We start from the raw sequence: 55787 nt of genomic DNA on the forward strand, positions 1-55787 counted from the left end.
GAGATTAAAAATCTCATTTATTTTGCTTCCAAATCATACAGTCCGAAGACTTGTACCGATTTCTCAGCGTCGATCTTGCAAGCAAGATCGTTACTCACTCGTTGTTCAGTTTTCAAAGATCAAACATTCAATTTGTTTCGTTTTTCCTCGTCACCGTATTTTCAGCGGCGACTTTTATAATATATCATGTTTAAGTTTCTTTTGCAAGCACTTTTTTTCGATTTATTTTCAATCGCTTTGTTTTAGCGCTTGTTTCGGTTAACTTTTCCTTAAAAAAGGAACGAAAATTAATTTATCATATTGAACAAAAAAGGTCAACCCTTTTTCGACAAATTGTTTCATATTTTTTTAAAAGCGCCTATTCTACCTATTACTAATTCATGGTGTCAGAGGTACAGCGCTGGCTTTACGGGCCGCACCTCTGTTATATGGTGAACTTAAGCATCCCACTGAGCACATCGTTATGGCTTGGATTTTTTTAATTTTCCGCCTCTAGCATATTTGGATAGCTCTTTTGGCGGCGCAAAGCGGGCATACATACGGAACACTGTCTTGTAGCGACTCGCTATGGCGTATTTAATTTCTTGATCGAGACGGTTGTCACTTAAGTCGAACAACATTTCATCGAGCTCTTTGCGCAGTACATAATCCAGTTCCTTGCATTCCTTCTCGTTAAACATCATACCCAGCATTAGAGTTCTCCTTTTTCTGCATATGGATAATGGCGTGTCCCAGTGTATGTCATAGTCGAGCCCCTTTAATTCAGGCTATATATCGGACAGCGCCGGTTTTAGTAGCACACCTAGGATCATCTTTGTTTGTCCTTTGTGCTTGCTACTGAAACCCGTTTTATTGTTATGGTCAACTTTCTGAAAATTTATGAATGTCATCCCATACAAATTTATCCACGCACTAGGCTGTAGGTAAGTGTACTTTCGATAATCGCTGCCACAAAAAGCAAAATAACAATCCAGAAGGATGCTGTTACCGTTGTGCGCATAAACGCATTCCATTGGCTGCCGATCGTATTTCGTTTCTCCCCGCCAAGTTGAACCAGGCTTTTAAGAACCAATCCACCAAACCTTAGACCGAATGCACAAGCGATTATAATTACTGGAATTTCAATAATGCCATGCGGAAGAAGTCCTTTCACAACAATATCAAAGAAGCTGGCCCCGTAGTTCATTGTGGTGTGTACCAGGAAACCGATAACCATTCCATTAATCAATAGGAAAACAACAGGCAGAATGCCAAAGAAGATACCGGCATAGATTACGAGTACACTTTTGATGGCGTTATTGAAGAAGATAAAAAGGAAGAAGTTCCATTGCACATTGCTGCCCTGCTCCAGACGCTCACTAACCTCCCTCAGTCCCCCAATCTGATTCAACAATATATCCTCAAGTGCTCCTGTGCTCACCCATCCCGTGCCTATTCCAACAATAAACAATACGATCGACCAGATTAATGCACCACGAATGGAACCTAAGGCTCTAAGAAATATACTGAATTTTAACATAATATCCTCCTGTGAAATCAAGATGTTGGACAAACAAACGTCTGATACGAATAACTGCGAGGTACGAGCATACATTGGAAAGTAAACAAGCATTTCTTATGGGAGAGGGGCGCTTATTGAAATGAACTCGTTCTATGTATTTAGCGGCAAAAAGATCAAACGTTTCCTGATTGTGCTGGTTGCTGCCGTCTTTGCTATCGGGATTATTTATCTGGAGAGCGGCAATATTTCTGTATTCTCGGAGGATGCACCATCCGCCGTATACAGCGTTCCAACCGAGAAGAAGGTTATTGCACTCACTTTTGACATTAGCTGGGGAGATAAAAGGACAGAGCCTATTCTGAAGGTCCTCCAAGAAAATAAAGTTCAGAAGGCGACCTTCTTCTTGTCCTCCCCCTGGAGTAAGACACACCCCGAGATTGTAACAGCCATCAAAGACGCAGGATACGAAATCGGCAGCCATGGTCACAAGCATGATAATTACAGCAGCCTGACTGAAGAGGAAATCCGCAAGGAAATTTCGACAGCTCATAGCATTTTAACCGATTTAACGGGAAAAGAACCGAAATTGTTGCGCCTGCCTAATGGCGACTTTGACAAACGTGTTCTCCAGGTTGCCAGCAGTTTGAATTATCAAGTAGTCCAATGGGACACCGATTCACAGGATTGGAAGAACCCTGGTGTACAGACCATTGTTGATCGTGTTGTTAGCAAGGCGCATCCTGGTGACATTGTGCTGCTGCACGCCAGTGATTCCTCGAAACAAACGCATGAAGCATTACCCGTCATTATCGACAAGTTAAAAAATCAAGGGTATGAATTCGTGACGGTTTCGGAGTTGCTTAACCATTCAAGTGTCAAAGGTACGGAAGTTCGCGACCAAGCCAGTGCACAGTAACGTTAAAAAAAACAGAATTGCTGATGCAAACTGTATACTTACCTTCTGAACATTTCATGCCTTACAAAAAGGCGCTTCTGCGCCATAAATGAAAAGAGCTAACCAGGTTAGCTCTTTTTGACGTTTATTTTTCAAATAATCGCTACGCATGGCTTTCTTGTACCTCGCTCTTTCCACTCACCCGCTGCTCCATGGACCCATCTACCAGCCTATGCAATATCAGCATTTGGTATGCATTACAGATTAACAGTGGAACCACAATAAAGATGGTAGCCGCGTTCACATCAATTCGCAATACACCGATCGTCTCTACCACGGTAACAGCCACCATGAAAAAGAGTGTAGGCACCAGCGCCGAAATATGTGTCTGTTTTACCTTAACGTAAGCGGTAACAATTCCAGCAGCCAAAATAATGATTCCAAGCACAATATCGGATAGCCTTTCTCGTTCCCCACCAACAAACAAACGTAAAAACATGACGTCAAGCAATGCCAACACGGTTAGAACAATCTGTACAATTTGCCAACTTCGTTTCGAAAATACACCTTTGCCCATATAGTTCAATATCAAGTATGCGAAAAAACCCATTTGCGAATACACGCTAATCATAATACCGGAACCAAATAAGATCAGAAGATAAATTAAAAAATCGGTCATTCCATTCGTTTTTTCTCCATTAACCAACATCATAATTAGACCCGTCACTAATGATCCCGCAGCCCCAATAAGCAAAGCTGACCAAAATAGGAAAAACCATTTACGTAAATTCAAATGTTTTCCACCCCCGAGAGTTTATTTTACCAACCTTCACAGCAAAAAACCATCATCATTCAACATATTTAGCGGTTTCCCATCACATACTACATCCAGTATCTAATCAAGGAGGGGTTGTGCACATGAAACGGCCTTTGTGGCAGTTATGCTGTGTCGTACTTGGACTATCCGTCATGCTCGCCGGCTGTGGCTCAGATCAGAATTATTCGCCTCCTCAGGGCGGTTATAAAGAGATGAAAACGATGGTCGTGGATATTCTCAAAAGTGACGAAGGCAAGAAGGCGGTCGAGGAAGCTCTCACCGGACAAAGTTCTTCTGGTGGTGGTGAAGGCGGCGCTTCTGGTCAAAGTGGAGCTTCTGGCGGCGGATCTGGGACAGTGGGTATGAAAATGTTAATGCCTATGCAATCTTCAGAACAAATACGTATAGCTGTAAAAGATACCATCACGGCTCCTGAATACCAGAAGGAATTCGAGAAAATTATGACGGATCCACAATTTGCAGGTGAATTCGCCAAAGTAATTAACTCTCAAAGCAAGCAGCTGCATATGCAGCTAATCAAAGATCCAACGTATCAAAAATCCATTGGAGATGTCATGAAATCTCCTGAAGTATCCAAGATGTTCATGGATATGACCAAGACACCAGAGTATCGTAAACAAACGATGACCGTTATGCAGGAAGTCATGCAAAATCCTTTATTCCGGATGGAAGTACTGACTTTGCTTAAGAAGGTAGTCCAGGATGAGTTGCAACCCAAAACTGAACAAGGCGGCAAACAGGACGGCCAAAGCAAGGATAGTGGAGATGGCGGAAGTGGTGACGGTAGTAGTGACGGTAACAGTAGTGGCGACGGAAGTAATGGAGGATCATAAGTCGCTATACTTTAAAGTTAAAAGTTATCACATGTTGAAAAAAAGCCCGCATCCATTGATGTGGGCTTTTTATATATTTTACATCCTTAGAATATTTAAAACTTGGCATCAACAGACTGGGCAACCTCGTCATAGATCGCACCGATGCTTGAATCTGCTTTGTACACGGATGGGGAAAAATCCGGCTCCGAAATATGATTATCCGGCGCTCCCAGTGGAATCTGCGCAAGCAGTTCTGTATGAAGACTCTCGGCAAGAGTACCCCCACCGCCTCGGCCAAATACATAATCTTTCTCTCCGCATTTGCTGCATTCATAATAAGCCATATTCTCTACGACACCAAGCAGCTCATGTTCCGTCTGAATGGCCATGGCACCTGCACGTGCAGCTACAAAAGCAGCGGTCGCATGCGGTGTTGTCACGATGATTTCTTTGCTGTGAGGCAGCATCTGATGCACGTCTAGTGCGACGTCCCCCGTACCCGGAGGCAAATCAAGCAGCATATAATCCAACTCTCCCCAGTTTACATCGGTAAAGAATTGACGCAACATCCGCCCCAACATAGGTCCACGCCAGATCACCGGGTTATTCTCTCGAATAAAGAATCCCATCGACATCACTTTTACGCCAAAACGCTCAACGGGTTGAATAACCCCGTCTTCAACGACTGGGTATTCCTCAATGCCCATCATATCAGGTACACTGAAGCCGTATATATCTGCATCAATCAAGCCAACTTTCTTGCCTTGACGTGCCAGAGCCGCTGCCAAATTAACGGTTACCGTCGATTTGCCGACGCCGCCTTTACCACTAGCAACAGCAATAAAACGTACGCCAGATTCAGGACTTAACAACTCATGTCCGTCCAGCCCTGCTGCATGGCCTTTGACAAGCACTTCGTCCTGGTCTTCCTCATGATCCGCTTGTCCTATGTTGAGGCTCTCACGCTCATGCTCTGACGCTGCACGCAGTCGAATATGTACATCATTCACTCCGTGTTGGGACAACAGGTTGCGCGCGGCATCGCTTAGAGCAGTTGTATCCTCTGTGCGGTTCTCCAGCGTCACCATAGTAAGAGCAACATGATTTTCTTTAATCATGACATCACGGACCCACTGCAGTTCAGTCAAACTTAAGCCCAATTGCGGTTCCTGCAATGGCTGCAATAGTTCAAGTATCTGTTCTTTTGATAACATCAGACAGCACCTCAGCTTTATCTATTGGCATGTAATTAGGTATGCTGATCCAATTATATCATTACATTTCTCATTGTGACTAACTTTTAGGACGTTCTCCTGAAGAATAACGGAGAATCCCGTTATAGATGGATGCAGCCACTTTGCGCTGATAGGTCTCATCAGCAAGCAAACGCGCTTCTTCCGGGTGAGAAAGGAAACCGACCTCTACTAGTGCCGAGGGAATTTTTAACGCCTGGAGCAAATAAACGGTATTTACCGTTTTCGCAATTCGATCTGTATTTTCCAAATTACGAATCATCTCTTGCTGAAGCAGATTGGCCAACCCTTCATTATCAGGATGATTAGGTGTATAAAAAACTTGAGCACCACTCCAGCGGTTCGAAGGAACACTGTTCATATGAATGCTGATAAAGAGATCTGCCTGCTTATCTTCAATTCTTCTTACTCTTTGTTTCAGGTCTTCCGTTTTGCGTTTGGAGTAACCCTTGGTGTCTGTAGCAGCCAGATCGGTGTCTATTTCTCGCGTCATCACAACCAAGGCCCCTGCTTGCTGCAGATAATCTCGTACATACAGCGCAATGGATAAATTAATATCTTTCTCGATGACTCCCTGCTTACTCACCGCTCCCCCATCGGGCCCACCATGTCCTGCATCAATGGCTATGACTTTTCCCGCTAATGGCAGCCCCCAGTAACCTGACATTTTGGTAGAAGGCAACTCATACGTCACGACTGCCACAAACATCGCAAGCAAACAGAGGCTTAACATGACCCTCTTCATGGTTCGTAACCTAATCCAGATCACAAAGTGCTTCCCCATATTTTTACGCATAAAAAAAACCACCTCGTCCCTATAAATGACTCTAATCATCTATATGGGACAAGATGGACAAATATACCGTCAGGAGCGGACTTGCTCTGCCATTCCTTCAATCAGCACCTCAGCAACCTCAGGGCGCGTAAATTCAGGTGGAGGGCATTGGCCATCTCTTAGCAAGCCACGTACTTTGGTGCCAGACAAAGCCATATGGTGTTCTTTATCATGCGGGCAGGTTTTGCTTGATGCCATGTTGCCACATTTGGTGCAGAAAAAACTATGTTCAAAGAACAATGGCGTGATACCGAGTTCTTCCGGTGAGAAGTTAGTAAATATCTCCTGCGCTTCATACGTTCCGTAGTAGTCACCCACACCTGCATGGTCACGGCCTACAATAAAGTGGGTACAACCATAATTTTTACGTACCATCGCGTGGAAAATGGCCTCTCTTGGACCAGCATACCTCATAGCCGCCGGGAATACGCCGAGGAACGCACGATCAGCCGGATAATAGTTCTCGAGCAAAACCAGATAACTCTTCATTCGTACATCAGCAGGCACGTCATCAGACTTCGTTTCACCTACAAGCGGATTTAAGAATAGTGCGTCCACAATCTCCATTGCACTCTTCTGAATGTACTCATGGGCACGATGGACCGGATTACGCGTCTGGAAACCAACAACGGTCTTCCAACCCTTCTCCTCGAAGGTTTTCCGTGTCTCAGCAGGGTCATAATAGAACTGTTCGAACTTGGCCGGTTTGGGGCGGTTAAGCACTTGAATTGGACCTCCTACATATGTTGCAGGTCGTTCCAGCAGTTTCTTCACACCCGGGTGTTCTGGATCATCCGTTTTGAAGACACGACGTGCTTCTTCACCCTGATCTACTTTGTATATGCTCTTCACTTCCAGCAATCCATAGGTTATTCCATCATCATCGCCAATAAGTGCGACAGTCTCACCGATCTGGAGTGATGCAGCCTGATGCTCATCTACAGCCAGGGTAATTGGTATGCTCCAGACTGTTCCGTCTGCAAGACGCATGCGAGATATAACTGAAAGATAGTCTTCTTCATTCATAAAACCTTGAAGCGGTGAAAATGCACCCACACCAATGAGATCCAAATCCGAAATTGTCCAGCTGTTAATACGTAAAGAGGAAAGTTTCTCACTCTCTCGTAATAATTGTTCCCGTTCCTCTCCTTGTACGACACGCTGAATCAGCGCACCTCCATGAGGCAGAATCGAAGTCATCTTGTCAGCTCCCTGTTTCACCATTTTTTATAACATCAAGAATGAATTCAGTGCATTATAAAATCCTTAACTTACTCTGACACAATTATTTATGAAGACCACATTCCGTTTTTTCATTTCCAGACCAGCGTCCCGCACGTGGATCTTCTCCTGGCATAACTTGACGTGTGCAATACTCACAACCGATACTTGGGTAATTCTGATCATGCAGCGGGTTATATACGACATTATTGGCACGAATATACTCCCATACATCCTCTGAAGTCCAGTGGGCGATCGGATTGAACTTCATAAGACCAAACTTGGCATCATATTCAACCTTCTTGGAATTTGCACGTGTCGGCGCCTGATCTCTCCGAATACCGGTTATCCATGCATCGTACTGGGATAAAATACGTGTCAACGGCTCAACCTTGCGAATATTACAACAAGCATTAGGATCCGATTTCCACAATTCATCTCCATGTTGAGCTGCCTGCTCTTCAGGAGTAATTTTCGGTGATACACGTACAAAATCAAGATTGTATTTCTCCTTCATTTTGTCACGAGTTTCGTATGTTTCCTTAAAATGAAAATCGGTATCCAGATAAAATATATCCGTAGATGGGCTGATCTTCTGAAGCATATCTACAAGTACAACATCCTCTGCACCGAAACTGCATGCAAAAGTGATATTTGGGAACGTCTCAATAGCGTAACGAATAATATCCTCTGGACTTGCGTTCTCCAACTCTTCAGCTTTCGTCCGTGCAAGTTCTTCTTTCTCCAACAAGTTCATGTCTGCATTTCCCCCATTCTGCATTTCAACAATTACTAAAGCCGACTAATCTAATATGAATTATGTATAGTATAAATCTTTCATGGGGGATGTCAATGCCTGCCATATGGTAAAATACATCAGTTTCAGCCCGTATTTTTGCTGTACATTCTCGAAATAATTTGGTGTTCATTATTCAATTAATTGATTTGTGGATAAAATCATCCACGTGTAGCAACATCAATTTTCACCTTATCCTTATCTACTCATCATTGAAATCCTTTGTCACTACTGGGTTTATGATACACATTTAATAAAACGAAGTATAGAATTGCTCTATAGATTCAAACGGATATAGAAGAACAAGAAGGATTTAATAAGGAGATAAATGCGGAAATTCTTTTCTTCAATAGTAAGGGACCTTTATCAAAACCATAAGAAAAACTGATGACATTGAGGATGAAAAATGAATGATTCCAACCATCATAAAGTTCTATTCTACAAATTTGATTAGTGGTTATGTGAGGGTTGCATTTACTGGAGTATTTGCTGAGGGAGAAATTTTAACCGAAACAGAGGAACTAGAAGAAACTGAAGCTACTTTGGTGCATCTTTCTGAAGTAAAGAGCATTTAATATATCTAATGGACTGTAGAATACAAAAAAGCCTTTGACCGAGGCCAAAGGCTTGTAATGCATATTAACGTTTGGAGAACTGAGGTGCGCGACGTGCGGCTTTGAGACCGTATTTTTTACGCTCTTTCATCCGTGGGTCACGAGTCAGGAATCCTGCTTTTTTCAGGGAAGCACGGTATTCCGGATCTGCTTTCAACAGAGCGCGGGAGATACCATGACGGATCGCGCCGGCTTGACCGGAGATTCCGCCACCATGAGCGATAACAAGAACATCATAGTTGCTGAGTGTTTCTGTCAGGTTCAGTGGTTGTTTTACGATCAGTTTGAGTGTTTCCAAACCGAAGTATTCATTAATATCACGTTTATTGATGACAATGCGTCCTTCACCCGGTACAAGGCGAACACGAGCTACCGAATGTTTACGACGACCTGTCCCATAGTATTGTACTTGTGCCATGAAACTGTCCTCCTTTTAATTAACCGCGAAGTTCATAAACTTCTGGTTTTTGTGCTGCATGTGGATGCTCAGTGCCTCTGTACGCTTTAAGTCTCAACTTCATTTTCTCGCCCATGCGAGTTTTAGGAAGCATACCGCGAACAGCCAATTCCAACATACGTTCCGGTTTGTTTTTAACCATCTCTTCAGCAGTAGTTACTTTCAAACCACCTGGGTGCATCGAGTGACGGTAGTATTTTTTACCTTGCATTTTTTTACCAGTCAATACAATTTTCTCTGCATTGATGATAACAACGAAATCGCCAGTGTCCACATGTGGAGTGAATTGTGGCTTATGTTTGCCGCGGATCAAAGCAGCTGCTTCGCTCGCCAAACGTCCGAGCGTTTTGCCTTCGGCATCAATGATGTGCCATTGGCGCTCAACTTCGTTAGGCTTCGCCATGTACGTGGTACGCATGAAAAGTTCCTCCTTAAAATGTTCAACATCATTATATTCATTTATCTTCGTTCATTAAGTGATAACTTTAGGTGTTGATGGATAGTTCTTTCGTTGTGACCCTCTTAATTGGGGCTGTGGGAAAGCCATTAAGAAAACACAACTTTTATATTACATGATAGGAGCTTAAATCGCAAGTGTTAATTAAGCATTTCACTTCGCAAATTTAATCTTTTTTGTATTCAAGGTCCCAGAGCATTAAACCGCAGCTAACCGCAGTAGGTCCTGCAGCAGAACGATTACAAGCGGCAATCATATTCGGTACGTCAGAGGCTTTCCGTTTGCCCTCTCCGACCTCCAGCAGTGTACCAACAATAATACGAACCATATGCTGCAAAAAGCCGTTGCCGCTCACATAGATGTGAATGACACCCTGATCGCGCGGATGGTCCCTACACATTGAACGGTCCACTTCTATCCATGCTTCGTATACCGAACGTACATGATTTTCTTTCTGAGACTTGCGTGAAGCAAAGGAGGTGAAATCATACGTACCAATAAAATGACGCAACCCCTCCTGCATTGCCGCAATGTCCAGCTTGGCATGGTGATGATATTGCAGCCTCCGGTTAAATACATCCGGGAATTGATTCGCATTGACGGTATATCGATACGTTTTCTTTTTCGCAGCATAGCGAGAATGAAAATCGTTTGGAACTTCTACCGCATCAATAACGATAATATCGGATGGTAATCTGGAGTTGAGCGCCATACACCAACGTTCAATCGGGATCTGGGATTCCGTAGGGAAATTGAAGATTTGTCTGCGTGCGTGAACGCCTGCATCCGTTCTGCCTGAACCCGTAATTTTTACCTTCTCACCGGTTAAAGCACGAATGGCATCTTCAAGATGGTCCTGAATGGTATTCCCTCCCGGCTGAACCTGAAAGCCGTAATAAGCAGTGCCATCATAAGTTAACGTCATACACAAGTTGCGCATCAATACCACACCTTTGTTCCATACTATACATGTGCCTATCCCGAACAGCAAAAGAAGCCCCTTTCGGAGCTTCTATTACAGCACGAAATCCGAAATGAAGAGAAAAAAAGGGTTAAACCAGAATCAACGATTCTGTCCCCTTTCCTCATCTCATCTGTTCTACGCGCGGTCAACCAGTTCCAAGTAAACCATAGGCGCAGCGTCACCACGACGAGGTCCCAGTTTCAGAATACGAGTGTATCCACCTGGACGCTCAGCGTAACGACCGGACAATTCGCTAAACAGTTTTTGGATTGCATCTTGCTCACCATCGATTGTTTCGCGGCGAACATAAGCTGCCACTTGGCGACGGGCATGAAGATCTCCCTTTTTCGCTTTAGTGATCAGTTTTTCAGCAATAGAGCGAACCTCTTTTGCTTTCGCTTCAGTTGTCTGAATGCGTTCGTATAAGAACAGGTCGGTTACCAGGTCACGGAACAAAGCTTTACGTGCGCTGGAATTACGGCCCAACTTTTGGTATGCCATTGTTTTCCCTCCTTCACTTCAAGCACTCGGCTGTCTATTCTTCTGTACGGAGTCCCAAACCAAGTTCCTCAAGCTTCTCTTGAACTTCTTCCAAAGACTTGCGTCCGAGGTTACGGACTTTCATCATGTCTTCTTCTGTTTTCGTAGTCAGCTCTTGTACGGTATTAATACCAGCACGTTTGAGGCAGTTATAGGAACGAACAGAGAGATCCAGCTCTTCAATCGTCATTTCGAGTACTTTTTCTTTTTTGTCTTCTTCTTTTTCGACCATAATCTCTGCATCTTTCGCTTCGTCTGTAAGACCCACGAAGAGCATCAGATGCTCGGTCAAAATTTTAGCGCCAAGGCTTACAGCCTCTTCAGGACGAATACTTCCATCAGTCCAAACTTCCAACGTGAGCTTGTCATAGTTGGTTACTTGGCCGACACGCGTATTTTCCACAGCGTAGTTAACGCGGCTGATCGGGGTGAAGATGGAATCGACTGGGATGACGCCGATCGGCTGGTCATCGCGTTTATTCCGATCTGCCTGGACGTAGCCGCGACCGCGATTGGCAAAAATACGCATGTGAAGTCTCGAACCTGGTCCGAGCGTAGCAATGTGCAAATCCGGGTTAAGGATTTCCACATCGGAGTCAGCACGGATATCTCCAGCCGTAATTGCTCCTTCGCCTTCAGCATCAATCTCGAGCACTTTCTCCTCATCAGAATGAATTTTAAGCGACAAAGCTTTCAGGTTAAGAATTATCTCCGTAACATCTTCCATTACGCCAGGAACTGTAGCAAATTCATGCAGAACGCCATCGATTTGAACCGAAGACACTGCCGCACCCGGCAGTGACGAGAGCAAGATTCGGCGAAGCGAGTTTCCAAGCGTCGTACCGTATCCGCGCTCAAGCGGTTCTACTACGAATTTCCCATAGGTGCCATCATCGTTGACGTCTACCGTCTCAATTTTCGGCTTTTCGATTTCAATCACTGCAATACCCCTCCTTCAAAACGTCGGTCCTCTATGAAACATTTACCTTCTCTTGCGAAAACATGTAGTAGTATGCCTAAACAACCATTATTAGCAGATTGTGCCGGAAATATACCACACGCAGGGGCAAATCTCATTAGACACGACGACGTTTTGGAGGACGGCATCCGTTATGCGGGACTGGAGTTACGTCTTTGATCAGGTTAACTTCAAGACCTGCAGCTTGCAAAGAGCGGATCGCTGCTTCACGGCCTGCGCCTGGTCCTTTAACCATAACCTCAACGGCTTTCATCCCATGTTCCATTGCAGCTTTGGCAGCAGTCTCAGCAGCCATTTGTGCAGCAAACGGAGTCGATTTACGGGAACCTCTGAATCCGAGGCCGCCGGAGCTTGCCCACGAAATTGCGTTTCCGTGAGGGTCCGTAATGGTAACGATAGTGTTATTGAACGTGGAGCGGATATGTGCCACGCCAGATTCAATATTTTTACGGTCACGACGTTTAGTACGTACGACTTTTTTCGGTTTAGCCATTTTCTCTTATCCCCCCTTATTATTTCTTCTTGTTCGCTACAGTACGACGAGGACCTTTACGAGTACGAGCATTCGTTTTCGTACGTTGTCCACGAACAGGCAGACCACGACGATGACGAACTCCACGGTAACAACCGATCTCCGTCAAACGCTTAATATTCAAAGAGATTTCACGACGCAGGTCACCTTCTACTTTGACCTCTTTGTCGATACTTTCACGCAATTTGCTGACTTCATCTTCCGTCAAATCACGAACACGAGTGTCCGGATTGATGCCTGTTGTGCTCAGAATTTTCTGGGAAGTCGTTTTACCGATTCCGAAAATATAAGTCAAGGCGATCTCAACGCGCTTATCACGTGGCAAATCCACACCAGCTATACGTGCCATTTTACGCTACACCCCCTTCTTTAACCTTGTTTTTGTTTGTGTTTCGGATTTTCACAGATAACCATAACATTCCCTTTGCGGCGAATGACTTTGCATTTTTCGCAAATCGGCTTGACCGAAGGTCTTACCTTCATGTGAATTACCTCCTCAAAGTTTTGCTTAGCAAAACTCTCTTCGTAAGCATTGACCTTGTTCTACTATTGTAAAACCGGCTTCGAAGCTTTCGCAAGTTTTGCCGGGCAAAACCCGCTTCATAAGCTTCACAGTTCATTGCAACTGTCTACTACTATTTACGGTAAGTTATACGACCTTTTGTCAAATCATAAGGCGATAACTGAACAACCACTTTGTCTCCAGTCAGGATACGGATAAAGTGCATCCGCAACTTGCCGGAAACGTGAGCGAGAATTTGATGACCGTTCTCAAGCTCAACCTTGAACGTTGCATTCGGTAGCGGTTCGAGAACCGTACCTTCCACTTCAATGACATCTTCCTTGGCCATTAGTCAGTCTCCTTTCTCTTCAGCTTGAATGTTGGTGGATTCCAGAAACGAATGAACCGCGAAGCGGAGCTTTCCGTTTGTCACCCGACCACTCTCGTTTAAACTGTTTACGACCTCGCTGCTAATCATCGGCTGGAGTTCAAGATGAAGAATATTCTTCTTCTTGGGTTGATCAAACTTACGTTTGTCTCCATCCGCAATATATACGAACCTGCTGTCCGCTATAGCAACAATTACTGCGGCTTGGTCCGCATTGCGGCCTTTACGGATCTTCACAAGTTGACCGAGCTGCGGATTAGACTGATTGTTCATGCCTTATCACCTACGCATTCAGTTTTGTGAAAATTTCCATGCCTTCTGGTGTAACTGCTACGGTGTGTTCAAAGTGGGCGCATAACGATCCATCAACAGTGACGACAGTCCAGTTATCTTCCAACGTTTTCACATACCGTCTGCCTGCGTTAACCATCGGCTCTATGGCCAGCACCATGCCCGCTTTAAGCCGTGGTCCCCAATCAGGAAGACCATAGTTCGGAATCTGTGGTTCTTCGTGCAGATCCGCTCCTATGCCGTGACCGACATATTCACGTACTACGGAGAACCCTTCATCTTCAATATATTTCTGAATCGCATGAGATATTGTAAACAAGCGAACGTCCGGTTTAACCAGCGCCAGACCTGCGTATAACGAAGCCTCGGTAACGTCCAGAAGACGACGGGCTTCTTCGGAAATACGGCCGACTGGATAAGTCCAGGCGGAATCTCCGTGATACCCCTGGTACTGCGCGCCAATGTCAAACGTAACGATATCGCCCTCGTTCAACTTGCGTTTGCCGGGAAATCCATGCACCAACTCTTCATTCACTGAAGCGCACACACTGGCAGGGAAACCGTTATAACCTTTGAAAGACGGCACAGCTCCTTGACTGCGGATGTATTGATCGGCCATATGGTCAAGTTCTCCAGTCGTAATACCGGGAGCGATATGCTCTGCCAAGAGACGATGCGTTTCCGCAACTATTCTCCCCGCTTCCCTCATCAAGCCCAGTTCCGTTTCGGACTTACCAATGATCATTCAATTAACCTCGCAGCAGGGACACGATTTCATGAGAGACTTGATCGATATCCTGCTCTCCGTCCATTTGACGAAGAAGGCCTTTGTTCTCATAAAATGTGAGGAGTGGTGCTGTTTTGTTGATATATTCGTCGAGACGTGTGCCTACGCTCTCTTCATTATCATCAGAGCGCTGGTACAAGTCACCGCCGCATTTATCACAAATACCTTCCTGCTTAGGCGGATTGAACACGACATGATAAGTGGCGCCACAGTTCTTACAAATACGACGACCCGTCAAACGGGCGAGCAATTTGTTGCGGTCCACTTTCAGGTTGATTACATGATCGAGACCTGAGTTCAGTCGATCCAGAATACCATCGAGCGCTTCTGCTTGAGACAGGGTTCTTGGAAAACCATCCAAGAGGAAACCTTCTCTGCAATCAGGCTGCTGCAAACGTTCTTCAACGATGCCGATAGTTACATCATCTGGTACGAGCAATCCTTGATCCATATATTCCTTGGCTTTCAGGCCAATGGGAGTTCCCTGCTTAATCGCAAGACGAAATGCATCGCCTGTTGAGATGTGGGGAATACCGAACTCTTTCACAATGACGTCTGCTTGCGTTCCTTTTCCTGCCCCCGGAGGGCCCATGAATAGGATGTTCACGTTATGTCACTCCCTCCAAGACTACCCTACATCAACAAACAGCACAATAGGTGCCGGCAAGTAAATCTTAGCTTGACCGGTACCTATTGCCTATTTATTGATAAAACCTTTGTAGTGGCGTTTGATCAATTGGCTTTCGATTTGCTTCATCGTATCCAGCGCAACACCGATAACGATCAGGAGAGATGTTCCTCCAATTTGCGCAGATTGAGGCAAACCAGAAAGTGCCCCCAAGATTACAGGCAGAACGGAAATTACTGCCAAGAAGATGGCACCTGCCGTTGTCAAACGAGTCATGACACGGGTCAGATATTTCTCGGTTGCTTTACCCGGACGAATGCCTGGGATGTAACCGCCGTTCTTTTTCATGTTGTCAGCCATCTGCTGTGGATTCATCTGTACAAAAGTATAGAAGAATGTAAATCCGAAAATCATCACTACATACAGTAACATACCCAAAGGTTTATGTGTAGTGAGATTGGCTCCGATCCACTGTGCCCATGCACGATCAGCCCAGAAGTTTGCGATGATTGATGGGAACATCAACAGAGATGAAGCAAAGATGACAGGGATAACACCTGCTGCATTAATCTTCAGCGGGATATGTGTGTTCTGTCCACCGTACATTTTGTTACCTACGACGCGTTTAGCGTACTGTACAGGAATTTTCCGAATCGCCTGCTGGATGTAAATGACACCTATGATAATCAGCACAATAACAATTGCAACGATTACCCCTTTAAGAATGTTCATGAACAATTGGTCAGCTTGGATGAAGTCGGATTCGATCGTTTGTTTGATAATGTTAGGCACCGTTGATAGGATACCCGCAAAGATCAAAATCGAAATCCCGTTTCCTATGCCCTTCTCGGTGATCTGCTCACCAAGCCACATTAGGAATGAAGTACCGGCCGTAAGTACAATCGCGATCAAGATATAATCTGCAAATGTTGCATTAGGCACCATTTCTGTATTGTACAAGCGGTTGAATCCGATCGACGTACCAAACGCTTGAATCAATGCCAGACCTACCGTTAAATAACGGGTCAGTTGTGCAGATTTCTTCTTACCTTGTTCACCCTGCTTTGCCCACTCCGCTAATTTAGGAATAACGTCCATGGAAAGCAGCTGCACTATGATAGACGCAGTGATGTAAGGCACGATCCCGAGCGCAAATATCGAGAACTGGAAGAGCGCTCCACCCGAGAACGTATTGAGAAGTCCAAAAACTTCTTTACCCGCAGAATTTGTCGCTTCGAACACATCTTTGTTAACTCCCGGTACGGGAACAAAGGAGCCGATGCGGTAAATGATCAGTACAAAAAGGGTAAATAATACCCTTTTGCGCAGATCTTCAACCCGCCAGATATTCTTTAGGGTCTTGAACATTAAATCACCTCAGTTGTACCGCCGGCAGCTTCAATTTTCTCAATAGCAGATTGAGAAAACTTGTTAGCTTTAACAGTCAGCTTCACAGTGACATCACCGTTACCCAGGATTTTGATTCCGGATTTAGCGTTTTTAACTACGCCGTTCGTCATCAAGAATTCTGGAGTTACTTCAGTACCCGCAGCAAAACTGTTCAGGTCTTCAGTATTCACAACTGCATATTCTTTGCGAGTTGGGTTTACAAAACCACGTTTTGGCAAGCGACGATACAATGGATTTTGTCCACCTTCGAAGCCTGGACGTACTCCACCGCCAGAACGAGCGTTTTGTCCTTTGTGACCGCGACCTGATGTTTTACCTGTACCACTACTTGGACCGCGACCAAGACGTTTACGTTCTTTGCGGGATCCAGGAGATGGTGAAAGCTCATGTAACTTCATCGTTCGTTGCACCTCCTTAAAGATTTGTGGGATTAACCCGTTTTTAAGCTTCTACTTCTTTAACAGCAACCAAGTGGCTTACTTTGTTAATCATACCACGGATGGCAGGATTATCGTTTTGTACCACTTTGCTATTGATTTTGCGCAAACCCAATGTTTTCACAGTTGTTCTTTGCGTCTCCGGACGTCCGATCAAGCTGCGGACGAGGGTAATTTCTAATTTAGCCATGAGAATTCCCTCCTTAACCCAGAAGCTCTTCGACGGATTTTCCGCGCAGTTTAGCCACGTCTTCAGCACGCTTCAAACGGGACAAACCTTCCAAAGTCGCATTGACCATGTTCATGGAATTCGAAGAACCCAGAGATTTTGTCAAAATGTCACCTACACCAGCAAGTTCGAGAACCGCACGTACAGGACCACCAGCGATAACACCAGTACCTTCAGATGCTGGTTTCAACAGCACGCGTCCTGCGCCGAACTTACCTGTTACCAAGTGAGGAATCGATGTTCCTACGAGTGGAACGTGTACAAGGTTTTTCTTAGCGTCTTCAATACCTTTGCGAATTGCATCAGGTACTTCGCCCGCTTTACCGATACCAGCTCCAACCCAGCCGTTGCCGTCGCCGACTACAACCAGTGCGCTAAAGCTGAAACGGCGTCCGCCTTTTACTACTTTAGCTACGCGATTAATATTTACAACTCTTTCAGTCAGTTCCAAAGTATTCGGATCTACACGCAAGTCGTTAACCTCCTTTTGAAAAATATCTTAAAACTCAAGTCCTGCTTCACGAGCCGCTTCAGCCAATGCTGCGATACGACCATGGTACAGATAACCACTACGGTCAAATACGATGTTGGAAACACCTTTGTCTTTAGCACGTTTAGCAACGAGTTCGCCAACTTTACGAGCGGATTCAACAGATGCACCATTTTTGATGTCAGTGCTCAATTCTTTGTCTACGGTAGACGCGGAAGCGATTGTTACACCAGCAACATCATCGATGATTTGAGCATACATATGTTTACCAGAACGGAATACGTTCAAACGAGGACGTGTTGCCGTTCCTTGGATTTTCTTACGAACACGCAGGTGTCTTTTCAGACGTGCCTTGTTTTTATCTGTTTTCGTAATCATCTCAGGGATTCACTCCTTTCAGGTTACCTCGCTGGCTTCAAACCGGAAGCCACGGGGTATATTAGAAACACAAGAAGCAAGCAAGCCGAAAACCGCGCAAAGGCGGTAAGAAAAATCTTATTTCTTCTTACCGGCTTTACCTTCCTTACGGATGATACGCTCGCCTTCATATTTAATACCTTTACCTTTGTACGGCTCAGGTTCACGAACGGAACGGATTTTAGCTGCGTAAGCACCTACACGCTCTTTATCGATTCCGCGAACGATGATTTTCGTATTCGAAGGAACTTCGAATTCGATTCCCGCTTCCGGTGTAATTTCAACCGGGTGAGAGTAGCCAACGTTCAGAACGATTTTATCTCCGGATTTGCTTGCACGATATCCGACCCCAACCAGCTCCAGAGATTTTGCGAATCCTTCAGTAACACCACTCACCATGTTGTTTACAACGCTACGCGTTGTGCCGTGCAAAGAACGGTGAGTTTTGTTATCGGAAGGACGCACAACTGTAATTTCGTTGTTTTCAACTGTTACCTTCATATCTTTATGAAGTTCACGAGTCAAAGATCCTTTTGGTCCTTTTACCGTAATAACGGTGTTGTCCAGTGTGATGTCCACACCACTTGGTACTGTAATTGGTTTGCGACCAATACGAGACATATGTTGCACCTCCTATCTTGTGACGTTATATTACCAAACGTAGCAGACGACTTCTCCGCCGGATTTTGATTGACGAGCTTCTTTGTCCGTCATGATACCTTTGGATGTCGAGATAATAGCGATACCCAGACCACCAAGTACACGAGGTACTTCATTGCTTTTCGTGTAAACACGAAGACCAGGTTTACTGATTCTTTTCAGACCAGTAATAACACGCTCGTTATTTTGACCGTATTTCAGGAAAACACGGATAATCCCTTGTTTGTTATCATCGATAACTTCAGCGTCACGGATAAAACCTTCACGCTTCAAGATGTCGGCGATTTGTTTTTTCATTGTCGAAGCAGGCATTTCTACCGTTTCGTGACGAACTGTGTTCGCGTTACGAATACGAGTAAGCATATCTGCAATTGGATCAGACATAGTCATTGTGAGTTAACCTCCTTCCCGTTCAGGACTTTTTACCAGCTTGCTTTTTTCACGCCAGGGATCTGGCCTTTATAAGCTAATTCACGGAAGCAAATTCTGCAAATTTTGAACTTCTGCAGTACCGAATGTGGACGTCCGCAACGCTCACAGCGTGTATAAGCACGTACTTTAAACTTTGGTGTACGTTGTTGTTTAACTTTCATCGAAGTTTTTGCCACTTAGCCTGACACCTCCTAAATAATTTCGGAGAAAAGGGAGTCTTTCCAGACACCCGGAAACGTTATAGCAACATTATTTTACGAAAGGCATTCCGAGTTGCGTGAGCAATTCACGGGATTCTTCGTCTGTTTTCGCCGTTGTTACGATGACAATATCCATACCGCGGACTTTGTCTACTTTATCATACTCGATCTCTGGGAAGATCAATTGTTCTTTCAGACCCAGTGTGTAGTTACCACGTCCGTCGAAAGCTTTGCTCGATACACCGCGGAAGTCGCGGACACGAGGAAGCGTAACGTTGAACAGTTTATCGAGGAAGAAGTACATACGCTCGCCGCGCAATGTAACTTTAACACCGATAGGCATGTTCTCACGCAGTTTGAAACCTGCGATAGATTTTTTAGCACGAGTGATTACAGGTTTTTGACCTGCGATCAGTTGCAAATCGTTTACTGCGGAATCCAACACTTTGGAGTTTTGAACTGCGTCGCCCACACCCATGTTGATAACGATTTTCTCGATTTTCGGCACTTGCATTACCGTTGTATAGTTAAACTTCTGCATCAAAGCAGGAGCAATTTCGTTCAGGTAACGTTCTTTCATTCTTGCTGCCATGAATCATAGACCTCCTTTCTCATTCGGTTCAATTAGTCGATAATTTCTCCGGAACGTTTTGCAACGCGCACTTTCTTTCCGTTGTCCAACACTTTGTAACCTACACGGGTTACTTTTCCGCTCTTCGGATCGATGTGCATTACGTTGGAAACGTGAATCGGAGCTTCCTTCTCGATAATGCCGCCTTGCGGATTTTGCTGGTTAGGCTTCTGGTGTTTTTTAATCATGTTAACACCTTCCACAAGGACGCGGTTCTCACGAGGATAAGCAGCGATGACACGGCCTTTTTTACCTTTGTCTTTACCGCTGATCACCATAACTGTATCTTCTTTTTTTACATGAAGTTTATTGTTATGGGATTCCAGAACTTTTTTCACTCTTGGCATTTCGTACACCTCCTGTTTCTAACATCACGAGATTAAGCTTTAGATAACTTCTGGGGCCAAGGAAACGATTTTCATGAAGTCTTTCTCGCGGAGTTCACGAGCAACAGGTCCGAAAATACGTGTTCCACGTGGGCTTCTGTCGTCTTTTACAACAACCGCTGCATTTTCATCAAAACCGATGTAGGAACCGTCTTTACGACGTACAGAACGTTTAGTACGAACGACAACCGCTCTAACTACATCACCTTTTTTGACAACGCCGCCTGGTGTTGCTTGTTTTACCGAACAAACGATCAGATCACCGATTTGAGCTGTACGACGTCCCGTACCGCCGAGTACGCGGATACACATCAGTTCCTTCGCACCGGAGTTGTCGGCCACAGTCAAACGTGTAAATGGTTGAATCATTTAGTATTCCTCCTTTCAGCTATGCTGCTGATGCATTAGATGATAATCGCTTTTTCTACGACTTCAGTAAGTCTCCAGCGTTTATCTTTCGAAAGCGGACGAGTCTCCATGATTTTCACCGTGTCACCGATTTTCGCAGTGTTTTCTTCGTCATGCGCTTTGAATTTTTTAGTAACCTTGATACGTTTATGGTACAAGTCGTGTTTTTTGTAAGTTTCTACAGCAACAACGATCGTTTTATCCATTTTATCACTGACTACTTTACCTGTTTGCACTTTACGTGCGTTACGTTCTTCGCTCATTGTTGGCCTCCTTCCTGATTACGGACGGATTAGACATCCGATCCCTAATTAACCGATTCCCAATTCTCTTTCACGGATAATGGTTTTAGCACGAGCTATTTCTTTCCGCACATCACGGATTCGAGTCGGGTTATCCAGCTGACCGGTAGCGAGTTGAAAGCGGAGGTTAAAGAGTTCTTCTTTAAATCCGGCAATCTTTTGCTCGATTTCAGCAGAGGTTAGGTTGCGAAATTCACTAGCTTTCATTTGCTTCACCACCCAATTCTTCACGTTTCACAAACTTCGTTTTGATTGGCAGTTTGTGAGCGGCAAGACGCATTGCTTCGCGTGCAATATCCTCCGGTACACCAGCAAGTTCAAACATGATCTTACCTGGTTTCACAACTGCAACCCATTTTTCTACGTTACCTTTACCGCTACCCATCCGAACCTCGAGAGGCTTTTGAGTGATTGGTTTGTCTGGGAAGATCTTGATCCAAACTTTACCACCACGTTTGATGTAACGAGTCATCGCAATACGAGCCGCTTCGATTTGACGGTTCGTAATCCAAGCCGGTTCCGTAGCTTGCAGACCGTATTCGCCAAAGTTCAGCGTAGTTCCGCCTTTAGCTTGGCCCTTCATATGTCCACGTTGTTGCTTACGGTGTTTTACACGTTTTGGTACCAACATGATTAGTTGCCTCCTTCCTTAGCAGCTTGTTTCTTAGCCGTAGGAAGAACCTCTCCACGATAGATCCATACTTTTACGCCGATACGGCCGTAAGTTGTATGAGCCTCTGCTGTACCGTAGTCGATGTCGGCACGAAGCGTGTGCAGTGGAACAGTTCCTTCGCTGTAGCCTTCCGAACGAGCAATCTCAGCACCGCCAAGACGTCCGCCCACTTGAGTTTTAATACCTTTTGCACCAGAGCGCATAGTTCTTTGAATAGCTTGTTTCAGAGCACGACGGAAAGAAACGCGACGTTCCAATTGTTGTGCAATGCTTTCAGCTACCAGGATTGCGTCCAGGTCTTGGTTCTTAATTTCAGAGATGTTGATGTGTACTTTTTTACCGCCTGCGATTTTCGTAATTTGATTACGCAGATTTTCAACTTCAGATCCACCCTTACCGATAACCATACCTGGTTTCGCAGTGTGAATCGTTACGTTTACGCGGTTAGCCGCTCTCTCGATTTCAACACGAGACATAGCGGAGTCTTTCAATTTATTTTTCAGGAATTCACGAATTTTCACGTCTTCCATCAAAAGATCGCCGAAGTCTTTACCTGCATACCACTTAGATTCCCAGTCACGGATAATTCCGACACGGAGTCCGACTGGATTTACCTTTTGGCCCACACATTTCCCCTCCTTCTACTTTTCAGATACCACCAAAGTGATGTGGCTAGTACGTTTGTTAATACGACTTGCACGTCCCATTGCACGAGGGCGGAAACGTTTCATTGTCGGTCCTTGGTTCACGTAAGCTTGCGAAATGACCAAGTTATTAACATCCAAAGAATAGTTATGTTCCGCATTTGCAATCGCGGAGTTAAGCAACTTCTCAACAATCGGAGAAGCGGATTTCGGAGTGTGACGGAGAATGGCAACCGCCTCACCAACTTGCTTGCCGCGAATCAAGTCAACAACGAGTTGAACTTTACGAGGAGCAATCCGGATAAACTTAGCATGTGCTTTTGCTTCCATTGTGTAACCTCCTCTCAAACATTAAAGATGTTCATTTATCTTCTTGTTTTCTTATCATCATCAGTATGGCCTTTGTACGTACGGGTTGGAGCGAACTCACCCAATTTGTGTCCGACCATGTCCTCAGTTACGTATACTGGTACGTGTTTACGACCGTCATATACGCCAAATGTGTGTCCGATGAATTGCGGGAAAATTGTAGAACGACGGGACCAGGTTTTAATAACAAGCTTTTTACCGGATGCTTCCATCTCTTCTACCTTTTTCAGCATGTAGCCATCAATGAATGGCCCTTTTTTCAAACTGCGACCCATGTGGAGATCCTCCCTTCAAACGTAGCTATTATGCATCCGCAGATGCCTCACGAAGTTATGCACAGTGTGTATTACTTCGTGCGGCGGCGAATGATGTATTTATCAGAAGCTTTATTTTTCTTACGCGTTTTGTAACCAAGAGTAGGTTTACCCCATGGTGACATTGGCGATTTACGTCCGATTGGAGCACGACCTTCACCACCACCGTGTGGGTGATCGTTAGGGTTCATTACTACACCACGAACTTCAGGACGTTGTCCCAACCAACGGCTACGACCGGCTTTACCGATTTTGATGAGCTCGTGGTCTTGGTTACCAACAGATCCGATTGTTGCGCGGCAAACTTTCAGAATACGACGAACTTCTCCGGAAGAGAGACGAACGGATACGTATTTTTCTTCTTTACCAAGCAATTGAGCTTCTGTACCAGCAGCACGAACCAATTGTCCGCCTTTACCTGGTTTCAACTCGATGTTGTGGATAACGGTACCTACTGGAATGTTTTCAAGTGGCAGTGCGTTACCGATTTTGATGTCTGCGTCAGGACCGGAGAATACTTGATCGCCAACTTTCAGACCTTTAGGAGCGATGATGTAACGTTTCTCACCATCAGCGTAGTGAATCAAAGCAATGTTGGATGTACGGTTCGGGTCATACTCAATCGTAGCAACGCGGCCCGGTATTCCATCTTTAGTACGTTTGAAGTCAATGATACGGTATTTACGTTTGTGTCCACCACCGTGGTGACGAACTGTAATTTTACCTTGGTTGTTGCGGCCTGCTTGTTTGCTCAACGGGGCCAACAACGATTTCTCCGGCTTATCTGTGGTGATTTCCTCAAATGTAGAAACGGACATGTTCCGTCTTGCCGGGGATGTTGGTTTATACTTTTTGATTGGCACTAGGTTTCCCTCCTTACTTCAAAAATTTCAATTATACAGTCTCAAAGAACTCAAGCGTTTTGCTGTCTTGTGTCAGCGTTACAAACGCTTTTTTCCATTCGCTTGTATATCCGGAATAACGTCCGTACCGTTTAGGCTTAGCTGGAACACGCAGAGTGTTCACGTTTTTCACTTTTACGTTGAAAATAGCTTCTACGGCCTTTTTGATCTCGGTTTTGTTTGCACGGATATCGACTTCAAATACATATTTCAAGTCATTCATCATGTCAGCAGTACGTTCCGTAATAATCGGACGTTTTACAATATCACGAGGATCCTTCATTACGCGAGCACCTCCTCTACCTTCTGAACTGCTTCTTTCGTAATGATCAGTTTGTCGTGCGAAAGCACGTCAAGAACATTAATGCCGTCAGCAGCTACGAATTTCACGCCAGGAATATTCCGTGCGGAAAGAGCCACATTATCATCATAGCTAGGAGCTACGATCAAAGCTTTGCGTCCAACTTTCAAGTTGTTCAAGATGGCTGCAAATTCTTTTGTTTTAGGCGTGCTCAGCGTGAGAGCATCCAGAACGATAATGTCATTGTCGATCACTTTGGATGAAAGAGCTGATTTGATCGCCAAACGGCGAACTTTCTTAGGCAGTTTGTACGCATAGCTCCGTGGTGTCGGACCAAATACGATACCGCCGCCTTTCCATTGTGGAGAACGAATCGAACCTTGACGAGCGCGACCTGTACCTTTTTGTTTCCAAGGTTTACGTCCACCGCCACGTACTTCAGAACGTCCTTTTACTTTGTGGGTACCTTGACGAAGGGAAGCGCGTTGCATAAGAACTGCATCGTACAGAACGTGTTGGTTCGGCTCAATCCCGAAAACGGCATCGTTCAATTCAACTTCGCCTACTTGGCTACCATCTACATTGTAAACTGATACTTTTGGCATTTTGTGTTCCTCCTTTCTTCAGTGGTTATTTTTTCACCGTTTCTTTAACTTTAATGAGACTGTTTTTCGGTCCAGGAATGGAACCTTTCACGAGCAACACGTTACGTTCAGCGTCTACTTTAACTACTTCAAGACGTTGGATTGTAACAGTATCATGTCCCATGTGTCCTGGCAGGCGTTTGCCTTTAGGAACGCGGTTAGCTTGGATCGAACCCATTGAACCGGGGCCACGGTGGTAACGTGAACCGTGTGACATAGGTCCAGTGCTTTGTCCCCAACGTTTGATAACGCCGGCAAAACCTTTACCTTTAGAAACACCCGTTACGTCAACGAATTCGCCTTCAGCGAAAATGTCAGCTTTCAGTTCTTGGCCAACTTCATATTCTGCGATGTTGATACCGCGAACTTCACGAACGTAGCGCTTAGGGGCAGTGTTCGCTTTTTTAGCGTGACCTGCTTCTGGCTTGTTAGCATTTTTCTCTTTCTTATCGGAATAACCGATTTGAATTGCTTCGTAGCCATCATTCTCAATATCTTTCTTTTGCAAAACAACACAAGGGCCTGCTTCGATAACCGTTACTGGTACAACGTTACCCTCAGGTGTAAATACTTGAGTCATTCCGAGTTTTTTTCCTAAGATTGCTTTCATGTTGACACCTCTTTTCCTTTATACATGGTCTTTGTTGTAGCTTGTATTACAATTTAATTTCGATATCTACACCGGACGGCAGATCCAAGCGCATCAAGGCATCCACAGTTTGTGGAGTCGGGTTAACGATGTCGATCAAACGCTTATGTGTGCGTTGTTCGAATTGTTCCCGAGAATCCTTGTACTTGTGCACCGCACGAAGAATAGTAATGATTTGTTTTTCAGTAGGAAGCGGAATCGGACCGGATACACCTGCACCCGAACGTTTTGCTGTTTCAACAATTTTCTCCGCGGATTGATCAAGAATTCTGTGGTCGTAAGCTTTCAAACGAATACGAATTTTTTGCTTTGCCATTTTAGTCCCTCCTTCTATCGCCCAATTTTTTATCGGACATACTCCGTGAAAATTTTCTAGCCACTGCCCCATGGCAAAGGGGCCGGGTGTGCCAGTAACCTCTCACATCATCGCAACGTCACAGAACAACATTCATTATTATATAGAAAAGATGGGCATATTGCAAGCATATTTAAGAAAAACATTTAAACTAATCTTTTCTTATGAAATGACTTCGTTTAGTGCAGTGTTTATCTCCAATATCCAGGCTGCCTTACCAATCCTTCTACATTCGTAAATGATGTTCATTTCGTATGACGCAGGTTCCGAAAGTATTACATAATAAAAGAGTTCTTTATCCGATGTCGGATAAAGAACTCTTCCGAAGCTTCGTTACAGCACAATGTTACTCGTTCCAGTACACTGTTGCATATGCTTACTCAGCGATAAGCTGAATTATTTTTGGATAGTTGCTACGGAACCTGCACCTACTGTACGGCCACCTTCACGAATGGAGAACTTAGTTCCTTCTTCAATCGCGATTGGGGAGATCAGTTGAACAGTAACCGTGATGTTGTCACCAGGCATTACCATTTCAGTACCTTCTGGCAAGTTGATGATACCAGTTACGTCAGTTGTACGGAAGTAGAACTGTGGACGGTATCCAGTGAAGAAAGGCTTATGACGGCCACCCTCTTCTTTAGTCAAAACGTAGATTTGTGCAGAGAATTCTGTGTGTGGCTTAACAGAACCCGGTTTTGCCAAAACTTGTCCACGCTCGATTTGAGTACGGTCAACACCACGCAGCAATGCGCCGATGTTGTCACCCGCTTGAGCGGAATCCAGCAATTTACGGAACATTTCAACGCCCGTAACTACGGATTTTTTAGTTTCTTCAGTGATACCAACGATTTCGATCTCTTCGCCGACTTTAACAGTACCACGCTCTACACGACCTGTAGCAACAGTACCACGACCAGTGATGGAGAATACGTCCTCGACAGGCATCAAGAAAGGTTTGTCAGTTTGACGCTCAGGCAGTGGGATGTAAGTATCGATTTCTTTGAACATCTCAACGATTTTTTGAGCCCACTCACCATCAGGGTTTTGCAGAGCTTCACGAGCGGATCCACGAGTGATTGGAGTATCATCACCTGGGAACTCATATTCGTTAAGAAGGTCGCGAACTTCCATCTCAACCAATTCCAACAACTCTTCGTCTTCAACCATGTCACATTTGTTCAAGAATACAACAATGTAAGGTACGCCTACTTGACGGGAGAGCAAGATGTGCTCACGAGTTTGTGGCATTGGGCCGTCAGCTGCGGATACTACCAAGATAGCTCCGTCCATTTGTGCCGCGCCAGTGATCATGTTTTTAACATAGTCGGCGTGACCTGGGCAGTCTACGTGAGCGTAGTGACGAGTGTCAGTTTCGTACTCAACGTGAGCTGTGGAGATTGTGATACCGCGCTCGCGCTCTTCTGGAGCTTTGTCGATTTGGTCGAATGCTACAGCAGCACCACCGTAAGTTTTGGACAATACAGTTGTGATTGCAGCAGTCAGAGTTGTTTTACCATGGTCGACGTGACCGATAGTACCAATGTTAACGTGGGGTTTATTACGTTCGTATTTAGCCTTTGCCATTTGAACGTGGCCTCCTTAAAATTATAATTTTATGTTTTCACTAAATGAAGTGCAAAGAATTCATGACTCTTATGCACTTTCATTCAATGAGAGAAAACTACTCGGTTCCTTTTGTTTTGGCAACAATCTCTTCAGCGATGCTCTTAGGAACTTCTTCATAGTGAGAAAGCTCCATGGAGAATACGCCGCGTCCTTGAGTACCGGAACGAAGAGTTGTAGAGTATCCGAACATTTCAGACAAAGGTACTTTAGCACGGATGATTTGGGCTCCACTACGGGAATCCATACCTTCGATGCGGCCACGACGGGAGTTAAGCATACCCATAACGTCACCCATGTACTCTTCTGGAACGGTTACTTCTACTTTCATGATTGGCTCAAGCAGAACTGGACTACATTTGTCTTTCGCAGCTTTCAGCGCCATTGATCCGGCAATTTTAAATGCCATCTCGTTGGAATCGACATCATGGTAAGATCCGTCTACGATTGTAGCCTTAACGTCAACAAGCGGGAAGCCTGCAATAACGCCGTTTTTCATTTGCTCTTCGATACCTGCAAGAGCTGGTTGAATGTATTCTCTTGGTACGGAACCACCGACAACCTTACTTTCGAACTGGCTGCCTGTACCCGGCTCGAGAGGTTCGAACTCAACCCATACGTGACCGTATTGACCACGACCACCGGATTGACGAACGAATTTACCTTCAACGCGCGCTGGTGCACGGAATGTTTCACGGTAAGCTACTTGTGGTTTACCCACAGTAGTTTCAACCTTGAACTCACGACGCATACGGTCAATGATGATATCAAGGTGAAGCTCACCCATACCTGCCAAGATTGTTTGGCCTGTTTCTTCGTCAGTATGAGCACGAAGAGTAGGATCCTCTTCAGTCAACTTACCGAGAGCAACACCCATTTTATCTTGGTCAGCTTTGGTTTTAGGTTCAACGGCGATTTCGATAACCGGATCAGGGAAGTTCATTGACTCCAGGATAACCGGATTTTTCTCATCACACAGTGTATCACCTGTACCAGTATCTTTCAAACCTACGGCAGCTGCAATGTCACCGGAGTAAACTTCAGTGATCTCTTGACGGCTGTTCGCATGCATTTGAAGGATACGACCGATACGCTCACGTTTGCCTTTAGTGGCATTCAATACGTAAGAACCGGATTGAAGAACACCGGAATATACGCGGAAGAATGTCAATTTACCAACGTAAGGGTCAGTCATGATTTTGAAGGCCAATGCAGAGAATGGCTCTTCATCGGAAGACTTGCGAATAGCTTCAGTTCCATCTTCGAGGTGACCAGTGATCGCTGGTACATCGGTTGGAGCTGGCAAGTAGTCGATTACAGCATCCAACATCAGTTGGACACCTTTGTTACGATATGAGGAACCACAGATAACAGGGAAGATCTTAACATCTACAACACCTTTACGGAGAGCGCCTTTGATCTCTTCAATAGTGATCTCTTCGCCTTCCAGGTATTTCATTGTCAATTCTTCATCCAGTTCTGCGACACGCTCGATCAATTCGTTACGGAGTTCTTCAACTTGCGCTTTGAATTCCGCTGGAATTTCTGTTTCTTCGATATTTTGACCAAGGTCATCTTTGTACATATGAGCCTTTTGTTCAACGATATCGATAATACCGATGAAATCATTTTCAGCGCCGATTGGAAGTTGAATCGCAACAGCGTTCGCTTGAAGGCGATCACGCATGTCAGATACAACGTTCAGGAAGTCAGCACCGATGATATCCATTTTGTTTACGTAAGCGATACGAGGTACGCCGTACTTGTCAGCCTGTCTCCATACGGTTTCGGACTGAGGCTCAACGCCTTCTTTCGCACTGAATACACCAACTGCTCCGTCCAATACACGAAGGGAACGTTCAACTTCAACAGTGAAGTCAACGTGTCCCGGGGTATCAATGATATTAACGCGGTGGCCCTTCCAAGCAGCGGTAGTCGCAGCGGAAGTAATCGTAATTCCGCGCTCCTGTTCCTGTTCCATCCAGTCCATTGTCGCAGCGCCTTCGTGAACTTCACCGATTTTGTGCGTACGGCCTGTGTAGAACAAGATCCGCTCAGTTGTAGTGGTTTTACCCGCGTCAATATGAGCCATGATCCCGATATTACGTGTATTTTTCAAGGAGAACTCTCTTGCCATGAATTGGGTCTCCCTTCAAAATTGAAGTTATTATTGTGAACTGAATCCTACCAACGGTAGTGAGCAAACGCTTTGTTCGCTTCAGCCATTTTGTGCGTATCTTCACGTTTTTTAACGGAAGCACCTGTGTTGTTGGAAGCGTCGATGATCTCAGCCGCCAAACGCTCTTCCATTGTTTTCTCACCGCGGTTGCGGGAGTAGTTCACGAGCCAACGTAATCCCAAAGAAGTACGTCTCTCTGGTTTTACCTCGATTGGTACTTGGTAGTTGGCACCGCCGACACGGCGAGCTTTAACTTCCAGGACTGGCATGATATTCTTGATTGCTGCTTCAAATACTTCCATCGGGTCATTACCCGTACGTTCTTGAATCAACTTGAACGCATTATACAGAATGCTTTGAGCAACACCGCGTTTTCCGTCGAGCATGATGCGGTTGATCAAACGAGTAACCAACTTGGAGTTGTATACCGGATCTGGCAACACGTCTCTTTTCGTAACTGGACCTTTGCGTGGCATGGATATCCCCCTTTCTTTCTTGTTGAGCCGACCCAACACTTTCAGATATTAATCCAAAAGGTGTACGGGATGGCTACTTATAATGTTTTAGGCTTTTTTAGCTTTTGGACGTTTAGCACCGTATTTCGAACGAGCTTGCATACGGTTGTTTACGCCTGCAGTATCAAGAGCTCCACGAACGATGTGATAACGAACCCCTGCAAGGTCTTTAACTTTACCTCCGCGGATCAACACAACGCTGTGCTCTTGAAGGTTATGTCCGATTCCCGGGATATAAGCAGTTACCTCGAGACGGTTCGTCAAACGAACACGGGCATACTTACGAAGTGCAGAGTTTGGTTTACGTGGAGTCATTGTACCTACACGAGTGCAGACACCACGTTTTTGTGGGGCACTGATGTTAGTAGATTCACGTTTCAAAGCGTTGAACCCTTTTTGCAAAGCTGGCGATTTGGACTTATCAACTTTAGCTTGACGTCCTTTACGAACCAGTTGGTTAATAGTTGGCATGTGATTGCCACCCCCTTCCTCAATTGTTCATGTTTCTTTATAAACCTCATTACGCTAAGTCCACAGACCCAGGCGGTTCATAAAAAGACAAATGAAAAGTTTTTGCCTTGGAGAATCCCTAAAAGTTCTCGGACAAAAACGTTCCTTACTCTATCATTTTGCGACAGCAGCCATTGCTGCTCCCACTCCAATCCCGCAAGCTTTGCCGAGATTTTTCATTGTGTCCACTTTCGTGCACTTCACATTATGTTGTTCACACAAGGCAATGATTTTGGAAGTGAGCTGCGGATCACTATCTTCAGCCACATAGACTTCAGCAGCCATTCCTGACTGGACCATCCGCATGGTCTGTTTGGTACCAATTTTGACATGAGCATCTTGCAGACCTTTTTCATTAGACATTGTTCATTCCTCCGAATAGGACCATATACAATCAGCTGCCCACGCACCTTTGATATATTAGCATCTAGCGCAAGCAATGTCAATGCTAATCCTAAAACATTTATTTGCAAGTTTTGCTATACCGGGAAACGTCCGTCTGTATAAAACAGTCGTCCGCCCCCTGGCATACAAAACCTTAACTCATTCTATAAAGTCAGAATAAAGTTAGCAAATCAGTTTAATCAACCGAAACTGGCTCAAGTTCTTCTACTGAAGATTGGCCATCTTCTGGCTCAGCAAATTTGATGCTGCGGTAACGGTTCATGCCCGTACCTGCAGGAATCAATTTACCGATGATTACATTTTCCTTCAGACCAAGCAACTGATCGACTTTACCTTTGATCGCTGCATCTGTCAGGACACGTGTAGTTTCTTGGAACGATGCCGCTGAGAGGAAGGAGTCTGTTTCCAGGGATGCTTTCGTAATACCGAGCAGGATTGGTTTCGCAACCGCTGGCTCTTTATCACTCAGAATCGCTGTTTTGTTAGCTCTTTCGTACTCATGCGTATCCACGAACGATCCTGGCAACAACGTAGTGTCCCCTGCATCGACGATACGGATTTTACGCAACATTTGACGGATCATAACTTCAACGTGTTTGTCATTGATTTCTACGCCTTGGTTACGGTATACGCGCTGTACTTCCTGCAAAATGTAGTTCTGTACGCCACGTACGCCTTTAATGCGCAGCATTTCTTTTGGATCGATAGAACCGTCTGTCAACTCGTCGCCTGCTTCAATTTCCATGCCTTCGCTTACGCGTACACGGGAACCGTAGGTAACAGAGTAAACTTTGGATTCTGCTTCACCTTGAATTTCGATTTCACGACGATCTTTCGCTTCGCGAATCTCTTTGACAACACCATCAATCTCACTGATTGTTGCTTGACCCTTAGGATTACGAGCCTCAAACAACTCCTGGATACGCGGCAAACCTTGCGTAATATCGTCTCCGGCTACACCACCGGTGTGGAAAGTACGCATTGTCAACTGTGTTCCTGGCTCACCAATGGATTGTGCTGCGATAATACCAACTGCTTCACCGATTTCCACGTGTTTACCAGTCGCCAAGTTACGACCATAACACTTCTTGCAGACACCGTGACGAGCACGGCAGCTGAGTACGGAACGGATTTGCAATTTGGTTACGCCAGCTTTGATGATTGCCTCTGCTTTATCGGAATCAATCAGCTCATTGCGGTGTGCAATAACTTCTTTTGTTTCCGGATGACGAACAGTTTCGAAGCAGTATCTGCCTTCAATACGGTCGTAAAGATCCTCAATAACCTCTTTACCATCTTGGATACGACTTACCGTAAAGCCTTTATCTGTACCACAATCATCTTCACGCACGATCACGTCTTGTGCCACGTCTACGAGACGACGAGTCAGGTAACCTGAATCCGCTGTACGCAGGGCCGTATCGGCCAAACCTTTACGGGCACCGTGAGTCGAGATGAAGTACTCGAGTACCGTCAGACCTTCACGGAAGTTCGATTTGATTGGGAGTTCAATGATTCGACCGGATGGGTTGGCCATCAGACCACGCATACCGCCCAATTGGGTGATTTGCGATTTGTTACCCCGTGCTTTGGAGTCAACCATCATCATGATGGAGTTATAACGATCCATCGATTTCATCAGAATCTCGGTGATATCATCTTTCGATTTCGACCAGATATCAATGATGCGGTCATAGCGCTCTTCGTTCGTAATCAGACCACGACGGTACTGATTCGTAACGATTTGTGCTTTTTCTTCCGACTGTCTAAGAATTTCGGTTTTCTCTTCCGGAACGATAACATCCGATACCGCAACCGTAATACCGGCGCGAGTGGAGTATGTGAATCCGAGTTGTTTGATTTTATCCAAAATAACGGCTGTTTCCGTTGTATGATAAATTTCAAAACAACGTGCGATGATCGAACCGAGATATTCTTTACCGACACCACCAGCCAAAGGAGCGTTCATAATCGCTTCTCTAAGGTCAGCACCCTTCTCATATACGAATGAATGCTCTGCAGTACCTTGGTAAAGGTTCGCACGAGTTGCATCATTGATGTAAGGGAAGCTTGCCGGGAAGATTTCGTTAAAGATGATTTTGCCGACAGTAGTCAGCAACATTGCATCTTGTTGTTCATTGGTAAAGCTTGTTTTGCCAAGCGCTCTAACCGGGATCGCTACACGTGCATGCAAACCAGCAGTTCCACGTTGGTACGCGGATACAGCTTCGTTTACCGTGCGCAAAATCATACCTGTTCCTTTTTCTTCCTTGTTGTCCATGGTCAAGTAGTAAGAACCAAGTACCATATCCTGGGAAGGGGTAACAACCGGTTTACCGTCTTTCGGGTTCAAAATGTTACCTGATGCCAGCATCAGGATACGTGCTTCTGCTTGAGCTTCAGCAGACAATGGAACGTGCACGGCCATTTGGTCACCGTCAAAGTCGGCATTGTATGCCGTACATACGAGCGGGTGAAGACGGATTGCTTTACCTTCAACGAGAATCGGTTCAAATGCTTGAATACCGAGTCTGTGAAGTGTAGGGGCACGGTTCAACAGAACCGGGTGCTCCTTAATTACTTCTTCAAGAACATCCCATACTTCAGGACTTACACGCTCAACTTTACGTTTAGCGCTCTTGATGTTGTGGGCAAGCCCTTTATTTACAAGCTCTTTCATAACGAAAGGCTTGAACAATTCAAGTGCCATATCTTTAGGCAGACCACACTGATACATTTTCAGGTAAGGTCCAACTACGATAACGGAACGACCGGAATAGTCAACCCGTTTACCGAGCAAGTTCTGACGGAAACGTCCTTGTTTACCTTTCAGCATGTGGCTGAGGGATTTCAAAGGACGGTTACCAGGACCCGTTACAGGGCGTCCACGACGGCCGTTGTCGATTAATGCGTCAACAGCTTCCTGCAGCATCCGTTTTTCATTTTGCACGATAATGTCTGGCGCGCCAAGGTCAAGCAAACGTTTCAGACGGTTGTTCCGGTTGATTACACGGCGATACAGGTCATTCAGGTCAGACGTTGCAAAACGTCCACCATCCAGCTGTACCATTGGACGAAGTTCCGGCGGGATAACAGGAAGTACATCCATGATCATCCACTCAGGTTTATTACCCGAGTTGCGGAATGCTTCGATAACTTCCAAACGTTTAATCGCACGGTTACGACGTTGTCCTTGTGCAGTGCGGAGCTCTTCCTTCAGGAATTCAAGCTCTTTATCCACATCAAGGTCTTGAAGCAGTTTTTTAACCGCTTCTGCACCCATGCCAGCCTGGAATCCATATCCGTATTTCTCACGGTAGCTGCGGTATTCTTTCTCGGACAACAGCTGTTTTTTCTCCAGTGGAGTTTCTCCTGGATCAGTTACTACATATGATGCAAAATAAATAATCTCCTCGAGAGATCTTGGAGACATATCCAAAGCGAGACCCATGCGGCTCGGAATACCTTTGAAGTACCAGATATGCGATACCGGAGCAGCGAGCTCAATATGGCCCATCCGTTCGCGGCGTACTTTCGCACGTGTCACTTCAACGCCACAACGATCACAGACAACGCCTTTATAACGGACGCGTTTGTATTTACCGCAATGACATTCCCAGTCTTTTGTAGGGCCAAAAATCTTTTCGCAGAACAGCCCTTCTTTTTCCGGTTTCAACGTACGATAGTTGATCGTTTCCGGTTTTTTCACTTCTCCGCGGGACCAAGAACGAATTTTTTCTGGGGAAGCAAGCCCGATCTTCATGTATTCGAAATTGTTGACGTCCAACAAGGAGCAACCCTCCTTAACCAAGTCCTGTATTCTAGGTTACGCCCCCTCCGGCCGAAGCCGGAGCAAGACGCGAGCCTGATGAAAAACGCCGGTCATCATGCGCCCGAAGCGGTTACTCCGCTCCGACCTCTGTACCCTCAAGGTTGAGGCTGAGCTTATCGCTCGCAGCGTCATCTTCATCGTCCATTTCTTTCATTTCAATCTCTTGCTCATCTTCGCTCAAAATCTTAACGTCCATACCCAAGCTTTGCAGCTCTTTGATCAATACTTTGAATGATTCAGGAACACCTGGTTCAGGAACATTCTCGCCTTTGACGATGGACTCATACGTTTTCACCCGACCTACAACATCATCGGACTTAACAGTCAAGATTTCTTGCAGTGTATAGGCCGCACCATAAGCCTCAAGCGCCCATACTTCCATCTCCCCGAAACGTTGTCCACCGAACTGGGCTTTACCACCCAGAGGCTGTTGCGTAACGAGTGAGTAAGGACCTGTGGAACGAGCATGGATTTTATCGTCAACCATGTGCGCCAGCTTGATCATATGCATGACGCCGACAGTAACTTCACGTTCGAACTCTTCTCCCGTACGACCATCGTACAGAACGGTTTTACCATTTCGCTGCATACCTGCTTCTTCCATCGTATCGAAGACGTCATACTCCTTCGCTCCGTCGAATACAGGAGTAGCTACGTGAATACCGAGCTGCATGGCCGCCATACCCAAGTGAACTTCAAGCACTTGACCGATGTTCATCCGGGAAGGTACGCCCAGCGGGTTAAGAACGATTTGAACTGGTGTACCGTCCGGCAGGAAAGGCATATCTTCTTCCGGCAGGATACGGGCCACGACCCCTTTGTTACCGTGACGTCCGGCCATTTTATCACCCTCGGAAATTTTCCGTTTTTGAGCGATATAGACACGAACGAGTTGGTTAACACCTGGAGGCAGTTCATCACCGTTTTCACGGGTAAAGACTTTAACATCAACTACGATACCGTCAGTACCGTGAGGTACACGCAGGGAAGTATCACGTACTTCACGCGCTTTCTCACCGAAGATCGCATGCAGGAGACGTTCTTCTGCAGTCAGTTCCGTTACACCTTTTGGTGTTACTTTACCAACCAGAATGTCACCAGCACTGATTTCAGCACCGATACGGATAATACCGCGCTCATCCAGATTACGCAGCGCTTCTTCCCCTACGTTCGGGATATCACGTGTAATCTCTTCAGGTCCGAGCTTAGTATCACGTGCTTCAGACTCATACTCCTCGATATGAATGGATGTATACACATCTTCTTTAACGAGTTTTTCGCTGAGCAAGATCGCATCCTCGTAGTTGTAACCTTCCCAAGTCATGAAGGCAACTACTACGTTACGTCCCAATGCCAATTCACCCATTTCCGTCGAAGGACCGTCTGCAAGGATGTCGCCAGCTTTGACAACAGCACCTCTTTTGACAATCGGACGTTGGTTAATGCATGTTCCTTGGTTCGAACGCATAAATTTGTGTAATTTATATTTAACGATATCGCCTTTGACTTCTTGACCATCAACTTCTTCTACGCGACGCAACCAAATCTCATTCGCAGAAGAACGTTCAATAATCCCGTCATATTTGGAGACAATACATACACCGGAATCTTTCGCGGCTTTATGTTCCATACCTGTTCCGACCAGCGGAGCTTTAGGAATCAAGAGTGGAACGGCTTGCCGCTGCATGTTCGATCCCATGAGCGCACGGTTGGAGTCATCGTTCTCAAGGAACGGAATGAGCGCTGTAGCGACAGATACAACTTGCTTAGGAGATACGTCCATATAGTCAACACGTTCACTCGGCATCGTAAGGATGTTATCCGACTGCTTGTTGTAACGTACAATGATCGCTTCTTCAGCAAAAGTACTGTCTTCATTCAGCTTCGCATTCGCTTGTGCGATGACATAGTTGTCCTCTTCGTCTGCTGTCAGGTAATCGATTTGCTCGGTTACTACACCAGTCTTCGGATCTACCCAGCGATAAGGAGCTTCAATGAATCCATATTCGTTCACACGGGCAAATGTCGACAGGGAGTTGATCAAACCAATGTTTGGTCCCTCTGGTGTCTCGATTGGACACATCCGGCCATAGTGGGATGGATGCACGTCACGGACTTCCATGCCGGCACGCTCACGTGTCAAACCACCCGGTCCGAGTGCAGACAGACGGCGTTTATGCGTCAACTCACCCAGCGGGTTCGTTTGATCCATAAACTGTGACAATTGGGAGCTACCGAAGAATTCTTTAATGGATGCAATAACAGGACGTATGTTAATCAAAGCCTGAGGCGTGATTACGTTAGCATCCTGAATGGACATTCTCTCACGAACTACACGTTCCATACGGGATAAACCGATACGGAATTGGTTTTGCAAGAGTTCACCAACCGAGCGGAGACGACGGTTACCCAGGTGATCGATATCATCTGTGCTTCCGATGCCATGCAGAAGGTTAATGAAGTAACTGATGGAGGAAATGATATCAGCCGGTGTAACGTTCTTCACTGATTTATCAATGTTAGCATTGGCAATCAGTTTAACGACCTTACCATCCTCAATTGGTGAAAACACATCAATTGTTTGCATCGGGATATCATTGGCATCCAAAACGCCGTTAGCAACGTGATATGTGCGGAAACCAACACTCTTCTCTAGTTGCGGCATGATTTCATCCAACAGACGACGGTCTATCATTTGACCTGCTTCAGCGATAATTTCGCCAGTTTCGGTATCTACAAGAGACTCAGCCAAACGTTGGTTGAACAAACGGTTTTTGATGTGCAGCTTTTTGTTGATTTTGTAACGACCTACATTAGCCAGGTCATAACGTTTTGGATCAAAGAAACGAGCTACGAGCAAGCTTTTCGCATTATCCAGCGTTGGTGGCTCTCCCGGACGAAGACGCTCATAAATCTCAATCAGCGCTTTCTCCGTTGAATCCGTATTGTCTTTGTCCAGTGTATTGCGGATATATTCGTCATTACCGAGCAGATCCAGAATCTCAGCGTCTGTGCCAAAACCAAGTGCACGCAGGAGAACCGTCACCGGTATTTTACGTGTACGGTCGATCCGGACGTAAACAACATCCTTCGCGTCCATCTCCAGTTCGAGCCAAGCGCCGCGGTTAGGAATAACTGTAGCGGTATACGTTTTTTTGGCGTTTTTATCTACTTTGGTACTGAAGTAAACGCTAGGAGAGCGAACCAACTGGCTGACAATAACCCGTTCCGCACCATTAATAATAAATGTGCCGGTGTCGGTCATCAGCGGGAAATCTCCCATGAATACTTCCTGCTCTTTGACTTCGCCGGTTTCCTTATTAATGAGCCGGACTTTGACCCGAAGCGGTGCTGCATAAGTAACGTCACGCTCTTTCGCGTCGTCTACTGTATACTTCGGTTCACCGAGACTGTAATCGATAAATTCCAAAATCAAGTTACCTGTAAAATCCTGGATCGGCGAGATATCCTGGAACATTTCGCGCAACCCTTCCTCCAAAAACCAATCGTAAGATTTTTGTTGGATTTCAATCAGGTTCGGAACTTCGAGTATCTCGTTAATTCGTGCATAACTGCGCCGAGTGCGTCGACCATATTGAACAAGATGTCCTGCCAACTTAAACTCACCCCTCAATGTCTACTCACTTTAAAAATTTCGTTGCGAACCTCTGTTTGTAACCTTATAATGGTACACATACAGAGCAAAGCAATGCATCCACAAATAAAGAAAAGCCCTTACTCGAATGTCGTTCGAAAAAAGAGCAACTTTGATCGGCGGATGTCTTTCCAAATCATACTTATCCCCAGTTTGCCCAAAATGTACATATTATACGCCAAACGTAGGCATAATAAGCCCGTTCGGCGTAAAAAAGGTTGACATTTTTAGTTAGCTAAAGCCAAATAGGGCATCTTAATACTGACATTTTACAATAATACCACGGCCTGAATTTCAAGTCAATAGTCCTATTGCAAAAAAAATGCTGCCCTGCTTACTTTACAAATCAGGATTTAGTCTAAAGACGCCTCTTCCAATTTCACAGCTTTGAAAATTCGGTAGCCTTTATCCTTCGTTACTTCCTCCACTCGTCCAAAGAGAGATTCCAGCTTCGCTTTTGCCGAAGGTGCTCCCTGCTTTTTCTGAATGACAATCCATAACGCTCCGCCCATCTTCAAATGACCATAAGCCTGTTCAAAGATCGTATGCACGGTTTCCTTTCCGGCACGGATCGGAGGATTGGTCAGAATCGCGTCAAAGTCTTCCTTTTCAACTTCAGCCAGAAGATTGCTTTGCATAACCGTTACATTCGTTATGCCGTTCGCTTTTGCATTTTCCTTGGAAAGCTCAACTGCTCTCTCATTGATATCGATCATGGTGACATGTCCATCCGGTACAAGTTTAGCCGCTGTAAGACCAATGGGTCCATACCCGCAGCCCACATCCAGTACATGAGCTCCAGCAGGCAACTCTATAGCATCAATCAACACTCTGCTGCCGTAATCGATTCCGTTTTTGGAAAATACCCCTGCATCCGTAACGAGTCGTAATTTCCATCCGCGTAGCTCCGCTTCTGTAGCCCGTCTGTCATGTGCCACCTGCGGTTTGTCCGAATAATAATGATTGGACATGTCCTCACTCACTTTCCTTATACAATTACAGCAACAAACCCCTTGATATAAGTCAAGGGGTTTGTTGTTTTGTTCATCTAGCTAATGAAAGCTAAATTATTTAACTTCGATTGAAGCGCCTGCTTCTTCAAGCTTAGCTTTAACCGCTTCTGCTTCTTCTTTGCTTACTTTTTCTTTCAATGGTTTTGGAGCGTTGTCAACCACTTCTTTTGCTTCTTTCAAGCCAAGACCTGTGATTTCACGAACTGCTTTGATAACGTTGATTTTGGAAGCACCAGCGCTAGTCAAGATTACGTCGAACTCGGATTGCTCAGCTTCAGCTGCAGCAGCTCCGCCACCTGCAACAGCTACTGGAGCTGCAGCAGTTACGCCGAATTCTTCTTCGATTGCTTTAACGAGATCATTCAATTCCAGTACAGTCATGCCTTTGATTGCTTCCAAGATTTGCTCTTTACTCATGATTGAACCTCCATATATAATATTATTTTTTTGTATTTCATCACTGCCTAAGCAGCATTCAGATCAAGTTGCTTACGCGCCTTGTTCTTCTTTTTCAGCAACAGCTTTAACCGCAAGCGCGAAGTTGCGCACTGGCGCTTGAAGCACGCTGAGGAGCATGGAAAGGAGACCTTCGCGGGATGGCAATTCTGCCAACGCTTTGACTTCTTGTACTCCAATTACGCGACCTTCTACAACTGCACCTTTCAATTCCAGTGCATCGTTCTTTTTCGCGAAGTCGTTCAGAATTTTGGCTGGAGCCACTACGTCGTCTACGCTGAATGCAATTGCACTAGGACCTGTCAGTACTTCGTTAAGTTCTGTCAGTTCTGCTGCAGCTGCTGCGCGGCGAAGCAACGAGTTTTTCAGCACTTGGAATTCGATTCCGGCTTCACGAAGCTGCTTACGCAGCTCAGTTACTTGGGCAACGTTCAAACCGCGATAGTCAACAACAACGCTAGTAGCGCTCTCGCGCAATTTTGCTGTTACTGCATCAACGGACTCTTGTTTTGCTTGAATCACTTTTGCGTTTGCCAAACTGTACACCTCCTGATCAAATTTATCCCATTAAGAAAAGCCTCCGTAGAATCACGAAGGCTTGATATATACTCATAACCGATTTTCATCGTTCTAAGTTCTATAATCACACCTCGGCAGGAAATTAAGCCATAATGGCACCTACTGTCTACGGTAAGCATATTCAAATGTCAACGGTCAGTCACTCGGACTCACAACTTTTATAGATTATCAGAACAGGACAAGCCTGTCAAGTGATATTATCTAAAAGAAGCTGCGTTCACGCGTGCACCAGGGCCCATCGTGGAAGAAAGACTTACATTCTTCAGATAAACACCTTTTGCTGCCGCCGGTTTAGCACGAGTCAAAGCATCCATGAGAGCTTTAAGGTTCTCATTCAATTGCTCTGCCGAGAAAGAAGCTTTACCGATCGGTGCATGAATTTGACCTGCACGATCCAGACGATATTCGATTTTACCGGCTTTAATTTCTTGAACAGCCTTGGATACATCGAAAGTTACCGTTCCGGCTTTAGGGTTAGGCATCAGACCTTTACCGCCGAGCAGTCGGCCCAATTTACCTACTTCACTCATCATATCCGGTGTCGCTACGCAGACGTCGAATTCGAACCAGCCTTGTTGGATTTTGTTGATCATGTCTGCATCACCAACATAGTCCGCGCCAGCCGCTTCCGCTTCTTTCGCTTTGTCACCTTTTGCAAATACCAATACGCGTTGTGTTTTACCTGTGCCGTGTGGCAAGACAACAACACCACGTACTGCCTGGTCTTGTTTACGTGGGTCAACGCCCAAGCGTACTGCTGCTTCGATTGTTTCATCGAATTTTGCAGTGGCTGCCTTTTTCACAAGCTCTACAGCTTCTGAAGGCTCGTAAGTTGCTTCGCTGTCAATCAGCTTAGCAGCTTCCAGGTATTTTTTACCGTGTTTAGCCATGTTATATTCCTCCTTTGTGGTGTTAGCGGATATACCTCCCACATCAACCGGCCGCGAATCGGCCGGCTTTACGAAGCCATGTTTCAGATGAAAAATTAGTCTTCGATGGTGATACCCATGCTGCGGGCAGTACCTTCGACCATACGCATTGCAGACTCAACGTCAGCAGCATTCAGGTCAGGCATTTTTGTTTCCGCGATTTGACGTACCGCATCACGTTTAACGGTAGCGACTTTTTTCTTGTTCGGTTCGCCGGATCCTTTTTCTACTTTAGCTGCCACTTTCAACAGAACTGCTGCTGGTGGAGTTTTAGTAATGAAAGTAAAGGAACGGTCTTCGAATACTGTGATTTCAACAGGAATAATCAATCCCGCTTGATCGGCTGTACGAGCGTTGAACTCTTTACAGAATGCCATGATGTTGACACCTGCTTGACCCAAAGCTGGACCTACCGGAGGCGCTGGATTCGCTTTACCTGCTGGAATTTGCAGTTTTACCATTTTGATTACCTTTTTTGCCATGATTGACACCTCCTTGCAAAATAGTGGTTAACGGGCCTCTCAGCCCTCCCACAAGAAACTTGAAGAGACTATATCTTCTCCACTTGCGTGTATTCCAACTCAAGCGGTGTTTCCCGTCCAAACATGTTCACGTGCACTTTCAACTTGCTTTTGTCTACCAAAATTTCTTCCACGGAGCCCACAAAATTCGCAAAAGGACCAACTTTAATACGTACGGATTCCTTAATATCGAATTCAATTTTAGGCTTCGGCTCAACCATGCCCATGTGCTTCAGAATTTGTTCCACTTCTTCAGGCAGCAAGGCTGTTGGTTTGGACCCGGAACCTGTCGAACCGACAAATCCCGTAACACCTGGCGTGTTGCGAACAACATACCAAGAGTCATCCGTCTGGACCATTTCCACCAAGACATATCCGGGGTAAACTTTACGCATAACGGTTTTTTTCTTACCGTCTTTGTTTACCACTTCTTCTTCCATAGGAACAAGAACGCGGAAAATCTTGTCTTCCATGCCCATGGACTCTACGCGTTTTTCCAAATTGGCTTTGACCTTATTCTCATACCCTGAATAGGTATGAACGACGTACCATCTTTTTTCCATATCAAGCCACCTGGGACCCTTCTTAAATAATCGCTTCGATCACAGCGGAGATGCCGATATCAACGACCCAAAAAAACAGCGTCATAACCACAACAGTACCAAGAACGATCAATGTGTAGTTGGTCAGCTCTTTACGATTAGGCCAGCGAACTTTTTTAAGTTCAGCCCAGCTTTCAGAGAAAAAGGAAATCAGAGATTTGAAACTACGTTTCACGCCGACTACACCTCCAAAAAACTATCTGGTTTCGCGATGAGAAGTCTGCTCGTTACAAAACTTGCAAAATTTCTTCATCTCCATGCGGTCGGGGTGATTACGCTTGTTTTTTGTCGTAGTGTAATTTCTTTGTTTGCAGTTAGTACAAGCCAAAGTAATAATTACCCGCATGATGTACACCTCCCGAAGACTTCCACATTCAAGCGGAGTCTCTAAATTGATCCTAAAAAAAAGCCGCGAATTTAGGCCTACCTAAAACACTTTATCATAAGGGTATAACCATGTCAATGAAAGAATAGCCTTTCATCAATGGGTAAAAAGTTCCTATCAAACATATTCAGTTTCTCATCTCTGTTTTTCTCTTCTCCTGCATGGACCAAGCGATTACTAGTATAATCATTCTTTAACTTTATAAACTTGAGGCAGCAAAAAAAGACTCAAACCCCGAGCCTTTTCCGTCAACGACAACATGTGTTCAATTATCTCGAACTTCCAGGTACTTTTCAAGTTTACGCTTTACGCGCTGAAGTGCATTATCAATGGACTTTACATGCCTGTCCAAATCCACTGCAATCTCTTGATAAGATCTCCCGTCCAGATACAACATCAATACTTTACGTTCCAGATCACTCAGAATCTCAGACATCTTATCTTCCAGGCCCACAAACTCTTCCTGATTGATGATAAGTTCTTCCGGATCGCTGACCTGTGTTCCACAAATCACATCGAGTAACGTACGATCGGACTCTTCGTCATAAATAGGTTTGTCCAGTGATACATAAGAATTAAGCGGAATATGCTTCTGACGTGTTGCTGTCTTGATTGCCGTAATAATCTGTCGTGTAATACACAACTCGGCGAAGGCTTTGAAAGAAGCGAGCTTGTCCCCTTTAAAATCCCTAATGGATTTATAGAGTCCAATCATTCCTTCTTGAATGATATCTTCCCGGTCAGCCCCAATCAGAAAATAAGATCTTGCCTTGGCGCGTACAAAGTTACGATATTTGTTAATCAAAAACTCCAGCGCTTCGCTTTCACCTTCACGGACCGCTTCGACAATGTCTTCGTCACTTTGGTAATCATACTTGGATAACATGATATCTTTGAGGTCGACACTCACAGACAATCCCTCCGGCTGCAACGCAAGGTACCCCGTTACTCTACTCTATGAAATATAGGATCAGTATATATGATGGTACCTCACACCGTCAACCACGCTCTGCCTAAAAAAGAACATCAATAACATAATTGTCAAGAGTTTCAAAATTCTAATTTTTGTAAAACTGTGCTGTTATTCCCGGCGCCATCGTTCAAACTGCTTCAAAACGTCCGGACTTAACTTGCCACCGAGTGTATTTCGTGTTGTTTTAGCCTGATCTTCTTCCAGACGTTTCTGTAGCTCTTTTTCGTTCTGCTCTACTTCGATCAGCAATTCCCTTGCGGATACACGCAGAGCTCCCTGTCCAAAAATGACATGCTGCTCTACCATATCGCTTGTAGCCACATAGATTTGGCGTCTTCGCGTGCTTAGTTCCCGAACGAGTCTCTCAATGCATTCGTCTGCCGTCTCTTTTTCCTTTGTAAAAAAGATCTGCACTTTGCTCTGTGTAAAGGATTTACCGAGGCCAGGCACGAGGTAGGCGTCAAAAACAACAATGACTCTCCGGCCGGAGAAAGCCTGATAGTCGGCAAGTCGAGAGAGCAGCCTGTTGCGGGCCTCCTCTAATCCACTCTCCGCCAATCTGGATAGCTCTGGCCAGTCACCAATCATGTTGTACCCGTCTACAAGAAGCACATCACGGGAATCAGCCATACCTTCTAGTCCTGCGCTTGGCGCGAGCGGAGCACTTCATACATGACAACACCCGCTGCCACGGAAGCATTCAGGGAATTAATCTGACCTTGCATCGGCAATTTGATCAACACATCGCATTTCTCACGAATGAGTCGTCCCATTCCCTTGTTTTCGTTTCCGATCACGAGAGCTACCGGGCCTGTAAAAACTCCGTTACCAAACACGCTCTCCTGAGCAGCCACATCGGTACCTACAACCCACACGCCCTCTTCCTTGAGACGGTCAATGGTTTGACCCAGATTGCTTACACGAGCCACTGGCACATACTCCACCGCACCTGCTGATGTTTTGGATACAGTCACTGTAACTGCAGCTGAACGCCGTTTAGGTACAATGACACCATGTGCACCTGTGCAGTCAGCCGTCCGCAAAATCGATCCAAGATTATGCGGGTCTTCAATCTCATCCAACAAAATCAAAAATGGATGTTCATTTTTTGCAGCCGCTGCAGCAAGAATGTCTTCAACTTCCACATAAGCGTAAGGAGCCGCTTGTGCTACCACGCCCTGGTGTTGAATGCCTGGAACCGTTTGATCCAGTTTACGCTTGTCCACGTGTTGAATGACAATCCCTAGTTTTTTTGCTTCCGCGATAATGGGCTGCGTCAAATGTTTTTGTGCTGTATCTGCAATCCATATTTTATTAATGGTCCGGCCTGAACGCAGCGCCTCCGTCACGGAGTGTTTACCGGCGATCCATTCTTCTTCCATCTTTGTTCGATCCTCTCTATAACGCCCTGTGATACACTGCACCCTAATCGGCACATCTTACAGAAGCGGCTTTGTAGTAATTTGTATTATTTTGTCGGTGATTGCGAATGTTGTTCCGCATGCTCGATGCCCCGGCGAATTAATTCAATCATGCGATCATGACGACCACTGCTATACAGGTAACCGATCAGACACTCCAGAGCTGTGGCATGTCTATATTCCAAAACATCTGCGTTTTTGGGAATACTGCCAGACTTGGCATTACGACCTTGTCTGACAATGTCACGTTCTTCCTCGGTCAGCTCAGCCTCAATACCAGTGAGAATGCGACTCTGTGCCTTCGCCGATACCAAACCGGTCGCACTGCGGTGCAGGTGGTTGGGACGCATGTTGGCTTTGGACAACAGATACTGCCGTACGGCAACCTCATATACCGCATCACCAATGTATGCGAGAGCGATGGGAGGAATCAACCGAGCTGGCCGGGAGGGGGGATAAGGAAACCATCCTCCCTGGTCAACGCTCAGAGATTGTTCATCACTCTGTTGTTCCTCTCGTTGCTCGGCATGTTCGACGGATTCAGACAACTTTTCCAGTTGCTCTTCGCTCATTTGCGGCGCCATCTCATTCCTTGAGCGGTATCCTCAAGCAAGATGCCCTGCGCAGACAGTTCATCCCGAATTTCATCAGCCCGAGCCCAGTTTTTGGACTTGCGCGCTTCGTTACGTTCTTCAATAAGACGTTCGATTTCTTCGTCCAAAAGCTCCGGTTCAGCCTCGGTATAGATGCGAAGCACCGCATTCAGCTCACTGAATAATTCCAGCAGAGCGCGAATGTCCGCGGCGTTCACCACATCTTGCTGCAACAGTTGGTTAGCTTCCCCAGCCCATTCAAACAGTGCCGTAATCGCATCAGGCGTATTGAAGTCGTCCTGCATTTTCTCATGATACTGTTGACGAATCTGCTCCAGTCTCGCTGCAAACTCTGCTGACACAGCCTGATCCACGCTCACAGCTTGCAAGCGATGATTAAGGTTACCTACGGCATTGGCGATCCGGTCCACACTATTCTGTGCCTGTTCCATCGTATCTTCCGTGAAGTTCAACGGATTGCGATAGTGGGTAGACAACATGAAATAACGAATGGCTTCACGTTTATATTGATTGCGAAGGTCTTTGACAAGTACACCGTTGCCGAGTGATTTCGACATTTTTTCGTTATCAATGCGGATAAATCCGTTGTGCATCCAGTAGTTTGCCAGTGGTTTTCCAGTCAATACCTCGGATTGAGCGCATTCGCACTCATGGTGCGGGAACTGCAAATCCTGTCCTCCGCCGTGAATATCCAACGTATCCCCCAGGTATTCCCGTGCCATGGCAGAGCACTCGATATGCCAGCCCGGACGACCATCACCCCATGGACTGGACCAGAAAATCTCACCCGGTTTTGCAGCTTTCCAGAGTACGAAATCTTCCGGATGCTCTTTGCGCTCATCTACCCCAATACGAATTCCAAACTGTAATTCCTGAAGGTTTTGCTTAGACAGTTTGCCATACTCCGCGAATTTGCCTGTGCGATAATATACGTCGCCACCATTTTCATAGGCGAAGTCCTTTTCAACCAGCTCACGGATAAAATCAATAATGAGCGGCATGTTTTCCGTCACTCTTGGATTACTGCTTGCCTTCGGAATCCCCAGCCCTTCGAGGTCCTCGTAATAAGCCGCAATAAACTTCTCGGCAACATGAGGAACATCCGTGCCAAGCTGCTCGGCCTTGCGAATGAGTTTGTCATCAACATCAGTGAAGTTCACGACATAGTTCACTTCATGACCTGTTTGTTCCAGGTATCCGCGAACCGTGTCGAAAAAGATAACTGGACGTGCATTCCCGATATGAATGTAATCATATACGGTAGGCCCGCACACATACATTTTCACTTTCCCCGGCTCTTGAGGAACAAAATTCTCTTTGGTACGACTCATCGTATTGTAAATTTGAAGCGTCATAGTCACTTTCCTTTCATCCGTTTCCATCATTATTCTATTGTACCACGGGAAAACTCACTTTCACGTGTACTCTGCAGAGTACGCACTTCTTCACGCAATCGTTCGATTTCTTGCTGCATCGTGCGCAGGGAATCGATGACCGGATCGGGAAGCTGTTGATTCAGACGGTCCACCCGGCGGCCATCCTGCTTCACGATTCTGCCCGGTATGCCTACAACGGTGCTATTTGAAGGGACTTCCTTCAGCACAACCGAGTTCGCACCAATATTACATTGATCCCCCACGCTGAAGGAACCTAGCACCTTCGCCCCGGATGAGATAACCACATTATTGCCAATTGTCGGATGTCTCTTCCCTTTTTCTTTACCCGTTCCGCCAAGTGTGACCCCCTGATAGATGACAACATCGTCGCCAATTTCACATGTTTCCCCAATCACGACGCCCATGCCATGGTCAATAAATAACCGATTGCCGATCGTAGCGCCGGGATGGATTTCGATGCCTGTCATAAAACGGCTGACCTGTGAAATGAACCGGGCGAAAGAGAACCATTTCCGCTTGTATAAAAAGTGTGCCACCCGGTGCGCCCATATCGCATGCAGCCCCGAGTAGGTAAATACAACTTCAAACCATCCCCGGGCCGCCGGATCGTTTTCAAACACCGCCTGGATATCTGATCTGATCTTCTTGAACATGCTCGTTCCCCTCTTGTTCAGGTCTTCGTCCTCCGGCTTACCGGACGGCGCGGCCCTCATGGTAGTGTACTTCCGACTCGACCTAAATAGAAAACGCCCCTGCAGCTATTTAAGCTACAGAGGCGTTTATCGCGGTCCCACTCTGCTCGGTTCACGCCTTAACATGCAAGAATTGGAGGCATGTTATAGCCACCTCACATCCTTGCACAAGAATGAACCCTCAACAGTTCCGTAACGGGAACCAACCGTCACAACCTATCCTGACGTTTTCCTCTCTTCTAGATAACGAGAGGCGGGGCCGGATTCGGCTATGCAGCTCACGGGTGCATTTCGACTGACGAACAGCGGATGGCTCACAGCCACCGCAGCAAAGAAACTTGTTCTTTACTGCGGGACCATCCTCTCTGAATCTGTCCGGTTCAGCCTACTTCTCCCGGTCTTTGCTGTTTTTATGATGAATGATAAAATCATACCATTTAACCTTTGTGTTGCTATTATAGCGAAAAGGTTATGGACTGACAACAATCTTCCTTCATATCGGTATAAACGAAGTTTCATCCTTAAGTCCAAAGTAGACTAAACAAGGGCGTTAATTAAGCGCCTTTTACCTGAGCATGCAGACGATCAATCACCGTATCGCGGCCAAGCAATACAATCGTTTGGTTCAGATCACGGCCATGAGTCTGTCCTGTCAGAGCTACACGGATCGGCATAAACAACTGTTTACCCTTAAATCCGGTCTCTTTCTGAACTTCTTTGATCAGCGCAGCCATCTTGCTTGGTGTAAATTCGTCGCTAGCCTGTACTTTATCCGCAAATGCCTTCAGAACGGTTGGTACCTGCTCCTCAGCAAGTACAGCAGCCCCTTCACTTTCCAGCTCCAGGTGAGAACGGAAGAACACTTCCGACAATTCCACGATATCAGAGGCAGAATTCATTTGCTCCTGATAGAGATGAACAAGCGTATATGCCCATTCTTTCTGTTCAGGTGACAGCTCAGCGGCAATGCGTCCCGCTTTTTGCAGATGTGGAATCGCCATTTCGGCAATACGATCCGGGTCCGCATTTTTGATGTAGTGGTTGTTCAAGTGAGCCAGCTTGTGGGTATCAAATACCGCCGGGCTCTTGGACAGACGCTTCGTATCAAAAATGGAGATCAACTGCTCCTGCGAGAAGATCTCTTCTTCGCCTTCAGGGGACCAGCCAAGCAGGGAGATGAAGTTAAACATCGCTTCAGGCAGATAGCCGAGCTGATCATATTGTTCAATAAACTGAATAACGGACTCGTCACGTTTGCTCAGCTTTTTGTGGTTTTCATTCACGATCAACGTCATATGACCGAATTGCGGCGGCTCCCAGCCAAGCGCTTCATAAATCATCAGTTGACGCGGTGTGTTAGAGATGTGATCTTCGCCACGCAGGACGTGAGAGATCTTCATCAGGTAATCATCCACAGCAACTGCATAATTGTACGTGGGAATGCCGTCTTTTTTCACAATAACGAAGTCGCCAGATTCCTTGCTGTTGAATGAGATTGTTCCTTTGACCATGTCATCAAACGTATAAATGCGTTCTTCCGGTACACGGAAACGAATACTCGCCACACGGCCTTCCGCTTCAAATGTGCTCTGTTGCTCCGGTGTCAGATCACGGTGTTTACCCGAATAACGCGGAGTTTCTCCACGTGCTGTCTGTTCCTCACGTTCTTGCTCCAGCTCTTCTTCCGTGCAGTAACAGCGGTAAGCCAGACCTTTGTCCAGCAGTTCCTGGGTATACTTACGATAGATGTCCAAACGTTCCGTCTGACGGTATGGTCCGTACTCGCCGCCGACATCAATACTTTCGTCCCACTCGATTCCGAGCCATTTCAAGTATTTCAGCTGACTTTCTTCACCACCGGCAATGTTGCGTTTCACGTCCGTATCCTCAATACGAATAATGAATTTGCCGTTATTATGTTTGGCATACAAATAGTTAAACAGCGCCGTACGGGCGTTCCCGATATGCAGGTGTCCCGTTGGACTCGGCGCGTAGCGCACGCGAACTTCGGTGCTCATAATATCCCCTCCGTCTCTAATTGGTTGATGATATCACACGCGAACAAGGCAAACAACCGACTGGGCAGCTATACCCTCTCCCCGTCCGGGGAATCCAAGTTGCTCTGTTGTTGTCGCTTTGACATTCACCTGAGTTACATCCGCTTCAAGTGCTTTGGCAATAACCTCGGCCATCTGCGGAACGTAAGGTGCCATCTTCGGTTTCTGTGCAATTATGGTTGAATCGATGTTTCCCAGACGGTATCCACGATCCTTCACCAGCTGCCACACATGCTCCAGCAGTTTCAAGCTATCCGCATCTTTGAATTCCGGATCCGTATCCGGGAAGTGTTTGCCAATGTCCCCAAGTGCAAGCGCGCCAAGAATGGCATCACTGATGGCATGCAGCAGCACGTCTGCGTCCGAGTGACCCAGCAGTCCTTTTTCATAAGGAATCGTGACCCCGCCAATAATGCATGGGCGTCCCTCTACCAGTTGATGTACATCGAATCCCTGTCCTACACGTATCATCGCTTCTTCTCTCCCTTGAGCAAAAACGCGGCGTATTCCAAATCTTCCGGCGTCGTTAATTTGATATTCGTATAACTGCCTTCCACAACCTTGACCGACATCCTCTGACGTTCAGCCAGCATTGCGTCATCCGTCCCCAGAAATCCGTCCCGGTCCGCTGATTCGTACGCAAGCAGCAGGGAAGAAAGACGAAAAGCCTGCGGGGTTTGGATGCTCCACAGACTGCTGCGGTCCGGCGTCGCCGTAACGATTCCATCCGCATTTACTTGTTTGATCGTATCCTTCACTGGAACGGCCAGTACAGCTGCTCCACCCGACATGGCGGCCTCCATACACCCCATAATCTGCTTACGGTTTATAAAAGGACGTACCCCGTCGTGAACGAGGACCCATTCTGTCCCTAGTGCCTTAAGGCCTTCGTGGACTGAATGCTGTCTCTCTTTCCCTCCGGGGATGACACGGACACGTGATTCCAGTCGGTATTCTTTTACCCAATCCTGGCAGCGTTCAACATCGGCAGCTCCCGTGACCAGCACCATTTCGCTGACCTCGTCCATAGCCGCAAACACTTCAAGCGTATGTATGAAAACGGGCTTGTCCTGCAGCAGCAGAAACTGCTTACTCTCGGTTGTTCCCATCCGGGTCCCCCGACCTGCCGCCACAATGACAACACCCCACCCTTTATCCATGCCGCAATCCCTGCCTTGTCTGTCAGTTTACCGTTCGGAGATATAATACAGTTATATTATAACCTCTAACGATACACTACCCATCATACCGCTTTATTGGGCTTTTTCCAACAGTTTCGGCTTGGCAAAAATCATTCTTCCTGCTGATGTCTGCAGCACACTGGTCACCAGCACTTCCATCATCATGCCGATATACTCGCGTCCGCCTTCCACAACGATCATCGTTCCATCATCCAGATAGGCTACACCTTGACCGTGTTCCTTACCATCCTTGATAATCTGCACCATAATCTCCTCACCTGGCAATACCACCGGCTTAACAGCATTGGCGAGATCATTGATGTTTAGCACGGATACGCCTTGCAGTTCACAGACCTTATTCAGGTTGAAGTCGTTGGTGACAACTTTGCCCTGAAGCACCTTGGCGAGCTTGACCAGTTTACTGTCCACTTCGGAAATTTCCTCGAAATCACCTTCGTAGATGAGCACTTTGACGTCCAATTCCTTCTGAATTTTATTCAGAATATCAAGCCCGCGTCGTCCTCTGTTCCGCTTGAGCAAGTCTGAAGAATCAGCAATATGCTGCAATTCCTCCAGAACGAATTCCGGGATCACAATCGTACCCTCGATAAATCCGGTTTTGCATATATCCGCGATGCGACCATCGATAATTACACTGGTATCCAAAATTTTGTGCTCTTCCATCCGTCTGTCCTCATCCACCTCAGGATGACCCCAGCGTCCTGACATCCAGAAGGCCGCCAGATCGTCTTTCTTCGCCATGGCAAGCATATAGCCTGTATAGCTACTTACGACCGTCAACGCCACCTGCAGCACCTCTCCGGCCGTTCCGAGCCATGCCACACAAGGATATAACAGCAAGGCCACCAGCAGTCCTGCAACTGTACCCGCCGCACCTGCGGCCAATTCATTCATCGGTACTTTAGCCAAAGAGTCAATACTATTATGCAGTCTGGTTGCCATTAATGTTCCACCGATGTTACATACGGACATAAACAATACAGCACCAAGTAGGGTCGATACCCCAGCCCCCAACAATCCTGCTGATTGAATCCATTCAGCCATCCAAGGGACGGATTTTCCTGCCAGATGATATGCCGTGTAGCCGAACCATGCACCGCACAATCCTGTAAAAGTTAAAATGCCTTTTTTCCACATAAGTCCCTGCACCTCCTTCAATATATCTTCATCTTTATATCCAGTATGATCCAATTCCCAGATTGCTAATCCCGCTTTTGAAGAACTTTTTGGAAATGTTGCAATCGTCAGTTGAAAGAAGGTAAATTATTGGCATATAATGAATTCAATTCATATCCCGAGGTGAGTAGCAAAAATGAGTACGCTAAGTTTACAGGCTTTTCAGGATCAAGTTTCCGAGCTGTTGCTGCGTCATCGCAGCCTGATTGATGTACTGTCCAAAACAGGACAAGCCGGCGCCTCTGTCAACCGTGCCGTGTCCAAGGCCATTACCGAATGCGGCTGCATTGAGCTGCACGCCACCAAGCAGAAATATGCCCCAGAGAGCGATATTGCTCAATCAAAAGGCCTGCTGGAAACGCATGTGGAAGGTGAATTGTGCGAGAATTGCAAAGAGGTGATCAGCTCTGAACTGGGGCGGAACCTGTTTTATATGTCGGCTCTCTGCAATCTGCTGGACATCAACATGGAAGAGGTCGTAAATCACGAGTCACAGAAATGTTCGACGTTAGGGATGTTCAATTTGTCGTAAACAATACGTATTTCGTTGCAAATGGTAAAGTACCGTATAGATTTGAAAAACAAAAATAAGCACGCATTCTCCTGTCAGGAGCGTACGTGCTTTCTTTGTATTTTCCAAAAATGATGGAATGCTTAGCGATCGGAAGGGCGGGAAGACTTCTCTTCTTTACGCTTTTTGGCCCGGTTACGTGAGGCTGCCGTCCGCATATTATGCTTCATTCCATATAGAGCGTATAACACCAGTGGAATAAAGATCAATTTGGACAATTGTTCTGGAAACATGACCGCCACCACTATTGCAAAGACGATAACCCAAGGTGCAATCCAGATTGCCTTGCGCGGCAGACCAACCTTTTTGAAATTAGGATATTTCAGCGAACTTACCATCAGATAAGATAACAGCAATGTCGCAATCATCATACTTACAGGACCGATATCCTTGTTAAATAGGGACAGTGTTGCCAGAACCCCTCCTGCCGCTGGAATCGGCAAACCTGTGAAGTACCCAGGGATGCCTGGACGAACGTTAAACCGGGCAAGCCGAATAGCCCCACAAATTGGAAAGCTTGCGGTTGCGATCCAGGCGAGAACCGAAGTTGCGTCCTGAAACGAGACCATAAATATAATTAGGGCTGGAGCTGCACCAAATGAAACCATGTCCGATAAAGAATCCAGTTCTTTACCAAACTCACTTTGGGCATTAAGCGCACGTGCCACACGGCCATCCAGACCGTCCAGCAACATCGCAATAATGACCAAAATGGCAGCCAAACTATAATTCCCATCAATTGCAAGCAGGATTGCCATCATTCCAAGAAACAGATTACCCAAGGTAAAGAGATTCGGAATGAATCTGGTTAACATCGTTGTTTCACCTCATTATTTTCAAGCCGTTATAGGCAAACCCTTACATTTGTCTGTCAATAAACATCTGCTCCTGCAAACGCTTGAGACCTTCCTTAATGGTTCGGGCGCGTACCTCTCCAATCCCGTCCACTTCGTCCAGTTCTTCAATTGTAGCCATAATGACATGAGGCAATTGTTCGAATTGATCCACCAGGTTATGGATGATGACATTCGGCAAGCGGGGTATCTTATTTAATACCCGATATCCGCGAGGTGCAACCGAATCTTCGGACGTAGCCGCTGACGAAGGGTATCCCAGCAGACGTACGATATGATGTGCATCCAGTAATTCATCGTCCGACAATCTTTTCAGACCAACAATAATCTCACGGATTTTGTCATCACTGTCATCACGTGCATAGTCCTTATACAGCAACCAGGCTTCTTCTTCCGTTGTACCGACGAGTTCCTCCATCTGCATGGAGATCAGACGTCCCTCGTTACCCAGTTCATGAATGTAACGTTTGATTTCCGTTTTGATACGCATAACCATTTCCGTACGCTGAATGACATTGACCACCTCAGGAATCGTCACCAGTTCCTCGAACTCGGAGGCACTCAGATTCGTAAGGGACTGTGTCAATACAGCTTTGTATTTCTCCAAGGTTTGAATCGCTTGATTCGCCTTGGTCAAAATAACCCCGATTTCTTTGAGGGAATACCGTAGTGTTCCTTGATATAAGGTGATAATATTCCGGCGCTGCGAGATAGATACAACTAATTTGCCTGTTTGTTTCGCGACACGCTCAGCCGTCCGATGACGGATCCCTGTCTCAGATGAAGAAATGGATGAGTCAGGAATGAGCTGAGTATTGGCGTATAGGATACGCTTTAAATCCTCGCTAAGGATGATGGCACCGTCCATCTTGGCGAGTTCATACAGATAGTTCGGGGAGAAATCACAGTTAATCGAGAATCCTCCATCCACTACTTCCATCACTTCAGGGCTGTATCCTACAACCAGCAGTGCACCCGTCTTGGCGCGCAGCACGTTCTCCAGACCTTCGCGGAAAGGTGTACCTGGTGCAATCAGCCTTAACAATTCGTTCATATTATCCAGTTGGCTCGAATCTTTCATCTTGTTATGCCCCCTAATCTAAAGCAACCGCTAGTGCATCTGCCACGGTATTCACACCGATCAGTTGTATCCCGCGAGGATGTTTCCAGCCCTTTAAGCTTTTTTCTGGTAAAATGACACGCTTGAAGCCCAATTTTTGAGCTTCTTTCACACGTTGTTCAGCCCGTGAAACCGCCCGAACTTCACCCGTCAAACCGATTTCCCCAAAAATGACGTCATCTGGCTTGGTCGGCACATCTCTCAAGCTGGATGCGATACTTACAGCAACCGCCAAATCCACTGCCGGCTCATCTAATCTCACGCCACCAGCTACGTTCAAATAAGCATCCTGTGTTTGCAAGAACATGCCCATCCGTTTCTCCAGTACCGCAATAATCAAATTTAATCGATGGAGAT

General features: G+C 45.9%; 73 protein-coding genes and 1 other annotated feature (1 of these 74 running past the window's edge). Of the genes, 4 read left to right on the top strand and 69 right to left on the bottom strand.

The window, feature by feature from the left end; genetic code table 11:
- Positions 1-461 precede the first annotated feature (461 nt).
- Both DC345_RS27015 and DC345_RS27020 read right to left on the bottom strand, forming a co-directional pair.
- Positions 462-692, bottom strand: coding sequence for a hypothetical protein (locus tag DC345_RS27015; RefSeq protein ID WP_113055832.1), 231 nt, complete (start codon positions 690-692; stop codon positions 462-464).
- Positions 693-901: 209 nt separating this feature from the next.
- On the bottom strand, positions 902-1519 hold the full coding sequence (locus DC345_RS27020; protein WP_113055833.1) for a stage II sporulation protein M: 618 nt from the start codon (positions 1517-1519) through the stop codon (positions 902-904).
- Positions 1520-1640: 121 nt separating this feature from the next.
- Here DC345_RS27020 and pdaB point away from each other — a divergent pair, with 121 nt between their 5' ends.
- The gene (gene pdaB / locus DC345_RS27025; protein WP_063567436.1) at positions 1641-2417 is read left to right on the top strand and encodes a polysaccharide deacetylase family sporulation protein PdaB; all 777 of its coding nucleotides are present in this window, start codon (positions 1641-1643) and stop codon (positions 2415-2417) included.
- A gap of 142 nt (positions 2418-2559) precedes the next feature.
- On the opposite strand, the gene DC345_RS27030 is transcribed toward pdaB, so the two are convergent.
- Positions 2560-3189 carry a KinB-signaling pathway activation protein gene (locus tag DC345_RS27030; protein WP_113055834.1) on the bottom strand — a complete coding sequence of 210 codons (630 nt, stop codon included), beginning with the start codon at positions 3187-3189 and terminating at the stop codon, positions 2560-2562.
- Between the two features lie 125 nt (positions 3190-3314).
- Between DC345_RS27030 and gerD the strand changes: the two genes are divergently transcribed.
- Positions 3315-4067 carry a spore germination lipoprotein GerD gene (gerD, locus tag DC345_RS27035; RefSeq protein ID WP_113055835.1) on the top strand — a complete coding sequence of 251 codons (753 nt, stop codon included), beginning with the start codon at positions 3315-3317 and terminating at the stop codon, positions 4065-4067.
- Between the two features lie 95 nt (positions 4068-4162).
- Here the strand turns inward: gerD and DC345_RS27040 are convergent, their stop codons facing one another.
- The 4 genes from DC345_RS27040 to DC345_RS27055 all read right to left on the bottom strand — a co-directional run bounded on the left by DC345_RS27040 (position 4163) and on the right by DC345_RS27055 (position 8115).
- The gene (locus tag DC345_RS27040) at positions 4163-5263 is read right to left on the bottom strand and encodes an Mrp/NBP35 family ATP-binding protein (protein WP_113055836.1); all 1101 of its coding nucleotides are present in this window, start codon (positions 5261-5263) and stop codon (positions 4163-4165) included.
- 79 nt (positions 5264-5342) lie between these two features.
- The gene (gene cwlD / locus DC345_RS27045) at positions 5343-6098 is read right to left on the bottom strand and encodes an N-acetylmuramoyl-L-alanine amidase CwlD (protein ID WP_110002416.1); all 756 of its coding nucleotides are present in this window, start codon (positions 6096-6098) and stop codon (positions 5343-5345) included.
- A gap of 69 nt (positions 6099-6167) precedes the next feature.
- Positions 6168-7337 carry a sulfate adenylyltransferase gene (gene sat, locus DC345_RS27050; protein ID WP_113055837.1) on the bottom strand — a complete coding sequence of 390 codons (1170 nt, stop codon included), beginning with the start codon at positions 7335-7337 and terminating at the stop codon, positions 6168-6170.
- 85 nt (positions 7338-7422) lie between these two features.
- On the bottom strand, positions 7423-8115 hold the full coding sequence (locus tag DC345_RS27055; RefSeq protein ID WP_113055838.1) for a phosphoadenylyl-sulfate reductase: 693 nt from the start codon (positions 8113-8115) through the stop codon (positions 7423-7425).
- Positions 8116-8564: 449 nt separating this feature from the next.
- Here DC345_RS27055 and DC345_RS31885 point away from each other — a divergent pair, with 449 nt between their 5' ends.
- A complete protein-coding gene (locus DC345_RS31885; RefSeq protein ID WP_181586749.1) occupies positions 8565-8729 on the top strand; it encodes a hypothetical protein in 165 nt (54 codons plus the stop codon).
- A gap of 64 nt (positions 8730-8793) precedes the next feature.
- Here DC345_RS31885 and rpsI read toward each other — a convergent pair whose 3' ends face one another.
- The 59 genes from rpsI to DC345_RS27355 form a co-directional block, all read right to left on the bottom strand.
- Complete coding sequence (gene rpsI / locus DC345_RS27060; RefSeq protein ID WP_024633563.1) at positions 8794-9186, bottom strand: 30S ribosomal protein S9; 393 nt, start codon at positions 9184-9186, stop codon at positions 8794-8796.
- A 19-nt stretch (positions 9187-9205) separates the two neighbouring features.
- The gene (gene rplM, locus DC345_RS27065; protein WP_024633564.1) at positions 9206-9643 is read right to left on the bottom strand and encodes a 50S ribosomal protein L13; all 438 of its coding nucleotides are present in this window, start codon (positions 9641-9643) and stop codon (positions 9206-9208) included.
- Positions 9644-9848: 205 nt separating this feature from the next.
- Entirely contained in the window at positions 9849-10622 is a 774-nt protein-coding gene (gene truA / locus DC345_RS27070) for a tRNA pseudouridine(38-40) synthase TruA (protein WP_076292172.1), read from the bottom strand.
- A 159-nt stretch (positions 10623-10781) separates the two neighbouring features.
- Entirely contained in the window at positions 10782-11147 is a 366-nt protein-coding gene (rplQ, locus tag DC345_RS27075) for a 50S ribosomal protein L17 (protein WP_017692102.1), read from the bottom strand.
- A 34-nt stretch (positions 11148-11181) separates the two neighbouring features.
- Positions 11182-12126, bottom strand: coding sequence for a DNA-directed RNA polymerase subunit alpha (locus tag DC345_RS27080; protein ID WP_024633566.1), 945 nt, complete (start codon positions 12124-12126; stop codon positions 11182-11184).
- A gap of 136 nt (positions 12127-12262) precedes the next feature.
- Positions 12263-12658 (bottom strand): 30S ribosomal protein S11, encoded by a 396-nt coding sequence (rpsK, locus tag DC345_RS27085; protein ID WP_017692100.1) that lies wholly within the window; start codon positions 12656-12658, stop codon positions 12263-12265.
- 19 nt (positions 12659-12677) lie between these two features.
- The gene (gene rpsM / locus DC345_RS27090) at positions 12678-13046 is read right to left on the bottom strand and encodes a 30S ribosomal protein S13 (RefSeq protein ID WP_062329455.1); all 369 of its coding nucleotides are present in this window, start codon (positions 13044-13046) and stop codon (positions 12678-12680) included.
- Positions 13047-13066: 20 nt separating this feature from the next.
- Positions 13067-13180, bottom strand: coding sequence for a 50S ribosomal protein L36 (gene rpmJ, locus DC345_RS27095; RefSeq protein ID WP_003333770.1), 114 nt, complete (start codon positions 13178-13180; stop codon positions 13067-13069).
- A 152-nt stretch (positions 13181-13332) separates the two neighbouring features.
- Positions 13333-13548: a translation initiation factor IF-1 gene (gene infA / locus DC345_RS27100; protein WP_017692098.1), complete on the bottom strand. Its 216-nt coding sequence runs from the start codon at positions 13546-13548 to the stop codon at positions 13333-13335.
- Between the two features lie 3 nt (positions 13549-13551).
- The gene (locus DC345_RS27105; protein ID WP_076292171.1) at positions 13552-13860 is read right to left on the bottom strand and encodes a KOW domain-containing RNA-binding protein; all 309 of its coding nucleotides are present in this window, start codon (positions 13858-13860) and stop codon (positions 13552-13554) included.
- A 10-nt stretch (positions 13861-13870) separates the two neighbouring features.
- Positions 13871-14623, bottom strand: coding sequence for a type I methionyl aminopeptidase (gene map, locus DC345_RS27110; protein WP_113055839.1), 753 nt, complete (start codon positions 14621-14623; stop codon positions 13871-13873).
- A 4-nt stretch (positions 14624-14627) separates the two neighbouring features.
- Complete coding sequence (locus DC345_RS27115; RefSeq protein WP_024633570.1) at positions 14628-15272, bottom strand: adenylate kinase; 645 nt, start codon at positions 15270-15272, stop codon at positions 14628-14630.
- Positions 15273-15362: 90 nt separating this feature from the next.
- Positions 15363-16661, bottom strand: coding sequence for a preprotein translocase subunit SecY (gene secY / locus DC345_RS27120; RefSeq protein WP_062329461.1), 1299 nt, complete (start codon positions 16659-16661; stop codon positions 15363-15365).
- A complete protein-coding gene (gene rplO, locus DC345_RS27125) occupies positions 16661-17101 on the bottom strand; it encodes a 50S ribosomal protein L15 (protein ID WP_062836188.1) in 441 nt (146 codons plus the stop codon). The genes secY and rplO overlap by 1 nt, the downstream gene beginning before the upstream one ends.
- Before the next feature lie 43 nt (positions 17102-17144).
- On the bottom strand, positions 17145-17330 hold the full coding sequence (gene rpmD, locus DC345_RS27130; RefSeq protein ID WP_017692092.1) for a 50S ribosomal protein L30: 186 nt from the start codon (positions 17328-17330) through the stop codon (positions 17145-17147).
- Positions 17331-17343: 13 nt separating this feature from the next.
- Entirely contained in the window at positions 17344-17841 is a 498-nt protein-coding gene (gene rpsE, locus DC345_RS27135) for a 30S ribosomal protein S5 (RefSeq protein ID WP_017692091.1), read from the bottom strand.
- 27 nt (positions 17842-17868) lie between these two features.
- Positions 17869-18237, bottom strand: a complete 369-nt coding sequence (rplR, locus tag DC345_RS27140; RefSeq protein ID WP_113055840.1) for a 50S ribosomal protein L18 — start codon at positions 18235-18237, stop codon at positions 17869-17871.
- Between the two features lie 117 nt (positions 18238-18354).
- The gene (gene rplF, locus DC345_RS27145; RefSeq protein ID WP_024633576.1) at positions 18355-18897 is read right to left on the bottom strand and encodes a 50S ribosomal protein L6; all 543 of its coding nucleotides are present in this window, start codon (positions 18895-18897) and stop codon (positions 18355-18357) included.
- Positions 18898-18927: 30 nt separating this feature from the next.
- On the bottom strand, positions 18928-19326 hold the full coding sequence (gene rpsH / locus DC345_RS27150) for a 30S ribosomal protein S8 (RefSeq protein WP_017692088.1): 399 nt from the start codon (positions 19324-19326) through the stop codon (positions 18928-18930).
- 32 nt (positions 19327-19358) lie between these two features.
- Entirely contained in the window at positions 19359-19544 is a 186-nt protein-coding gene (locus tag DC345_RS27155) for a type Z 30S ribosomal protein S14 (RefSeq protein WP_013312154.1), read from the bottom strand.
- Positions 19545-19617: 73 nt separating this feature from the next.
- Positions 19618-20160, bottom strand: a complete 543-nt coding sequence (rplE, locus tag DC345_RS27160; RefSeq protein ID WP_062329467.1) for a 50S ribosomal protein L5 — start codon at positions 20158-20160, stop codon at positions 19618-19620.
- Between the two features lie 32 nt (positions 20161-20192).
- Positions 20193-20546 (bottom strand): 50S ribosomal protein L24, encoded by a 354-nt coding sequence (rplX, locus tag DC345_RS27165; RefSeq protein ID WP_024633578.1) that lies wholly within the window; start codon positions 20544-20546, stop codon positions 20193-20195.
- A gap of 39 nt (positions 20547-20585) precedes the next feature.
- A complete protein-coding gene (rplN, locus tag DC345_RS27170; RefSeq protein ID WP_024633579.1) occupies positions 20586-20954 on the bottom strand; it encodes a 50S ribosomal protein L14 in 369 nt (122 codons plus the stop codon).
- Positions 20955-20989: 35 nt separating this feature from the next.
- A complete protein-coding gene (gene rpsQ / locus DC345_RS27175; protein ID WP_024633580.1) occupies positions 20990-21256 on the bottom strand; it encodes a 30S ribosomal protein S17 in 267 nt (88 codons plus the stop codon).
- A 48-nt stretch (positions 21257-21304) separates the two neighbouring features.
- Positions 21305-21502: a 50S ribosomal protein L29 gene (rpmC, locus tag DC345_RS27180; protein ID WP_017692083.1), complete on the bottom strand. Its 198-nt coding sequence runs from the start codon at positions 21500-21502 to the stop codon at positions 21305-21307.
- Positions 21492-21926, bottom strand: coding sequence for a 50S ribosomal protein L16 (rplP, locus tag DC345_RS27185; protein WP_076292170.1), 435 nt, complete (start codon positions 21924-21926; stop codon positions 21492-21494). Before rplP ends, rpmC begins: the two co-directional genes overlap by 11 nt.
- A 2-nt stretch (positions 21927-21928) precedes the next feature.
- A complete protein-coding gene (rpsC, locus tag DC345_RS27190; RefSeq protein ID WP_024633582.1) occupies positions 21929-22594 on the bottom strand; it encodes a 30S ribosomal protein S3 in 666 nt (221 codons plus the stop codon).
- 15 nt (positions 22595-22609) lie between these two features.
- Complete coding sequence (rplV, locus tag DC345_RS27195) at positions 22610-22942, bottom strand: 50S ribosomal protein L22 (RefSeq protein ID WP_024633583.1); 333 nt, start codon at positions 22940-22942, stop codon at positions 22610-22612.
- A 35-nt stretch (positions 22943-22977) separates the two neighbouring features.
- Complete coding sequence (gene rpsS / locus DC345_RS27200) at positions 22978-23256, bottom strand: 30S ribosomal protein S19 (protein WP_024633584.1); 279 nt, start codon at positions 23254-23256, stop codon at positions 22978-22980.
- Positions 23257-23327: 71 nt separating this feature from the next.
- Positions 23328-24158, bottom strand: coding sequence for a 50S ribosomal protein L2 (gene rplB / locus DC345_RS27205; RefSeq protein ID WP_076292169.1), 831 nt, complete (start codon positions 24156-24158; stop codon positions 23328-23330).
- A 31-nt stretch (positions 24159-24189) separates the two neighbouring features.
- Positions 24190-24480, bottom strand: a complete 291-nt coding sequence (rplW, locus tag DC345_RS27210) for a 50S ribosomal protein L23 (RefSeq protein WP_024633586.1) — start codon at positions 24478-24480, stop codon at positions 24190-24192.
- Positions 24480-25103, bottom strand: coding sequence for a 50S ribosomal protein L4 (gene rplD / locus DC345_RS27215; RefSeq protein WP_062329471.1), 624 nt, complete (start codon positions 25101-25103; stop codon positions 24480-24482). The genes rplW and rplD overlap by 1 nt, the downstream gene beginning before the upstream one ends.
- Positions 25104-25128: 25 nt before the next feature.
- Positions 25129-25752 (bottom strand): 50S ribosomal protein L3, encoded by a 624-nt coding sequence (rplC, locus tag DC345_RS27220; RefSeq protein ID WP_053779208.1) that lies wholly within the window; start codon positions 25750-25752, stop codon positions 25129-25131.
- Positions 25753-25798: 46 nt separating this feature from the next.
- A complete protein-coding gene (rpsJ, locus tag DC345_RS27225) occupies positions 25799-26107 on the bottom strand; it encodes a 30S ribosomal protein S10 (RefSeq protein WP_017692074.1) in 309 nt (102 codons plus the stop codon).
- A gap of 435 nt (positions 26108-26542) precedes the next feature.
- Positions 26543-27733, bottom strand: a complete 1191-nt coding sequence (tuf, locus tag DC345_RS27230) for an elongation factor Tu (RefSeq protein ID WP_076292167.1) — start codon at positions 27731-27733, stop codon at positions 26543-26545.
- A 97-nt stretch (positions 27734-27830) separates the two neighbouring features.
- Positions 27831-29909, bottom strand: a complete 2079-nt coding sequence (gene fusA, locus DC345_RS27235; RefSeq protein ID WP_113055841.1) for an elongation factor G — start codon at positions 29907-29909, stop codon at positions 27831-27833.
- A 47-nt stretch (positions 29910-29956) separates the two neighbouring features.
- Positions 29957-30427, bottom strand: a complete 471-nt coding sequence (gene rpsG, locus DC345_RS27240) for a 30S ribosomal protein S7 (RefSeq protein ID WP_007432586.1) — start codon at positions 30425-30427, stop codon at positions 29957-29959.
- Between the two features lie 87 nt (positions 30428-30514).
- Positions 30515-30937, bottom strand: coding sequence for a 30S ribosomal protein S12 (gene rpsL, locus DC345_RS27245; RefSeq protein ID WP_056697677.1), 423 nt, complete (start codon positions 30935-30937; stop codon positions 30515-30517).
- A gap of 153 nt (positions 30938-31090) precedes the next feature.
- Positions 31091-31339: a ribosomal L7Ae/L30e/S12e/Gadd45 family protein gene (locus tag DC345_RS27250; protein WP_113055842.1), complete on the bottom strand. Its 249-nt coding sequence runs from the start codon at positions 31337-31339 to the stop codon at positions 31091-31093.
- Positions 31340-31556: 217 nt separating this feature from the next.
- Positions 31557-35171 (bottom strand): DNA-directed RNA polymerase subunit beta', encoded by a 3615-nt coding sequence (rpoC, locus tag DC345_RS27255; protein WP_113055843.1) that lies wholly within the window; start codon positions 35169-35171, stop codon positions 31557-31559.
- A gap of 112 nt (positions 35172-35283) precedes the next feature.
- Positions 35284-38829: a DNA-directed RNA polymerase subunit beta gene (gene rpoB / locus DC345_RS27260; RefSeq protein ID WP_076292163.1), complete on the bottom strand. Its 3546-nt coding sequence runs from the start codon at positions 38827-38829 to the stop codon at positions 35284-35286.
- Between the two features lie 392 nt (positions 38830-39221).
- Positions 39222-39839: a class I SAM-dependent methyltransferase gene (locus DC345_RS27265; RefSeq protein WP_113055844.1), complete on the bottom strand. Its 618-nt coding sequence runs from the start codon at positions 39837-39839 to the stop codon at positions 39222-39224.
- A gap of 96 nt (positions 39840-39935) precedes the next feature.
- Positions 39936-40298 carry a 50S ribosomal protein L7/L12 gene (rplL, locus tag DC345_RS27270; RefSeq protein ID WP_076292161.1) on the bottom strand — a complete coding sequence of 121 codons (363 nt, stop codon included), beginning with the start codon at positions 40296-40298 and terminating at the stop codon, positions 39936-39938.
- A gap of 72 nt (positions 40299-40370) precedes the next feature.
- Positions 40371-40874, bottom strand: a complete 504-nt coding sequence (rplJ, locus tag DC345_RS27275; protein WP_076292160.1) for a 50S ribosomal protein L10 — start codon at positions 40872-40874, stop codon at positions 40371-40373.
- Between the two features lie 23 nt (positions 40875-40897).
- Positions 40898-41046: a sequence feature (ribosomal protein L10 leader region), on the bottom strand.
- A gap of 67 nt (positions 41047-41113) precedes the next feature.
- A complete protein-coding gene (rplA, locus tag DC345_RS27280; protein ID WP_024633597.1) occupies positions 41114-41806 on the bottom strand; it encodes a 50S ribosomal protein L1 in 693 nt (230 codons plus the stop codon).
- A 95-nt stretch (positions 41807-41901) separates the two neighbouring features.
- Positions 41902-42327, bottom strand: a complete 426-nt coding sequence (gene rplK / locus DC345_RS27285; protein ID WP_076292159.1) for a 50S ribosomal protein L11 — start codon at positions 42325-42327, stop codon at positions 41902-41904.
- 68 nt (positions 42328-42395) lie between these two features.
- Entirely contained in the window at positions 42396-42929 is a 534-nt protein-coding gene (gene nusG / locus DC345_RS27290; protein ID WP_024633599.1) for a transcription termination/antitermination protein NusG, read from the bottom strand.
- A gap of 22 nt (positions 42930-42951) precedes the next feature.
- Positions 42952-43143, bottom strand: a complete 192-nt coding sequence (gene secE / locus DC345_RS27295; RefSeq protein ID WP_024633600.1) for a preprotein translocase subunit SecE — start codon at positions 43141-43143, stop codon at positions 42952-42954.
- A 21-nt stretch (positions 43144-43164) separates the two neighbouring features.
- Positions 43165-43314: a 50S ribosomal protein L33 gene (rpmG, locus tag DC345_RS27300; RefSeq protein WP_072735843.1), complete on the bottom strand. Its 150-nt coding sequence runs from the start codon at positions 43312-43314 to the stop codon at positions 43165-43167.
- 304 nt (positions 43315-43618) lie between these two features.
- Positions 43619-44263 carry an RNA polymerase sporulation sigma factor SigH gene (gene sigH / locus DC345_RS27305; RefSeq protein WP_024633601.1) on the bottom strand — a complete coding sequence of 215 codons (645 nt, stop codon included), beginning with the start codon at positions 44261-44263 and terminating at the stop codon, positions 43619-43621.
- A 171-nt stretch (positions 44264-44434) separates the two neighbouring features.
- Entirely contained in the window at positions 44435-44956 is a 522-nt protein-coding gene (locus DC345_RS27310) for an NYN domain-containing protein (protein ID WP_113055845.1), read from the bottom strand.
- Positions 44957-44961: 5 nt separating this feature from the next.
- Positions 44962-45708 (bottom strand): 23S rRNA (guanosine(2251)-2'-O)-methyltransferase RlmB, encoded by a 747-nt coding sequence (gene rlmB / locus DC345_RS27315; protein WP_062329492.1) that lies wholly within the window; start codon positions 45706-45708, stop codon positions 44962-44964.
- 86 nt (positions 45709-45794) lie between these two features.
- Positions 45795-46319, bottom strand: coding sequence for a Mini-ribonuclease 3 (locus tag DC345_RS27320; protein ID WP_258530826.1), 525 nt, complete (start codon positions 46317-46319; stop codon positions 45795-45797).
- Positions 46316-47716 (bottom strand): cysteine--tRNA ligase, encoded by a 1401-nt coding sequence (gene cysS / locus DC345_RS27325; protein ID WP_113055846.1) that lies wholly within the window; start codon positions 47714-47716, stop codon positions 46316-46318. The genes DC345_RS27320 and cysS overlap by 4 nt, the downstream gene beginning before the upstream one ends.
- A gap of 29 nt (positions 47717-47745) precedes the next feature.
- Positions 47746-48411, bottom strand: a complete 666-nt coding sequence (gene cysE / locus DC345_RS27330) for a serine O-acetyltransferase (protein ID WP_113055847.1) — start codon at positions 48409-48411, stop codon at positions 47746-47748.
- Between the two features lie 593 nt (positions 48412-49004).
- Entirely contained in the window at positions 49005-50468 is a 1464-nt protein-coding gene (gene gltX, locus DC345_RS27340; RefSeq protein ID WP_113055849.1) for a glutamate--tRNA ligase, read from the bottom strand.
- 33 nt (positions 50469-50501) lie between these two features.
- The gene (ispF, locus tag DC345_RS27345; protein ID WP_053779226.1) at positions 50502-50978 is read right to left on the bottom strand and encodes a 2-C-methyl-D-erythritol 2,4-cyclodiphosphate synthase; all 477 of its coding nucleotides are present in this window, start codon (positions 50976-50978) and stop codon (positions 50502-50504) included.
- On the bottom strand, positions 50975-51667 hold the full coding sequence (gene ispD, locus DC345_RS27350; protein WP_113055850.1) for a 2-C-methyl-D-erythritol 4-phosphate cytidylyltransferase: 693 nt from the start codon (positions 51665-51667) through the stop codon (positions 50975-50977). The genes ispF and ispD overlap by 4 nt, the downstream gene beginning before the upstream one ends.
- A gap of 93 nt (positions 51668-51760) precedes the next feature.
- Entirely contained in the window at positions 51761-52846 is a 1086-nt protein-coding gene (locus DC345_RS27355) for a PIN/TRAM domain-containing protein (protein WP_113055851.1), read from the bottom strand.
- A 175-nt stretch (positions 52847-53021) separates the two neighbouring features.
- Here DC345_RS27355 and DC345_RS27360 point away from each other — a divergent pair, with 175 nt between their 5' ends.
- Entirely contained in the window at positions 53022-53417 is a 396-nt protein-coding gene (locus tag DC345_RS27360) for a nucleoside triphosphate pyrophosphohydrolase family protein (RefSeq protein WP_024633611.1), read from the top strand.
- Between the two features lie 122 nt (positions 53418-53539).
- Here DC345_RS27360 and pssA read toward each other — a convergent pair whose 3' ends face one another.
- The 3 genes in view from pssA to radA are tightly spaced (at most 43 nt apart) and all read right to left on the bottom strand, a layout consistent with a single transcriptional unit that may run on beyond the window.
- Positions 53540-54271 (bottom strand): CDP-diacylglycerol--serine O-phosphatidyltransferase, encoded by a 732-nt coding sequence (gene pssA, locus DC345_RS27365; protein WP_113055852.1) that lies wholly within the window; start codon positions 54269-54271, stop codon positions 53540-53542.
- 43 nt (positions 54272-54314) lie between these two features.
- A complete protein-coding gene (disA, locus tag DC345_RS27370) occupies positions 54315-55391 on the bottom strand; it encodes a DNA integrity scanning diadenylate cyclase DisA (RefSeq protein ID WP_076292150.1) in 1077 nt (358 codons plus the stop codon).
- A 13-nt stretch (positions 55392-55404) separates the two neighbouring features.
- Positions 55405-55787: the 3' end of a DNA repair protein RadA gene (gene radA / locus DC345_RS27375; protein WP_063567409.1), read on the bottom strand. It continues 985 nt past the right edge of the window; 383 of the gene's 1368 nt are visible here — the last part of the coding sequence; the start codon falls outside the window, past its right edge — the gene reads right to left on this strand; it ends in the stop codon at positions 55405-55407.

Source organism: Paenibacillus taichungensis (assembly GCF_003287275.1).
Lineage (GTDB): Bacteria > Bacillota > Bacilli > Paenibacillales > Paenibacillaceae > Paenibacillus > Paenibacillus taichungensis_A.

Excerpts from the sequence above, each read along its gene's own strand:
- DC345_RS27015 (WP_113055832.1), bottom strand. The coding sequence starts at position 692 with ATGCTGGGTATGATGTTTAACGAGAAGGAATGCAAGGAACTGGATTAT.
- DC345_RS27020 (WP_113055833.1), bottom strand. The coding sequence starts at position 1,519 with ATGTTAAAATTCAGTATATTTCTTAGAGCCTTAGGTTCCATTCGTGGT.
- pdaB (WP_063567436.1), top strand. The coding sequence starts at position 1,641 with ATGAACTCGTTCTATGTATTTAGCGGCAAAAAGATCAAACGTTTCCTG.
- gerD (WP_113055835.1), top strand. The coding sequence starts at position 3,315 with ATGAAACGGCCTTTGTGGCAGTTATGCTGTGTCGTACTTGGACTATCC.
- DC345_RS27040 (WP_113055836.1), bottom strand. The coding sequence starts at position 5,263 with ATGTTATCAAAAGAACAGATACTTGAACTATTGCAGCCATTGCAGGAA.
- cwlD (WP_110002416.1), bottom strand. The coding sequence starts at position 6,098 with ATGCGTAAAAATATGGGGAAGCACTTTGTGATCTGGATTAGGTTACGA.
- sat (WP_113055837.1), bottom strand. The coding sequence starts at position 7,337 with ATGACTTCGATTCTGCCTCATGGAGGTGCGCTGATTCAGCGTGTCGTA.
- DC345_RS27055 (WP_113055838.1), bottom strand. The coding sequence starts at position 8,115 with ATGAACTTGTTGGAGAAAGAAGAACTTGCACGGACGAAAGCTGAAGAG.
- DC345_RS31885 (WP_181586749.1), top strand. The coding sequence starts at position 8,565 with ATGATTCCAACCATCATAAAGTTCTATTCTACAAATTTGATTAGTGGT.
- rpsI (WP_024633563.1), bottom strand. The coding sequence starts at position 9,186 with ATGGCACAAGTACAATACTATGGGACAGGTCGTCGTAAACATTCGGTA.
- rplM (WP_024633564.1), bottom strand. The coding sequence starts at position 9,643 with ATGCGTACCACGTACATGGCGAAGCCTAACGAAGTTGAGCGCCAATGG.
- truA (WP_076292172.1), bottom strand. The coding sequence starts at position 10,622 with ATGCGCAACTTGTGTATGACGTTAACTTATGATGGCACTGCTTATTAC.
- rplQ (WP_017692102.1), bottom strand. The coding sequence starts at position 11,147 with ATGGCATACCAAAAGTTGGGCCGTAATTCCAGCGCACGTAAAGCTTTG.
- rpsK (WP_017692100.1), bottom strand. The coding sequence starts at position 12,658 with ATGGCTAAACCGAAAAAAGTCGTACGTACTAAACGTCGTGACCGTAAA.
- rpsM (WP_062329455.1), bottom strand. The coding sequence starts at position 13,046 with ATGGCACGTATAGCTGGTGTGGATTTGCCACGTGATAAGCGCGTTGAG.
- rpmJ (WP_003333770.1), bottom strand. The coding sequence starts at position 13,180 with ATGAAGGTAAGACCTTCGGTCAAGCCGATTTGCGAAAAATGCAAAGTC.
- infA (WP_017692098.1), bottom strand. The coding sequence starts at position 13,548 with ATGGCCAAGGAAGATGTCATTGAAGTGGAAGGTACGGTTCTCGAACCG.
- DC345_RS27105 (WP_076292171.1), bottom strand. The coding sequence starts at position 13,860 with ATGAACAATCAGTCTAATCCGCAGCTCGGTCAACTTGTGAAGATCCGT.
- map (WP_113055839.1), bottom strand. The coding sequence starts at position 14,623 with ATGATCATTGGTAAGTCCGAAACGGAACTGGGCTTGATGAGGGAAGCG.
- secY (WP_062329461.1), bottom strand. The coding sequence starts at position 16,661 with ATGTTCAAGACCCTAAAGAATATCTGGCGGGTTGAAGATCTGCGCAAA.
- rplO (WP_062836188.1), bottom strand. The coding sequence starts at position 17,101 with ATGAAGTTACATGAGCTTTCACCATCTCCTGGATCCCGCAAAGAACGT.
- rpmD (WP_017692092.1), bottom strand. The coding sequence starts at position 17,330 with ATGGCTAAATTAGAAATTACCCTCGTCCGCAGCTTGATCGGACGTCCG.
- rplR (WP_113055840.1), bottom strand. The coding sequence starts at position 18,237 with ATGATTACGAAAACAGATAAAAACAAGGCACGTCTGAAAAGACACCTG.
- rplF (WP_024633576.1), bottom strand. The coding sequence starts at position 18,897 with ATGTCTCGTATTGGTCGCAAACCAATTACAGTACCAAGTGGTGTGGAC.
- rpsH (WP_017692088.1), bottom strand. The coding sequence starts at position 19,326 with ATGACTATGTCTGATCCAATTGCAGATATGCTTACTCGTATTCGTAAC.
- rplE (WP_062329467.1), bottom strand. The coding sequence starts at position 20,160 with ATGGCAGCAAGAATGAAAGAACGTTACCTGAACGAAATTGCTCCTGCT.
- rplX (WP_024633578.1), bottom strand. The coding sequence starts at position 20,546 with ATGCCAAGAGTGAAAAAAGTTCTGGAATCCCATAACAATAAACTTCAT.
- rplN (WP_024633579.1), bottom strand. The coding sequence starts at position 20,954 with ATGATTCAACCATTTACACGTTTGACTGTGGCCGACAACTCCGGTGCG.
- rpsQ (WP_024633580.1), bottom strand. The coding sequence starts at position 21,256 with ATGAGCGAAGAACGTAACGCACGTAAAGTGCAAACAGGTAAAGTAGTC.
- rpmC (WP_017692083.1), bottom strand. The coding sequence starts at position 21,502 with ATGAAAGCTAGTGAATTTCGCAACCTAACCTCTGCTGAAATCGAGCAA.
- rplP (WP_076292170.1), bottom strand. The coding sequence starts at position 21,926 with ATGTTGGTACCAAAACGTGTAAAACACCGTAAGCAACAACGTGGACAT.
- rplV (WP_024633583.1), bottom strand. The coding sequence starts at position 22,942 with ATGGAAGCAAAAGCACATGCTAAGTTTATCCGGATTGCTCCTCGTAAA.
- rpsS (WP_024633584.1), bottom strand. The coding sequence starts at position 23,256 with ATGGGTCGCAGTTTGAAAAAAGGGCCATTCATTGATGGCTACATGCTG.
- rplW (WP_024633586.1), bottom strand. The coding sequence starts at position 24,480 with ATGAAGGATCCTCGTGATATTGTAAAACGTCCGATTATTACGGAACGT.
- rplD (WP_062329471.1), bottom strand. The coding sequence starts at position 25,103 with ATGCCAAAAGTATCAGTTTACAATGTAGATGGTAGCCAAGTAGGCGAA.
- rplC (WP_053779208.1), bottom strand. The coding sequence starts at position 25,752 with ATGAAAGCAATCTTAGGAAAAAAACTCGGAATGACTCAAGTATTTACA.
- rpsJ (WP_017692074.1), bottom strand. The coding sequence starts at position 26,107 with ATGGCAAAGCAAAAAATTCGTATTCGTTTGAAAGCTTACGACCACAGA.
- tuf (WP_076292167.1), bottom strand. The coding sequence starts at position 27,733 with ATGGCAAAGGCTAAATACGAACGTAATAAACCCCACGTTAACATTGGT.
- fusA (WP_113055841.1), bottom strand. The coding sequence starts at position 29,909 with ATGGCAAGAGAGTTCTCCTTGAAAAATACACGTAATATCGGGATCATG.
- rpsG (WP_007432586.1), bottom strand. The coding sequence starts at position 30,427 with ATGCCACGCAAAGGTCCAGTTACGAAAAGAGACGTGTTGCCAGATCCG.
- rpsL (WP_056697677.1), bottom strand. The coding sequence starts at position 30,937 with ATGCCAACTATTAACCAACTGGTTCGTAAAGGACGTCAAGCTAAAGTT.
- DC345_RS27250 (WP_113055842.1), bottom strand. The coding sequence starts at position 31,339 with ATGTCTAATGAAAAAGGTCTGCAAGATGCTCATGTCAAAATTGGTACC.
- DC345_RS27265 (WP_113055844.1), bottom strand. The coding sequence starts at position 39,839 with ATGTCCAATCATTATTATTCGGACAAACCGCAGGTGGCACATGACAGA.
- rplL (WP_076292161.1), bottom strand. The coding sequence starts at position 40,298 with ATGAGTAAAGAGCAAATCTTGGAAGCAATCAAAGGCATGACTGTACTG.
- rplA (WP_024633597.1), bottom strand. The coding sequence starts at position 41,806 with ATGGCTAAACACGGTAAAAAATACCTGGAAGCTGCTAAGCTGATTGAC.
- rplK (WP_076292159.1), bottom strand. The coding sequence starts at position 42,327 with ATGGCAAAAAAGGTAATCAAAATGGTAAAACTGCAAATTCCAGCAGGT.
- nusG (WP_024633599.1), bottom strand. The coding sequence starts at position 42,929 with ATGGAAAAAAGATGGTACGTCGTTCATACCTATTCAGGGTATGAGAAT.
- rpmG (WP_072735843.1), bottom strand. The coding sequence starts at position 43,314 with ATGCGGGTAATTATTACTTTGGCTTGTACTAACTGCAAACAAAGAAAT.
- DC345_RS27310 (WP_113055845.1), bottom strand. The coding sequence starts at position 44,956 with ATGGCTGATTCCCGTGATGTGCTTCTTGTAGACGGGTACAACATGATT.
- rlmB (WP_062329492.1), bottom strand. The coding sequence starts at position 45,708 with ATGGAAGAAGAATGGATCGCCGGTAAACACTCCGTGACGGAGGCGCTG.
- DC345_RS27320 (WP_258530826.1), bottom strand. The coding sequence starts at position 46,319 with ATGAGCGAAGAGCAACTGGAAAAGTTGTCTGAATCCGTCGAACATGCC.
- cysS (WP_113055846.1), bottom strand. The coding sequence starts at position 47,716 with ATGACGCTTCAAATTTACAATACGATGAGTCGTACCAAAGAGAATTTT.
- cysE (WP_113055847.1), bottom strand. The coding sequence starts at position 48,411 with ATGTTCAAGAAGATCAGATCAGATATCCAGGCGGTGTTTGAAAACGAT.
- gltX (WP_113055849.1), bottom strand. The coding sequence starts at position 50,468 with ATGAGCACCGAAGTTCGCGTGCGCTACGCGCCGAGTCCAACGGGACAC.
- ispF (WP_053779226.1), bottom strand. The coding sequence starts at position 50,978 with ATGATACGTGTAGGACAGGGATTCGATGTACATCAACTGGTAGAGGGA.
- ispD (WP_113055850.1), bottom strand. The coding sequence starts at position 51,667 with ATGGATAAAGGGTGGGGTGTTGTCATTGTGGCGGCAGGTCGGGGGACC.
- DC345_RS27355 (WP_113055851.1), bottom strand. The coding sequence starts at position 52,846 with ATGTGGAAAAAAGGCATTTTAACTTTTACAGGATTGTGCGGTGCATGG.
- DC345_RS27360 (WP_024633611.1), top strand. The coding sequence starts at position 53,022 with ATGAGTACGCTAAGTTTACAGGCTTTTCAGGATCAAGTTTCCGAGCTG.
- pssA (WP_113055852.1), bottom strand. The coding sequence starts at position 54,271 with ATGTTAACCAGATTCATTCCGAATCTCTTTACCTTGGGTAATCTGTTT.
- disA (WP_076292150.1), bottom strand. The coding sequence starts at position 55,391 with ATGAAAGATTCGAGCCAACTGGATAATATGAACGAATTGTTAAGGCTG.